This is a genomic window from Sulfitobacter sp. 1A13353 (genome assembly GCF_043557255.1).
GTDB classification, from domain to species: Bacteria; Pseudomonadota; Alphaproteobacteria; order Rhodobacterales; family Rhodobacteraceae; genus Sulfitobacter; species Sulfitobacter faviae.
This window is the reverse complement of the sequence record NZ_JBIFFS010000013.1, coordinates 1-54,871: the sequence shown is the minus strand read 5'-3', so window position 1 is coordinate 54,871 and position 54,871 is coordinate 1. Positions and strand designations below refer to the sequence as shown.

Annotated in this window: 45 protein-coding genes; 24 read left to right on the top strand and 21 right to left on the bottom strand. The window is 54.8% G+C overall.

Annotation, left to right across the window (positions count from 1 at the left end; all coding sequences use genetic code 11):
- Nucleotides 1-678: hypothetical protein (locus ACGYLO_RS21600; protein ID WP_394377383.1), on the top strand; the 678-nt coding region annotated here is incomplete at its 5' end.
- A 155-nt stretch (nucleotides 679-833) separates the two neighbouring features.
- Here ACGYLO_RS21600 and ACGYLO_RS21595 read toward each other — a convergent pair.
- From ACGYLO_RS21595 to ACGYLO_RS21570, 6 genes are all read right to left on the bottom strand, one after another.
- On the bottom strand, nucleotides 834-1,247 hold the full coding sequence (locus tag ACGYLO_RS21595) for a c-type cytochrome (protein WP_394377382.1): 414 nt from the start codon (nucleotides 1,245-1,247) through the stop codon (nucleotides 834-836).
- Nucleotides 1,248-1,351: 104 nt separating this feature from the next.
- Nucleotides 1,352-2,617, bottom strand: a complete 1,266-nt coding sequence (locus tag ACGYLO_RS21590) for a glycosyltransferase family 1 protein (RefSeq protein WP_394377381.1) — start codon at nucleotides 2,615-2,617, stop codon at nucleotides 1,352-1,354.
- On the bottom strand, nucleotides 2,617-4,998 hold the full coding sequence (locus ACGYLO_RS21585; protein WP_394377380.1) for a glycosyltransferase: 2,382 nt from the start codon (nucleotides 4,996-4,998) through the stop codon (nucleotides 2,617-2,619). The genes ACGYLO_RS21590 and ACGYLO_RS21585 overlap by 1 nt, the downstream gene beginning before the upstream one ends.
- A 1-nt stretch (nucleotide 4,999) precedes the next feature.
- Entirely contained in the window at nucleotides 5,000-6,058 is a 1,059-nt protein-coding gene (locus ACGYLO_RS21580; RefSeq protein WP_394377379.1) for a class I SAM-dependent methyltransferase, read from the bottom strand.
- A gap of 58 nt (nucleotides 6,059-6,116) precedes the next feature.
- On the bottom strand, nucleotides 6,117-7,439 hold the full coding sequence (locus ACGYLO_RS21575) for an HlyD family type I secretion periplasmic adaptor subunit (protein WP_394377378.1): 1,323 nt from the start codon (nucleotides 7,437-7,439) through the stop codon (nucleotides 6,117-6,119).
- Nucleotides 7,440-7,546: 107 nt separating this feature from the next.
- Entirely contained in the window at nucleotides 7,547-9,265 is a 1,719-nt protein-coding gene (locus tag ACGYLO_RS21570) for a type I secretion system permease/ATPase (RefSeq protein WP_394377377.1), read from the bottom strand.
- 435 nt (nucleotides 9,266-9,700) lie between these two features.
- On the opposite strand from ACGYLO_RS21570, the gene ACGYLO_RS21565 reads away from it, so the two are divergent.
- Nucleotides 9,701-11,407, top strand: coding sequence for a hypothetical protein (locus ACGYLO_RS21565; RefSeq protein WP_394377376.1), 1,707 nt, complete (start codon nucleotides 9,701-9,703; stop codon nucleotides 11,405-11,407).
- 131 nt (nucleotides 11,408-11,538) lie between these two features.
- Here ACGYLO_RS21565 and ACGYLO_RS21560 read toward each other — a convergent pair whose 3' ends face one another.
- The gene (locus ACGYLO_RS21560; protein WP_394377375.1) at nucleotides 11,539-12,468 is read right to left on the bottom strand and encodes a Stealth CR1 domain-containing protein; all 930 of its coding nucleotides are present in this window, start codon (nucleotides 12,466-12,468) and stop codon (nucleotides 11,539-11,541) included.
- 176 nt (nucleotides 12,469-12,644) lie between these two features.
- On the opposite strand from ACGYLO_RS21560, the gene ACGYLO_RS21555 reads away from it, so the two are divergent.
- The 3 genes from ACGYLO_RS21555 to ACGYLO_RS21545 all read left to right on the top strand — a co-directional run bounded on the left by ACGYLO_RS21555 (nucleotide 12,645) and on the right by ACGYLO_RS21545 (nucleotide 15,357).
- Entirely contained in the window at nucleotides 12,645-13,631 is a 987-nt protein-coding gene (locus ACGYLO_RS21555) for a polysaccharide pyruvyl transferase family protein (RefSeq protein WP_394377374.1), read from the top strand.
- Complete coding sequence (locus ACGYLO_RS21550; RefSeq protein ID WP_394377373.1) at nucleotides 13,628-14,395, top strand: glycosyltransferase family 29 protein; 768 nt, start codon at nucleotides 13,628-13,630, stop codon at nucleotides 14,393-14,395. The genes ACGYLO_RS21555 and ACGYLO_RS21550 overlap by 4 nt, the downstream gene beginning before the upstream one ends.
- 314 nt (nucleotides 14,396-14,709) lie before the next feature.
- Complete coding sequence (locus ACGYLO_RS21545; RefSeq protein WP_394377372.1) at nucleotides 14,710-15,357, top strand: LuxR C-terminal-related transcriptional regulator; 648 nt, start codon at nucleotides 14,710-14,712, stop codon at nucleotides 15,355-15,357.
- Nucleotides 15,358-15,395: 38 nt separating this feature from the next.
- Here the strand turns inward: ACGYLO_RS21545 and ACGYLO_RS21540 are convergent, their stop codons facing one another.
- The 5 genes from ACGYLO_RS21540 to ACGYLO_RS21520 form a co-directional block, all read right to left on the bottom strand.
- Nucleotides 15,396-16,733 (bottom strand): HlyD family type I secretion periplasmic adaptor subunit, encoded by a 1,338-nt coding sequence (locus ACGYLO_RS21540; RefSeq protein ID WP_394377371.1) that lies wholly within the window; start codon nucleotides 16,731-16,733, stop codon nucleotides 15,396-15,398.
- Nucleotides 16,730-18,742: a type I secretion system permease/ATPase gene (locus ACGYLO_RS21535; protein ID WP_394377370.1), complete on the bottom strand. Its 2,013-nt coding sequence runs from the start codon at nucleotides 18,740-18,742 to the stop codon at nucleotides 16,730-16,732. Before ACGYLO_RS21535 ends, ACGYLO_RS21540 begins: the two co-directional genes overlap by 4 nt.
- On the bottom strand, nucleotides 18,739-20,712 hold the full coding sequence (locus tag ACGYLO_RS21530; protein WP_394377369.1) for a hypothetical protein: 1,974 nt from the start codon (nucleotides 20,710-20,712) through the stop codon (nucleotides 18,739-18,741). The genes ACGYLO_RS21535 and ACGYLO_RS21530 overlap by 4 nt, the downstream gene beginning before the upstream one ends.
- 88 nt (nucleotides 20,713-20,800) lie before the next feature.
- Complete coding sequence (locus tag ACGYLO_RS21525; RefSeq protein ID WP_394377368.1) at nucleotides 20,801-21,844, bottom strand: hypothetical protein; 1,044 nt, start codon at nucleotides 21,842-21,844, stop codon at nucleotides 20,801-20,803.
- Nucleotides 21,845-22,160: 316 nt separating this feature from the next.
- Nucleotides 22,161-22,850 carry a hypothetical protein gene (locus ACGYLO_RS21520; protein ID WP_394377367.1) on the bottom strand — a complete coding sequence of 230 codons (690 nt, stop codon included), beginning with the start codon at nucleotides 22,848-22,850 and terminating at the stop codon, nucleotides 22,161-22,163.
- A 52-nt stretch (nucleotides 22,851-22,902) separates the two neighbouring features.
- On the opposite strand from ACGYLO_RS21520, the gene ACGYLO_RS21515 reads away from it, so the two are divergent.
- The 3 genes from ACGYLO_RS21515 (at nucleotide 22,903) to ACGYLO_RS21505 (ending at nucleotide 24,059) form a co-directional block, all read left to right on the top strand.
- Nucleotides 22,903-23,235: a hypothetical protein gene (locus ACGYLO_RS21515; RefSeq protein ID WP_394377366.1), complete on the top strand. Its 333-nt coding sequence runs from the start codon at nucleotides 22,903-22,905 to the stop codon at nucleotides 23,233-23,235.
- Nucleotides 23,236-23,496: 261 nt separating this feature from the next.
- The gene (locus ACGYLO_RS21510) at nucleotides 23,497-23,781 is read left to right on the top strand and encodes a CopG family ribbon-helix-helix protein (protein ID WP_394377365.1); all 285 of its coding nucleotides are present in this window, start codon (nucleotides 23,497-23,499) and stop codon (nucleotides 23,779-23,781) included.
- Complete coding sequence (locus tag ACGYLO_RS21505; protein ID WP_394377364.1) at nucleotides 23,778-24,059, top strand: type II toxin-antitoxin system RelE/ParE family toxin; 282 nt, start codon at nucleotides 23,778-23,780, stop codon at nucleotides 24,057-24,059. The genes ACGYLO_RS21510 and ACGYLO_RS21505 overlap by 4 nt, the downstream gene beginning before the upstream one ends.
- 193 nt (nucleotides 24,060-24,252) lie before the next feature.
- Here ACGYLO_RS21505 and ACGYLO_RS21500 read toward each other — a convergent pair whose 3' ends face one another.
- Complete coding sequence (locus ACGYLO_RS21500; protein ID WP_394377363.1) at nucleotides 24,253-25,293, bottom strand: hypothetical protein; 1,041 nt, start codon at nucleotides 25,291-25,293, stop codon at nucleotides 24,253-24,255.
- A gap of 562 nt (nucleotides 25,294-25,855) precedes the next feature.
- Nucleotides 25,856-26,314 carry a hypothetical protein gene (locus ACGYLO_RS21495; protein ID WP_394377362.1) on the bottom strand — a complete coding sequence of 153 codons (459 nt, stop codon included), beginning with the start codon at nucleotides 26,312-26,314 and terminating at the stop codon, nucleotides 25,856-25,858.
- Nucleotides 26,315-26,763: 449 nt separating this feature from the next.
- Between ACGYLO_RS21495 and lptE the strand changes: the two genes are divergently transcribed.
- Both lptE and ACGYLO_RS21485 read left to right on the top strand, forming a co-directional pair.
- Nucleotides 26,764-27,237 carry an LPS assembly lipoprotein LptE gene (lptE, locus tag ACGYLO_RS21490; RefSeq protein WP_394377361.1) on the top strand — a complete coding sequence of 158 codons (474 nt, stop codon included), beginning with the start codon at nucleotides 26,764-26,766 and terminating at the stop codon, nucleotides 27,235-27,237.
- A 326-nt stretch (nucleotides 27,238-27,563) separates the two neighbouring features.
- Nucleotides 27,564-28,826 (top strand): DUF874 domain-containing protein, encoded by a 1,263-nt coding sequence (locus ACGYLO_RS21485; RefSeq protein ID WP_394377360.1) that lies wholly within the window; start codon nucleotides 27,564-27,566, stop codon nucleotides 28,824-28,826.
- A gap of 420 nt (nucleotides 28,827-29,246) precedes the next feature.
- Here the strand turns inward: ACGYLO_RS21485 and ACGYLO_RS21480 are convergent, their stop codons facing one another.
- Complete coding sequence (locus tag ACGYLO_RS21480; protein ID WP_394377359.1) at nucleotides 29,247-29,603, bottom strand: H-NS family nucleoid-associated regulatory protein; 357 nt, start codon at nucleotides 29,601-29,603, stop codon at nucleotides 29,247-29,249.
- A gap of 278 nt (nucleotides 29,604-29,881) precedes the next feature.
- Between ACGYLO_RS21480 and ACGYLO_RS21475 the strand changes: the two genes are divergently transcribed.
- The 5 genes from ACGYLO_RS21475 (at nucleotide 29,882) to ggt (ending at nucleotide 40,920) form a co-directional block, all read left to right on the top strand.
- Nucleotides 29,882-30,364, top strand: coding sequence for a DUF995 domain-containing protein (locus ACGYLO_RS21475; RefSeq protein ID WP_394377358.1), 483 nt, complete (start codon nucleotides 29,882-29,884; stop codon nucleotides 30,362-30,364).
- Between the two features lie 860 nt (nucleotides 30,365-31,224).
- On the top strand, nucleotides 31,225-34,500 hold the full coding sequence (locus tag ACGYLO_RS21470; RefSeq protein WP_394377357.1) for a glycosyltransferase: 3,276 nt from the start codon (nucleotides 31,225-31,227) through the stop codon (nucleotides 34,498-34,500).
- Entirely contained in the window at nucleotides 34,497-37,007 is a 2,511-nt protein-coding gene (locus ACGYLO_RS21465) for a DUF3131 domain-containing protein (RefSeq protein WP_394377356.1), read from the top strand. The genes ACGYLO_RS21470 and ACGYLO_RS21465 overlap by 4 nt, the downstream gene beginning before the upstream one ends.
- A gap of 298 nt (nucleotides 37,008-37,305) precedes the next feature.
- Complete coding sequence (locus ACGYLO_RS21460; protein ID WP_394377355.1) at nucleotides 37,306-38,151, top strand: DUF4214 domain-containing protein; 846 nt, start codon at nucleotides 37,306-37,308, stop codon at nucleotides 38,149-38,151.
- 1,044 nt (nucleotides 38,152-39,195) lie between these two features.
- Complete coding sequence (gene ggt, locus ACGYLO_RS21455; RefSeq protein ID WP_394377354.1) at nucleotides 39,196-40,920, top strand: gamma-glutamyltransferase; 1,725 nt, start codon at nucleotides 39,196-39,198, stop codon at nucleotides 40,918-40,920.
- Nucleotides 40,921-40,988: 68 nt separating this feature from the next.
- On the opposite strand, the gene ACGYLO_RS21450 is transcribed toward ggt, so the two are convergent.
- The 4 genes from ACGYLO_RS21450 to ACGYLO_RS21435 are packed head-to-tail and all read right to left on the bottom strand — an operon-like array spanning nucleotide 40,989 to nucleotide 44,596.
- The gene (locus ACGYLO_RS21450; RefSeq protein WP_394377353.1) at nucleotides 40,989-41,741 is read right to left on the bottom strand and encodes an SDR family NAD(P)-dependent oxidoreductase; all 753 of its coding nucleotides are present in this window, start codon (nucleotides 41,739-41,741) and stop codon (nucleotides 40,989-40,991) included.
- Entirely contained in the window at nucleotides 41,738-43,054 is a 1,317-nt protein-coding gene (locus tag ACGYLO_RS21445) for a TRAP transporter large permease (RefSeq protein WP_394377352.1), read from the bottom strand. The genes ACGYLO_RS21450 and ACGYLO_RS21445 overlap by 4 nt, the downstream gene beginning before the upstream one ends.
- A gap of 4 nt (nucleotides 43,055-43,058) precedes the next feature.
- Nucleotides 43,059-43,538 carry a TRAP transporter small permease gene (locus ACGYLO_RS21440; protein WP_394377351.1) on the bottom strand — a complete coding sequence of 160 codons (480 nt, stop codon included), beginning with the start codon at nucleotides 43,536-43,538 and terminating at the stop codon, nucleotides 43,059-43,061.
- A gap of 53 nt (nucleotides 43,539-43,591) precedes the next feature.
- Nucleotides 43,592-44,596: a DctP family TRAP transporter solute-binding subunit gene (locus tag ACGYLO_RS21435; RefSeq protein WP_394377350.1), complete on the bottom strand. Its 1,005-nt coding sequence runs from the start codon at nucleotides 44,594-44,596 to the stop codon at nucleotides 43,592-43,594.
- 135 nt (nucleotides 44,597-44,731) lie between these two features.
- Here ACGYLO_RS21435 and ACGYLO_RS21430 point away from each other — a divergent pair, with 135 nt between their 5' ends.
- The 9 genes from ACGYLO_RS21430 to ACGYLO_RS21390 all read left to right on the top strand — a co-directional run bounded on the left by ACGYLO_RS21430 (nucleotide 44,732) and on the right by ACGYLO_RS21390 (nucleotide 52,575).
- Complete coding sequence (locus ACGYLO_RS21430; protein ID WP_394377349.1) at nucleotides 44,732-45,550, top strand: IclR family transcriptional regulator; 819 nt, start codon at nucleotides 44,732-44,734, stop codon at nucleotides 45,548-45,550.
- Nucleotides 45,550-46,719, top strand: a complete 1,170-nt coding sequence (locus tag ACGYLO_RS21425; protein ID WP_394377385.1) for an acetyl-CoA acetyltransferase — start codon at nucleotides 45,550-45,552, stop codon at nucleotides 46,717-46,719. Before ACGYLO_RS21430 ends, ACGYLO_RS21425 begins: the two co-directional genes overlap by 1 nt.
- Nucleotides 46,719-48,284 carry an acyl-CoA synthetase gene (locus tag ACGYLO_RS21420; RefSeq protein WP_394377348.1) on the top strand — a complete coding sequence of 522 codons (1,566 nt, stop codon included), beginning with the start codon at nucleotides 46,719-46,721 and terminating at the stop codon, nucleotides 48,282-48,284. The genes ACGYLO_RS21425 and ACGYLO_RS21420 overlap by 1 nt, the downstream gene beginning before the upstream one ends.
- Nucleotides 48,285-48,399: 115 nt before the next feature.
- Complete coding sequence (locus ACGYLO_RS21415; RefSeq protein WP_394377384.1) at nucleotides 48,400-49,092, top strand: hypothetical protein; 693 nt, start codon at nucleotides 48,400-48,402, stop codon at nucleotides 49,090-49,092.
- 254 nt (nucleotides 49,093-49,346) lie between these two features.
- Nucleotides 49,347-49,556 (top strand): Flp family type IVb pilin, encoded by a 210-nt coding sequence (locus tag ACGYLO_RS21410; RefSeq protein ID WP_394377347.1) that lies wholly within the window; start codon nucleotides 49,347-49,349, stop codon nucleotides 49,554-49,556.
- Between the two features lie 587 nt (nucleotides 49,557-50,143).
- Nucleotides 50,144-50,404, top strand: a complete 261-nt coding sequence (locus ACGYLO_RS21405) for a hypothetical protein (RefSeq protein ID WP_394377346.1) — start codon at nucleotides 50,144-50,146, stop codon at nucleotides 50,402-50,404.
- Between the two features lie 6 nt (nucleotides 50,405-50,410).
- The gene (locus ACGYLO_RS21400) at nucleotides 50,411-50,731 is read left to right on the top strand and encodes a type II toxin-antitoxin system RelE/ParE family toxin (RefSeq protein ID WP_394377345.1); all 321 of its coding nucleotides are present in this window, start codon (nucleotides 50,411-50,413) and stop codon (nucleotides 50,729-50,731) included.
- An 815-nt stretch (nucleotides 50,732-51,546) separates the two neighbouring features.
- A complete protein-coding gene (locus ACGYLO_RS21395) occupies nucleotides 51,547-51,993 on the top strand; it encodes a helix-turn-helix domain-containing protein (RefSeq protein WP_394377344.1) in 447 nt (148 codons plus the stop codon).
- 3 nt (nucleotides 51,994-51,996) lie between these two features.
- Nucleotides 51,997-52,575 carry a PIN domain-containing protein gene (locus ACGYLO_RS21390; RefSeq protein ID WP_394377343.1) on the top strand — a complete coding sequence of 193 codons (579 nt, stop codon included), beginning with the start codon at nucleotides 51,997-51,999 and terminating at the stop codon, nucleotides 52,573-52,575.
- 511 nt (nucleotides 52,576-53,086) lie between these two features.
- On the opposite strand, the gene ACGYLO_RS21385 is transcribed toward ACGYLO_RS21390, so the two are convergent.
- On the bottom strand, nucleotides 53,087-53,356 hold the full coding sequence (locus ACGYLO_RS21385) for a hypothetical protein (protein WP_394377342.1): 270 nt from the start codon (nucleotides 53,354-53,356) through the stop codon (nucleotides 53,087-53,089).
- A gap of 15 nt (nucleotides 53,357-53,371) precedes the next feature.
- Nucleotides 53,372-54,718, bottom strand: coding sequence for an ISNCY family transposase (locus ACGYLO_RS21380; protein WP_394377341.1), 1,347 nt, complete (start codon nucleotides 54,716-54,718; stop codon nucleotides 53,372-53,374).
- Between the last annotated feature and the right edge of the window lie 153 nt (nucleotides 54,719-54,871).

Below are 54,871 nucleotides of genomic sequence, written 5' to 3'. Positions count from 1 at the left end.
CTCAGACGGACTGATCAGCTCGGCCGTCGAAAGCGCCCGGCCAGCCGCGAGTTACACCACGCTATGGGGCATGATCTTAGCCTTGTCGTGGTGATGCGATGGGTCAAGATAAGCCCGGATAACATCTACATGTTCGATGTGGCATCCGAGCACAATATTTGGACCTGGATGAACGTCGTTTACATGATTTTGGCAGCCTCCGTGCTTTATATGAATGCGCGTGTTCGCAAACAAAATGGCGCTGTATCTACAGGCTGGTTCCTAACGGCCGCCGGCGTTCTTTTGCTCTCGCTAGATGATATGATTAGTATTCACGAACGGCTGGAAGTGCTCGGACGTGATATGGGCGGCGGCAGCGGTTTCTTGCATTTTGCCTGGGTTGTTCCCGGCATGATCGTTGCAGCAATACTGCTCTTGGTTTTCGTGTTAACAATTCGAAGTGCTACCGCATCCGCGCGGCGTAGCTTTATTCTGGGGATTGTGCTGTTCTTTGGCGGAGCTTTCGGCCTTGAAATGCTGAGCGGCGCTGTACTGTCAGCGTACGGTCACCAAAGTTTGTATACGATCCTCTATCACATTGAGGAGCTGTTTGAGGCTGTCGGAATTATCTTTATTTTTTCTGCCGGCTTAAAAGATCTCCTTCAACAAAGTAGCTTGCTGAGAAGCCTCGCTTCCTAAGAGAGCACTGCAGCGCAGGCCGTATAAGAAGCGGATCATGGCACCTTTGCTAAATATGCTTCCGAATGGTTTGCGCCCAGTGAGAATAGCGGATCTGTTGCCTGACAGAGGCCACGGCTTCCTCACGCCCCATAATCACAGGAGAAACAAGGCGCCTAGCGCTGAATACTTTCGAGATACGCCAACAGACCGGCCAGGGCCCGTGGGGTTGGGGTCAAAACACCGTCGACTTCGACCGGAACGGTGTCATGGGCCATTGTCGCTCCGAACTCCGGCATGACACGGGCGAGATGCCCCTGCTCGGGATCACCATAAATATAGCTCAAGGCGCGGGCGCGGGGAAAAACGCCGCCGTTCGCGCGCGCTAGCAAGGTGAGATCCTCAGGTTTTGTATCGAGCCCCGGCGCAAGGGGGCCGTCGCCTCGCCCTGATGCACCATGGCAAGAGGCACAGTTTGCAGCATAAAATTTCGCACCATCGTGTGCTTCGGGCATTGAGGGTACGGTGCAGGCTGCGATACCAATCCCTGTGATTGCGAGCATAGAAAGCAATAGTTTGGGCATGCGCATAGCAAATCCTTCAATACCTAGGCTAAGAACACGCCTAGTATAAACTGCCTTGGTGCTCAAGCGCACCCGTTTGACGGGGTGCGAACATCTCTAAGAGGGGATGTCTATCGCTTTAAGCTATATTGAGCACTGAGACTGCGCGCCAAGGTTTGGTTGTCCTTTTCGGCAGATTGATGGGCGATCTGAACAATCTCTTGCGCATAGGTGTCTGGATCATGGTGGGCTTCAAAATAAGCCCGTCCTGCGGCGCCGATCTCAGCGCCTGCGCGACGATCGGCCGCCAGAGTCGCAAACAACGCGTGCAGCTGCGCGCGCTCATCCTCAAGATCGATAAAATAGGCTACATTATCAGGGAGCTCTGCATACCACCCTAGGCGGGTGACAGCCGCAGGCGCGCCAGCATTCCAGATCCGCAATTGGCTACCAGACGCTTCCCCCATGCTGGGGTAGCGCATGTTCAACACAAGATCTGCCTGCCGCAAGGCGTCTTCTAAAATAGCATCGGAGACGAAGCCATGAAGACAAACCCGATCAACAAGGTTCAGTTCAACAAGCTTGGACTGTATGGCTGCAGGGTTCCAGATTTTGCCCATGACATCGAGCCTGAAGTCAAAATCTTTGGGCATCTGGGCGAGTGCTTCTAGCACCTGCTCCAACCGTCTGTTGGGCCCAATCCATCCGAACTGAAGAAGCCGCAAAGGGCCGGTCGACATTTGCGCGCGCATAGGCGCGGGACCGATTTCAAAGGGCAAGGGTAACAGGTGGCAAGTCAATTCGGGCAAGCGCGCTTGGATAATACTCTGTGCGGGGCTGGTATGCGTTAGAATGGAAAGGGCTTTCTCCATTGCCAGTTCATACCCAGGCATGACACTGCTCAGATCGGCCCCTTTTTTATCTTTGGCCAAGCACGCCTTCCCGGTCTGCATGCCCTCCGCCCCATACCATTTTTCCATGCCCGCAAGATAGCGCGCGGCCTCCCATTCATTGTATTCGACAGCCTCGATCATCAGTTCTTGGATGGCCAGATCGTGCAAGACCACCACCGAAGGAATGCGCTGTGCCAGTCTTAGGAAACCTGCATGGTAAACCCATGAATTGCCGATATGGATGAACACCACTTCTGGCCCGGTCCCGCGCCGGGCGGTGGTGAAATCTCGTGGCAAGATCGTATCCGGATCAAAGTGCCTGACAGTGCAATATCGCTCTAAAGATAGATCCCACTCAAGCGCATTCGTCCATAAGACGACCTCGGCTCTGGCACTCAGAGCCGGCAAAATGCGGGCCGTGTAATGTGCAATATCCGTTTCAGCCGGGGGAAGAGGGCTTACCCAGTGAATCGTGATCGCAGAACGGGAGCTTTGCGGCGGCATCAGACAGCCCGTTTTGCTAGCGTAAGAAAGGTCGCTTCAGAACATGGAAGCGTGAGTAAATTGGCCCGTCCCGTGCCTGTAAAGGCGCCCACACCGACTTGGAAAAGCTGCAATCGCAAGGTCCCGCTTTGGGAGGTCTCGTTCGGATCACGCCGGAAGCTGAATGTTGTCTTTTGACCCGGAGCCACCGCTTCCGAGAGGGGGAGGATCACATTGGTATGTACGAGATACCCTTCTTGGTCGATCCATTCCGCCAAAAGAGCCGTCGCCTGGTTGCCCGAGGCAGGCCACCAACCAGCAGAAATGTTTTGTGCCGTGATTTGGGTAAGCCCGGTGGCAGCCTCGTCTTTGCTTAGGCTTAAGTTTCCAGACAAGCGCGCCGGATCGCCGTGATAGAGCCCTGGTGGCGGTGCGGTGGGTTCCCCCACCTTGCGGCCAACAAAGACAATGGTTTCCCCGCGCAGGTTCAAATCATCTTCCCGGGCAACCATAAGCGCAGCGGTGGAGGGGTCTACGTGATCCTCATACACATCTGTGGTCCCCAGATAATAGGTCTCAAAGCCAGCTCCATGCGCCAAGGCTTCCACCTCCCGGGGGGTATATTCTCGGTTGTGCCGCCCATAGACACCTCCTGTGGGCACAAAAAGCCCAAAGGAATAGGGTGATTGCCCATTGAGCATTTTCTGCACACCGCGGTGGCTACCTACATTCGGTGTGGTCAGGATGACATGGCCTCCAGGGCGCAAAACACGGGCAGCTTGCGACAGGAAGAAATGTGGATCGAGCGCGAGATGCTCAAAAATCTCCATTCCCAAAACCATGTCGAATTCGGCGTCACCATAGGGCATCACATCGCGCTCAATATTGGCAGGACGCAACTCGATAGAAAAATCTGGATAGTCAGGGTTTAAGCTTTTGACGGTCTGCGCATAGGGATATGGCCCCTCCCAGATACCACTCATATTAACATCAGGCAGGGCGTTGGCGACCATCGCTTCGAAAGCCAGAGGAGGGAACACACCGACGTCGAGAATGTCGCGCGGTCCGCAATCCACGACATGATGCAGGGTTGTCAGATAGCGTGTCCAGTGGGTCCCGAGATACTGCGCCAGTCCGGGCTCCACAGGGGCAGGGCCCTCTCCCTCCTCTTGTGGCATGGTATCAAAGGCATAGGCCTCCAATACCTCGGTGATAGATGCGAAGGGCAAAGCTGGCGCGGGCGGCGGTGCTACCGCCGCTTGAACCCGCGCCACCACTTCTTCTGCGGGCGTGGCCGCAGCTTTTGCCTCGAGATCTGCAATCTGTGCAGGTCCCGGTGCGGGTTTGGCGGTTTCACCTGTCAGGGTTTCCACCACATCCTCCCAAGAGATGTTCAGGCTTTGATAGCGTTCCAGGCCCGCGCGGCCCATGGTTTCCGCCAATCTGACATCTTCGTGCAGGGTCATGAAGGCTTGAGAGAGCGCTTCTGGGGTCGCCGCCGTAATGAGCCCTTCGCGCTTTTGGGAGATGAATTCCAGAGGCCCGCCGGCATCCGTGGTGGTGATAACGGGCTTACCTGAAAGCATGGCCTCTAAGGTGATATAGCCTAGATCTTCATCTTGCGGCGTGAAGACGACCGCCCGGCATTGCGCATAGTGGCGGATCATCGCGGCATCATCGATCCCCCCCAACCACTCTACGCGACCGGAGATCCCCAAGGCTGCGGCAAGATTGCGCAGCTCGTCCAGATAGGCAGGGTTTTCCGGAACGCCGGCAATCACCAACCTCAAGGGGCCGGGCACTTTTGCCAGGGCGCGTAGCATCAAATCCACCCGTTTGGACGGGTTCAACCGGCCCGGCGCAAACAAGTAGTCACCGTAGTCGCCCTGCCTTAACTGGTTTGCCAAAGGGGGCGGGTGATAAAGAGGGGTCGCGTCGAGATCGAGGTATTTTTTTAACCGTCCAGCGACATTTTCAGAGTTTGCATAGATAGGCCGGTGGCTGCGCGCAAATGCAGCGCGGTCTTCCGCTTGGATCATGTTCCGAGCCATCATCCCGTCCGGCATGTCTAGCAAGTCCGATGTCCCGGCATCCCACATGTCGTAGGCCTGGCGGTGCTGATGGAGAAGCCAAAAAACCGGATTCGGGTGATAGGCAAGATAAGCGGGGAACTTAAGCCCGATCATCATGTCGATGGGCACACCTTCTGCCTCTGAAAGGTCTGTCAGCCGAGCTGCGTGAATGCTGTCGGTGAGGCACTCCATGGGGTACCATTTGAAGGGCAGGGTGATTTCGCAGGCCTCATGGCCATAGTCGCGCAAGGCTTTGACTAAGCCTGCCGCATGGCGCTCCGCACCCCCTGAGACAAAGGGCACTTGCGTACGGACGACGCCAATCCGCATCTTAATTCTCCTTAAGAGGTTTATGCCCCAGAATGGCCAGATCCTGGGCGCCAAACATCAAATTGGCGAGTTCAGGATCAAAGCCAGGCTTGGCCATGAACTCGGCCAGCTTTTCATGCGGGTGCAAATGACGTGTTTCCACAGGGTGGAATCCCACCGTTTCAAACAGGACATTTAACACCGGGTCGGTCATAGGGTGCAGATGGGTTGGGTCATTATAAAAGGAGGTCGCGCCTACGAGCACATTGCGCACATTGGGTGTCTCAAAGAGCAGAAGTCCACCCGGTGCGAGCACGCGCATCGCTTCACGGGTGATCCAGAGCACCTCTTCAAATGGCAGGTGTTCAATCAGGTGGTGCGCGGTGAGACAAGCCAAGGAGTTGTCCTCAGCCTCAGCCAAAGCGCTGCGTGCATTACCTTGACGTACATCCAAGCCCTTGTCTTGGGCCTCGCCAATTTGAACGGCATTCGTGTCAACGCCGTGCGCCTTTATACCGGCGTCTGCCAACAGGCCCAACCATTCCCCGCGACCACATCCAATATCCAGCACAGGTTTTTGTTCGGTCCGAATAACAGCGCTTTCGACATCAGGCAGGTAGACCCGCAGCCGGTTGCGGATATCGGAAGGGGTGCCTCGATATTTGTTTTCCAGCTTGTGGTAAAAGCTGTCCATAACCGCGCTGAGCCCATCGGAGTTCTGTGGCATTTGGGGAGAGTGGGCAGGGGGTGTTTCGTCCTGCTGCGAGGAAAGAAGAACTTGATCGAGGCGACGTGAGATTTCGACGAAGTTGCGCGCAAGTTCTGCATTGCGCGCCATCAGCGCTTGGGTTTCACCGTGGATGACCTGTTTGACACCATCCTTTAGATGGCGCGCGCGCCCCTCCCAGCCGTCTGACTGCTTGTCAAACTGACGTTGCAGGTGATCAAGGCGGCGTTCTAAGTCGCCAAACCGCGCATCATGAGACTCAACGGAGCGGTAGGCTGCTTTGGCCCACCGCTCTGTGCGCCCAAGCTTGAAGATCGCAGCTAGATAATCGCCTGCTCGCTTGACGCCACTCATATCATCTTCCTATTCCGCTTTTAGGCTTCCTCCAAAAGAACGCCCTATGTGTGTAGTTCTACTCTTCCCGCAAGCTTTTGAAAATCGCTTCTGACAGCGGGTCCAACATGTACTGCAACACGCTGCGCTCCCCCGTCAAGATGACCACATCTGCGGGCATGCCCGCCGTCAATCCTTCGCGGATTTCGTCCGTGAGATTTTCATCAGGTACTTTGATCCGCGCCAAGTAGTAGGGCGCTTCATTAGGATCTTCGGTGGAGACCACATCGGTTGAGATGGACAAGACCTCACCCAAGACCAATTTTGATAGCCGCGCTTTGAAGGCAGAGAAACGCACTTCAGTTTCAAGACCTGGGCGTACATTGTCCACATCCACGGGTGCGACTTTTGCATCGATGAGAAGCGTCTCGTCACTGGGAACGATCTCCATGAGCACTTCGCCCGAACGGATCACAGAGCCACGGGTTGTGACAGCAAGACTTTGCACTTTGCCGGTGGTGGGTGCGGTAATCGTCGTTCGGCGCATTCGGTCTTGCGCCACCGTCAGGTTTTCATTGATTTCTGCAAGTTCAGACCGTGCGGTTTTCAACTCACTATTGGCGCGCTCACTATACTCTTGCTTAAGCTTAAGGATGTTCAGACGCGCTTCTCCCGCGGCGGCTTTGACTTGCGCGATATCGGACATAGCGGTGCCAATGCTGGCCTCGATTTGGATGACCTCATCTTCCATATCAGAGAGGCGGTTGCTCTCGATCACGCCGCGTTCTTCGCCGGAACGCATGCGCTCAAAAAGCTCGCGACGCAACTCAACGCGCTTTTCCAACGCCTCGAGCTGCACTTCATAGCCTTCAGCCTGTCCGCTTAGCTGTTCCGCGCGGTATTCCAAGATTTCTGTTTGGGACAGGAAGATCGAGCGGCGATCGTTGAAGATGTTGCGTTGCGCCTGCACGGCGCTTTTGACGTCGGGGTTGTCGGACGCAAGAAGCTCTTCCGGAAATGAGACCTCTTCCTTGAAAGTCTGTTCGGCAACCAGCCGAGCAATCAAGGCTTCGGAAGTCGCTCGACGTTGCTCCAGCACGGCGATCTCAGAGTTAACCTGAATGTTGTCGAGGACGATTAGTGGATCGCCCTGTTCTACGAAAGCGGCTTCACGCACTAGGATTTCTTGGACGATGCCGCCCTCAAAATGCTGGACAACTTTCCGGTCACTTTCCAGGGCCACAACGCCTGGAGCAACGACGGCGCTGGCAATGATCCCGAAATAGGCCCAGGTGCCAAAAACGCCAAAAGTGATGAGTAGGATGACATAGCCAGCAAAAGAGTACTTTCGCGGATTTGCCATCTTCGCAAGTTGGTTTGCAGCCGGTGCTAATGTCGCCACGGGGGGTATCCTAAGTATGTTGGTCGCGGGGCTAAGCAGGGGCGCCATGCCATCATGCAGGAGCGCCTCCTCCTTCCCTTATGAATAGGCGAGGTCCTGTCAAAAACCTACAGCTTGGCCGTCGAGAGTGAAACTGTTTGGGGCTGCTTTTGCTGAGCTGCCTGCTGAGGCTGCAAAAGCTCTTTTGTCGGTACAAACCGCTGCACAGTGCCGCCGCGCAAAATCAAAGTGTAGTCGGTTGCATTGAGGATATTGGCCTTGTGCGTAACAAGAACGATCGACTTCCCTTCGCTTTTAAGCTGGGCCAAGCACCGCGCCAAAGCCTCTTCGCCTTCGCTGTCGAGGTTCGAGTTGGGTTCATCCAACACCACCAGACTTGGGCTACCAAACAGCGCGCGCGCCAGACCGACCCGTTGCCGTTGTCCGCCTGACAGTCGACCGCCCCCATTCCCGATCTGTGTGGCATAACCCTCGCTGAGCCCCGAAATCATTTCATGCGCGCCGGCAAGTTTGGCGGCGGCGATGATGTCGTCGTCGGTGGCGCCGTCTATGAAACGAGAGATGTTCTCTGCTACAGTACCTGCAAAAAGCTTCACGTCCTGAGGCAAATACCCAATGGCTTGCCCCAACTGATTGCGATCCCAGTGAGAGAGTTCGATCTTGTCGAGGCGAATGGCCCCGCTGATCGGCTCGCCCACCCCCACCAAGTGACGGGCCAGAGTCGACTTCCCCGAGCCACTTGGCCCAATCAGCGCAAGTGTGTTCCCGGCCGGCAGGTCAAAGCTGACAGAGCGTAAAATTGTGTCGCGGGTGCCGGGCACGACGGTGGTGACACCTTCGGCCGTGAGATGGCCCTTAGGTTGGGGTTGTTGAAGCCGTTTGGGTTCATCCGCGACCGCGTCAAAGAGCTTTTTCAAGCGCGCGTTGGACTGACGCGCGGCGACAAATTCTTTCCACTGGGACACTGCCTGCTCCACGGGGGCCAACGCGCGCCCCATGACAATGGAAGCCGCAATCATGACTCCGGGGGAAATTTGCCCGCCCATGGCAAGGTAAGCGCCAGTTCCCAAAATGGCCACTTGGAGGCCCATGCGCACGAACTTGGAGCTCGACATGACGGCCCCGGCCCAGTCACTTGCCTGCGCTTGGGACACAAGCATACCATTGCGTTTAACCTTCCAGCGCTCGGCCAGAGCGTCTTGCATGCCCATGGCGCGAATGACTTCGGCATTCTGCATTGTCGCCCCGGCAAATTCGGAGGCTTGCTGGCCTTCGTTGTTGGCTGCCAAAAGTGCGTTTCGCGTCAAGTACTCATTGAGAAGCGCCAATGTGAAGATCACCACAGTGCCGCCGAGCGCCACCCAGCCCAGCCAAGGATGGAAGGCAAAACACAAAGCAAGAAAAATAGGGGTCCAGGGCACATCGAAAAACGCCAGCACACCCTGGCCGGTGATAAAGCTGCGCACCTTATCCGCATCCCCCAGGGCCGAGCGCGCCCCGCTATTGGGGTTGACCAGCTGCATCCGCGCCACACGATCAAAAAGGGGGCGAGACAGAATGCTGTCAAATTGCAGGCCAGCACGCACGAGCATGCGCGAGCGCACAAATTCCAACATGCCATAGGTGATCAAAAGCGCGACAGCGATCACTGTGATCACCACAAGCGTCATTTCGTTTCGGCTTGCCAGCACCCGATCATAGATCTGGAGCATGTAAAGCGGCCCCACGAACATCAGCAGGTTCACAAAAAAGCTGAACAGAATTGTTGCGCCAAAAATCGCGCGAAACTTCTTGTAGGCTTTCTGGAGCGGATTGGGGGCACTCATAGGATAAACATCTTTCGCTGCCTGACGTAGTCGTCCTGCTATAAAGGCTTTTTTGCGTGAGGTCACGCATACTATACGCGCGTCCTACTGCGAAAAACAGACAATGTGAATTCACATAACGAAGCTTAAGCCAGATCTGGCGTGCTGTAGATGCTTAAGTCAAGCCATTACAATAGGTTATGGTCGAAGGGGCGCAGATAAGATGACCAGGTGATCGGTCAGCCGGCTGAAGGGCGACATTGGACAGCCCAATTGGACTGCTTGGTACCATCTGCAATCGGCGGATTTACGCGCGTATGAATGCTTCTTTTCTACAAGGCTGGGGACGCAATTGTTGCGAGCTTGCCGCTTTTGCGGCACGTCCCAACCCGTCATGGACTGTAACGCCTTGGTCTTTACACCAAGAGTGCTATGGTGGCGCAAAGGATTTAGCCGATGTCTGATGTTATTCGTTTCCCCCAACTTATGAAGTCCCGCGCTCACTCGGTCCGCGAGTTGAAAGCGGCCGAAGGAGCGACGGATGACGTCAAAATGTCCGACTTCTATGGCGGGGCAGGGGACGAGGCGGCATTTGAAGATCCGACATGCGAGGCTGAGACCAACATTTCCTTCCTACAGCAGGAAGATGAATTGCCGACACCCGCGATAGGATGGTCCAACCAAGAATTGGCCGACCTCTACCGCACACAGCGCATCTTGGCACAAGCAGGCGTTACGACAGAGGTTGATCGCGGGATAACCGACGAAGGCGACCCATGGTTTGTCTTCATGGACGGCCAAGGCGAAGTGCTCGTTCACTTTAGTCGGTTCGACGGAGCGTATCTTGTCAGCAGCCAGATGCAAGAAGCGCCCATCAAGGGCGATAGCTTGCAAGATTTGGTTACCCAATTCTCGAACCGCGTGCGTCCCGTTGAAAGTTTTGGAGGGGCAGCGCGCAATGTTGTCTCAATGGGCAGACGCCACCGGGATGTGGTGTTCATTCATCCTGCAGCCGCTCTGGCTGCCTTGGTGTGGTCTGTCTATTTGATGTCAGATGAGTTGATCGCCGCCACTCCAATGATCCTTTCCGAAGAAACAGAAGGGCCCAGTAGCGTTCCAGGTGAAGCAGCCATAGCACGCAAGCTGGAAGCATCGGAGGAGGAACTTGAGGGCCAAACCAATGATCTTCAAAAAGCCTCGCTCGTCGGTTCTGATCTTGAATTTTCTAAGCAAGGCATGGCCGCTTCCTTCAACCGAGACGGTTTGATGGCAGGCCTCTCGGGGCATAGTGTAAAAGCTATGGGCGTCAGCCTCAGCTTTGTCGCTCTTGCTGTAGGTCTACCGCTTCCTGCAAGCAACGTGGCCGAAATCGTCAGCGACACGTCAGCCCCCTTGGAACTGAGCCTTAAGGAATTGTCGGCGGCTCTCTCTCAAGTCAAAGAAAAAGAGAAAACTCTTCTGCTGGCCTCTGAAGCAACCAATCCGGAAGAGCGTGCCATTGAGGCTGTGACCCCTGCAAGCGAAACTAAATTGGTCACCGCGCTGGACATCACTCTCGATACGGATGCCCCTGCGGTGGTTCAGCTGCCAGAAACAGCACCTGTTTCAGAACCTCACAGTCTGGCGAGTCATGCCCCTACGCAGCCCTCTACTACGGCCCCCCGCGAAGGGGCGCCTGCTCAGGCCGATAAAGAATCCGAAACCGTTACTGAAGAAACCCAAACTGCTTCTAGCAGCAACTCAACAGCGGGCACACAGGAAGTTAGCTTTCTTCAGAGCTTTGATTCAGCTTTTAAGAGCTTCGAGATCGCCGGTCTCGACAGGCTCGCACAGGACGATTTATTCAAGCTACTGAACTCCGAAGCTGCGGCCGGAATTCTTGATCCCTTGGAAGCTCATGACTCTCCTTCTCTTGAAGAGACACTCCGTTTTGACGCTTTTGATCAAGATGCGCGGGTTTATCTGGATTTCTTGCTTCAGACCTATAGCAACGTGAAAGTCGTAAACTTGTCTAAAGAGATCATCTTTATCCATATGGATGCTTTTGAGGACACCAGCGGCGCGACCGAAATCTACACAAAAAGCTGGTCTTTCGACGACGGTGGTACGATTTCCACCATTGGTCTGAAAAGCGATATGCTCGAGTTTGACCTAATCGCTTGAAGTTTGGCGAAAAGATTTTCCCGCAAGAAAGTAGTTTCTAAGAGCAGAGCTAGATCGGCCGCCTTCTCAGGCTGTGCTTAAGTTCCACCCTTGCCCCTCACAGGAAACCCATTCTAATGCGCGCTTTCCCGTTACACAGTATGTGCGTAATGAGCGTTGAGGCCCGCCAGAACGATCTGACGGTCGTCTTTAGACATTTGATCTAAGCTCTGAACGCAAAAAGACGCGAATGCATTGCCTTGTAGCTTTGCCATGACCTCAACCAAAGCATCCCCAGTTGGCCTGTTGGGGCGCACATAGCCGACATCTAGCGGGCGCTCAACGCGGGCACCTGCGAGGATCTCAAGGTGGTTGCTCATGCCGATAGGAGAGACTTGGTCGGCCGATCTGAAGCGATGGCTAATCTGTGCGCGCAGTTCGGCTTCACGGTTCTCATAGTAGCGTTCAAGAGTTGAACGGCGCATCGGATGAGGTTGATGTTCGGCGAGTAGATAGGTCTTGCGATATCCAACAAGGCTTGCTGCATCCCGTTGCGCGGCATTGTAGCCAGGCCGGGTATTGCGTACTTTCGACTTCAACCATTTCATTAATTTGCTTGGAAAACGTTGAAAATTCCCACGAATGATTGGAATGCCTTGATCGAAAAAATCCTCGGCCTTCATCTTGCGGCCGACAAAAATATCATCATTCAGATAGAGAAAATGTTCCGCCAGCCCCGGAATGCGGTGGATTACCGTTTCGATTGATCTGGACGAAAATACCGGTAACAGGTCGGCATGTTCCCCAAAGGCCTCGCGATGGTCTACAATCCTGACGTTGGAGTGTGCCGCCAATATCGTATCCAGCTCAGAGGGGTGCTGATCATCGGTGACAACATAGATCCGCCGCAAGAAAGGGCAAAATTGTAGGAGGGACTGCACGGCAAATCTGATTTCGCCTGAACTTGCAAAGCGGGTCGATTGAATAGAGCTTACGGGAGCCGTATCATCAAGATAGGCCTCACGTTTTCTCTTATGGATTGGGTCGTCTCCATCAACCCAAGTGATTACCGCATCGATCATAGCAACACACCCTCAAGCTGAAGGCCCCTTTATATAGATTTCCGACCAAGCGCTAGCTGGTGGCAGCCTAGGCACAAAACGGCTACAGCTTGGCATCCAGAACTTTGGGAACTGGGGTTGTTCAACGGATTCAGATATTAGCCCTGCGGAGGGATTACTAGGGATGCTATGCTGCAATGAAAACCGTCGGCATTTTTAACGACACTTCCATCTCAGGCCACTACGGCTGCACCGCGGTGATGAAGACCCTAACCTCTGAGCTGCAACAGCGCGGCGTGAAGCCCGCCTATCTGTGGCCGGTCGCGGAGGATTGGAAGCCTCATCGCGCTCTGCTGGAACAATATAGACCTGATATCATCGTGGTGAACGGGGAAGGGACCCTTCATCATTCGCGAGATCGCAAGCGAACCCGCGATCTGATCGCTGTAGTGCATCACGCAAAGCAATTAGGGGTGCCAGCGCATCTGGTGAACGCATCTATCACCGCGTTGGATGAAGCCGCATTGCAGGCCCTGGCAACATTCGACAGCATCCATGTGCGTGAAAGCGAAAGCAAAGTATTTTTGGCCGAACATGGCATTGAAGCGCAGGTGGTGCCGGACCTATCCTTGGGACTGGCCGAACCTGCTCAGGCGGAGAAACGCTCTGGCGTGATCGTAACCGACAGTGTTTACAGTAGCACCACGCAAGCGTTGGAAGCCTTCGCAAGTTCACGGAATTTCAAATTCCTTAAAATGAAGCCGCGTCTGCCTATCGTCACACGCTTAAAAGCAAAAACCTTAAGAAAAATCCGAAGATCGCCTGAAGAGAGGATATGGTACGCTCGGAGCGATGCTGGGAATTTTGCCCGCCTATTGGCTCAAAAGGAACTGGTTGTAACAGGTCGGTTCCACAGTGTGTTGCTGTCCATTCTGACGGATACTCCCTTCGTCGCGCTTCCGTCGAATACCCGAAAGATTGAGGCCGTTTTGAATGACGTGTTTGCATGCCAATCTCGCTTGATTACGACTGAAGATCTGACCGCGCCGGAATTCTTGGCTCAACTCAGCCAGGGTCTTCCGTTCTCTCCACAAGAGAAAGAAGCGCTCGCTCTCTATCGACAACAAGCTGAGAGGGGACGACGCGATATGTTCGACTTAATCGCAGGAAGCTGCCAGTTATGAAGCATGTCTTGCGCAAAATCGATCTGGCGCAGAGGCGCCTGCGCTACCGCATCGCCTCAATCCCTTGGGCGCCGTGGTTCCCAGCCGTCCTTGAGACTGAAAGCTTCCGGGGCAAGCGGGTCATCATCATCGGGCCGGCTGAAACTGTCTTGGATGACCTATCTGGCAGCGTTGTAGATGATTACGACGTCGTGGTACGGCTGAATAACGGCATCACATTGGCAGAGACCCGGCCAGAGGTACTGGGTAAGCGCACTGACCTACTGATCCACAATTTGAAAGAGACAGGCGCGCGCAGTGCCGGTTCGATCCCGGGCGCCTACTTAAACGATAAGAACGTAGGCCTTTTGGTGTTCCCGCATTGGCACAGTTCACGGCAGCGGAAGATGTTTCGTGCAAAAGAGACGGCGTTAAAAAACGAGCGCGGGCCAGAAATCAGAGTTTTGCCGCCGTCGATAATCAGCGGGCTCAAGCGCGCGCTGGACGATCGCTCTCCAACGATTGGCATGTCCGCCTGCGTATTCTTTCTCAGCAGCCCGGCGGCGGAGGTGGCCATTCACGGCTTTACCTTCTTTGAGACAGCCTATGCGCCCAGCTACAATCCAATGGTTCAAAGCGCAGAAGATGCGAAGACGTGGGTTCACCAGTTGGGAGCGCATGATCCGGGGATCGAAAAGACTTTTCTAAAGGCGTGTTTGTCGCAGAGCAAAGTTGAACGCGTGACTCTGGGCGCCAATGTCCGCAAGTATCTTTACGCGGAATGATTCATTCATTAACATTTGAAGAGTCCCGGCTAAAGAAAGATAGCCGTTAGCGAATCGAGAATCTTTGCGAGAGCCAAGCAACCCTTCGGCTGAATTCCTGATTGTACCCGGTGGCGAGACAAAGAGCGGCGATTCCATATTTTGCCTCATGAGTCCGCCACAATTTGGCCAAAAAGTGTGTTTGTCCACTAGCTAACCTAGGGTAAACTACTTGAGCTACTTTCATCAGGGGGGACCGCGCGACCGGAATCGCTTCTTAGCGTTTGAAACAAATTATTTTTTACCGGTTTCTGCGGAATCAGGAGATTCGAATCATGAAACCTATAGTTGTTGTCATCGACCGCCGGTGTATTTTCTCCGAGTGTCTTTGTGAATTTTTAACGTCAAGTCTGCCAGATTTTAGAATTTTATCCGTTAACAATGCAAGGCAAGCAGCTGAGCTTGCCTTTCTTCCCGTTACTTGCGTCCTTGTGTCAGAATCCGCAGATATTCTGGCCATACAAGAGGTGTTCCCCAAGGCTGCGTTTTTGTTGCTGTCGGACGGGAAAGAAAGCCAAAAAACCGATCTACAGGTCCCTAAAATCATGCTCGACATGCCGCGCAATGTCTTTGCTGAAATGGTCCGCAGCGCGGCACGGCATGGCTGTTCTCATGCATTAGAACCCGCTTCGGCCCCTGCAGATCAGCCAGTGGTTTTAGAGCCTGTAGAGAACGTCAAGAAGCCGCTACAGACCGCCCCTTGCGATGCCCGGTTGTCGGATCGCGAGTCCGAAGTTCTCGTCGCCCTTAAACGTGGCCTTTCCAACAAACTCATCGCCTATGAAATGAATTTGAGTGAAAACACTGTCAAAATCCATGTTCGGAACGTCATACGAAAACTTGGTGTCACCAACCGGACTATGGCGGCACTTTACGAGATGAAGGGGGGGGCAGAGCCCCCTGCCACCGACATGCCCCATTAATGATGCCCAAGAATCTGCTCAAGCACCCCCCATACCCTTTAGTCCTCACGAAACGCCCGGGACATACTGTCTCGCAGAGGCTGAAGTAGATAATCGAAGAAGGTTCGATCGGCCGTGCGGATTTGGATCTCGACCGGCATACCAGGACGTGGCGTAAAGTCGCGTGCCCGCACCTCCTCGCCCGCATCAAGCGCCACGCGCACCAGATAGACATTGCCGTTTTGTCCCTGCCGAACACTGTTCCCGGGCAGCACGTCCGCTGAGACGTAATCTACATATCCCGATAGAACCGGTGTTGTGCGCTGGTTCAAAGCCGTCAGTCGGATGCTTGCCTTCTGCCCTCTTCGCACGACATCGATATCTTTAGGCTGCACGATCGTTTCGATCACCAGTTTCTCATTAAGGGGCACAATCTCGGCGATGACCTGGCCTGCGTCGATGACACCCCCGGGAGTGTACTGGTTCATCGTGACGACAATCCCGTCCACTGGCGAGACGATGTTCAAGCGGTTGAGAACGTCCCGCGCCTGGCGCATTTGTTCGTCGATATCGTCAATGCGACCGCGTACATTCTGCAGACTTTCCACCCCGAGGCGCACCATATCGGTCCGCACACTTTGGCTTGCAGACGTAATGCTTGCGATCCGCTCGACCGCTTCTGCGATCTCGGCTCTAACCCTTGCGCTTCTGGATGTATTAGCCGCTTGCGCGCGCTCCAGCGCTAGAACCGCGGGACGTGTGGTCAGACCGCGCTCGAACAGCTTTTGCTTGGCGCTCACCTCCTCCGAAAACATACCCGCTTGGAGTTCTAGCCCGTTCAGTTCCTCCTGCATCCCCTCCATACGTCGCTCAAGCGATATACGGTCGTGTGAAAGAGACCTTAAGTCTGCTTCCATTGCCGCGCGTCGCGCGTCAAATACCTCCCGCTGCTCGGCCAACGCCGCGCGGATATCTGCATTGTCAGAAGCCGCAAGTATCTGGTCAGGGTATTCTAGCGTTTCGCGCCCTTCTATTTCGGCCAAGAGGCGAGCTTCCATAGCCCCCAACCGAAGCCTTAATAAGTTCAATCGGGCCAGATCCGCCTTTGCTGCGGTCGAACTCAAGGTAAATAAAGTCTCTCCTTCGGACACTGCATCGCCTTCTTTGACATGAATTTTGTCGACGATCCCACCCTCGAAGTGCTGCACAGCCTTGTTTTGACCTGTTGTTACGAAGACCCCACTAGCGACCACCGCCCCCGCGATCGGTGCGGCCGCGGCCCACAAGCCAAAGCCTAAAACCCCGACGAGCATTACGCCGTAACCAAATAAAGTAGCCCCACGGCCACGACGGGGGACATCCGAATAGATGGCTTCTAAATCGGGTATGGCGGTCATTGGGTGTTCCCTTCCTGCAACGGCGGCTGTGCGACGGCGGTGGGGCGGGCGCTTCCGCGCAGCAATGGCAAGATCTCGGACTGCGGCCCCATCATCTTCACGCTTCCCTTTTCGAGTACGAGGATCTTGTCGACATTGCGCAAAAGGGAAGGACGCTGGGTGACCGCGATCACGGTGATCTCACGGTTCTTGGCTCGGGCAAGGGACGCTGCAAGCGCTTGCTCGCCTGCTGTGTCGAGGTTGGAGTTTGGCTCGTCGAGCACTACGAGCTTCGGGTCCCCAAAAAAGGCCCGGGCTAGCCCGATCCTTTGCTTTTGCCCACCCGAAAGCGGTGTGCCGTCCATCGACACGAAGGTTTCATAGCCACCAGGCAGCTGCGAGATCAGCCCATGCACATCAGCAATCTCAGCGGCATCAAAGATTGCCTCGTCCGTGGCGTCGCCACGCATCCGCGCAATATTGGCCTTTACGGTGCCAGGGAAAAGCTGCACGTCTTGGGGCAGATATCCAATAGAGGCTCCAAACTGGCGCATGTTCCAGTTGCGCAGATCCATTCGATCGAGACGGACGGCACCCGCGGTCGGCATCACCGACCCTACCAGCATTCGCGCCAACGTACTCTTACCTGCTCCAGATGACCCCACGATGGCCAAAGATTCACCGGGCTTAAGCTCAAAAGAGATGCCATTAAGGATCACTTTCTTTTGGGGGGGCGGTACATAGAGCACCCTCTCCACGGTCAACAGACCCGTGGGCCGCGGCAGCTCCAGCCTGGCAATATTAAGCGGGGAGTTTTGCAGCAGATAACGGATACGATCATAGGCAGAACGCGCTGATATGACGTTCTTCCAGCCCTCAATCGCACCCTCGATGGGCCCCAAGGCCCGCGCCCCGATGATCGACGCCGCAATGATCATGCCTGCGCTCAGCCCACCTTGTAGTGCAAGAAACGCGCCCCAGCCGAGAATGGTGATCTGTGTCAAAAGCCGCACAAACTTAGACACCCCGGCGGCAAATACGTTGCGATCCTGCGCCAGAATCTGAGCTTTAAGCGACGCCGCCGTTTCGCGCCCCCACAGCATCACGCCCTCGGGCGTCATACCCATCGCGTTAATAACTTGCGCGTTACGCGCGAGCGCATCAGCTTGAAGGTTCGCACGCGCGGCATGAACGTTGGCCTGCGCAAAGGGAACCGCCGTAAAGCGTTTTGTGAGCCACGCAATCAACCCAAGGATCATGGCTGTTCCTGTGACGATATAGCCAAAATGCGGATGAATGAGAAACAACGTTCCCAGATACAGTGGAGCAACGGGGAGATCGCACAGTGTCATCAGCGTAGGCCCTGTGACAAAACTGCGAATTTGCTGCAGATCGCCAAGTCGTTGAAACTCCATTGAGGAGCCGCCCTGCGATGCCCGCGCTGCAGCGGCTAGCACGGGCGCACCAAGGCGGCTTTCGACCTGCGCCGCCGTCCGCATCAGCACGATCCGGCGGGCGATATCAATGAGCGTATGAACGAACAACAATCCAACGATGATTGCCGTTAGCATCAATAACGTATCAAGGCTGCGGCTCGACAGGACGCGATCTGAAACTTGGAAAAGGTAAATCGGCACCGAGAGCAACAGCGCATTGGCCACAAAAGAGAAAATGACGACCGTAATGATATTGCTGCGAAACGCCGCTTGGGCCCTACCAAGTGCGGCACGGAAGTCTTCATCCGCCTGTTGTCGCTGAAGAGGGGCTTTTGCAGGCGATGCTGCAATTTCCGCTGCCGGCTGCGGGTCTTTGCTCGGTTTCTTCGGAGGAGCGGAACCAATGGCTTTGACATCTCGCACCCCGCTTGCGTCTTTGGCACCGGCGTTCGGACGAGGCTGAGCCTCTCTATCTTGAGGTAATATGCCCAACAGATCGGCCGCGCGCATATTGTCGATCATCCGCGCGACTTCGGGGCGCCGCAGTAGACCAGGTTCAAAAACAGGGTCAGGCGTATCATTGCGTTCTGTCATGCCATTATTCCACTCAACATATCGCCCTCTCCCTCCATCGGGGTAAATTGAAATTGGTCGTCCTCGTGCGGCTCAGTGGCGAGACTAGGGTCGAGAAAGGCGATCACTTCGCTTGCAAGCGTTTGCGCATCTACGACCCGCACATCTTGATCCTCGGCCAGGATATTGGTCTGGATCATCATCTCGTCGTCGTAATGTTCGCCCCCAACCATGGCGACATTACCTTGGCCGCGAAAATCGACGATCTGGGCGAGACTGGCGGCTACGTTGCCCCCGGTCGCGAGTGACATTTCCCCCACGCCGAACTGCAGCGCAGCATCGGCGTCATGCACTTCGTTGGTTTGAGAGATCGCGTTGACATCAAAGTAATCCCCTTCAACAAAAAGAACCCGAAGCGGCATGCCGCCCCCCGCTGGAACGGGCAAATCAGGCGGGTCTTCAAGCGTTCCCTCCCGTCCTTCGAGTATGTCGAGAAAATCCTCGGCACCTTCCGTAACAGGTGTGAAAATATCGCTACCGAAGCGCTGGATCAGCGCTTCGTTCCACAACATGTTGCTCCCGCCGAGGGTCGCGGCAGTTCCGTCTGCGCCACTGCCAATGACACGCATCACGTCATCATCGAACACGACATTGTATTGAAAAATCATATTGGCGCGGAGCATGTCCCCACCCACGAAGATCGCGTCGTAGTAGTCGCGCAAGACCACAATATCAGAAGAGGCGACGCTTTCGTTGTTGCCCAACACGAAGCGCTGAAAACCTGTCACCGCATGCTGTACTGATAAATCTCCATCGCGGATCTCATTGTGTTGGATCAGCATGTTGAAATCGACAAGGTCCCCTTCGACCACATCCACATGCCAGCGCGGCGCGAGGGGTGCTGAACTTGGCAGGCCGGCGGCAATCATCGAAGGGTCGCTTTGAAAGTGCGCTAAGTTGGTCAGTAAGTTCGTATCAGCTTCTAAAGGCGCCACAGGTCCTGCAAAATGCGCCTCATCAAGATCCGATAACCGATTGGTCTGCCAGATCACCGATAGATCATGCACATCTCCCATCACAACAAGCGTGCCGCCCGCCTCGTTCACGTCTCGGATCGAAGCCGAGGCCAAGGCAAGATTGCCGCCCAGTTCGGCTTCCATTCCCGGTCTTTCGAGCCCGTTGCGCCCTTCAGTCTTGGGATCGGACACCTCTGCGTTTGCATCAACCGCTTCAGGGTCAGCGCCCAACTCTGGATCGGCCAGACGGTCGCGGTCGGTGAACTCAGGACGTTCGGGGGGCGTCTCGGTCAATACGCCGTCGACCCAGATACCTTCACCTTCAACTGCCAGTGGTGTGAGCCAGCTCTCTTCTCCTGCAGCTTCCGATTGCGCGTTCAGCACAACCTGAAGCGCTTCGGGGAAATCCTCAGGATTTGCGACCTTATCGCGCAAGTTTATAAGATCCGCAGGAGCCTCAAGCAGCTCCGCGCTTTCCAAAAAAGCAGCAAGACGGCTGTCGGCATTGGCCCAACCAGGACGCCCGGCCTCAGAATGTTGGAGAACCGTATCGCCATCCTCAAGAGTGTTTGTCTGACTGACATGAACCAATTGCGAACCAAGAAAGAAATATTCAATGGTAATATCGTAGTCCGGCACTCCGAATGTCTGAGCCGGTAAGCCGTTAAAATGCGGGGGCGGGAGAGAGCCTTTATCAGCACCATTCCAAAACGGCATCGCCCCCCCGGGCGTAAAAACCGCATTGGGGACTAGAGACGGCGCGGCATCGGGCCCGGGGAGGCGAGGGGCAGATCCGGCAATGCGGACCATGGGGGTAGGGTCAGGGGATTGGGGTAAGGTTTCCAGAGGGATAGAAGAGAACTCGAAACTATGCTCGGGGGCCTCTCCTTCCAAAAATGGCTTAATACTTTCTTCATTCTTGAGAAGTCGCAGATAGCCCGCGAAACGCTCAATATGCTCGCCGACATCATCCATCTGTATCGCGTCCTTAATGAAAGGCCCTCACGAGGTAGAAAATGAACCGGCGGGAGCCGAGGCGCCCGCCGGAACGACTGTTTTAGGGTTAGGCTGCGTCGTCCGCATCTCCGGTATCCGAAGAGTTGCCTCCGACCACGGATGTCTCAGCCAGGTTGTACTGGATGTTGGCACCCAGGGTGAGGTTCTGAGTGAACGCTTCTTGGGTGAGCGATGCATCCGCCGAGGTGGTGGAGTTGATGCCCATCCCATCATGACCTGCGCCACCCAAAGCGTTTCCGGCGTTGAAGTTGCCCATAGTCGAAGTGCCGCCAGTCGCGGTTGCGGTCTGATAGAAGCCACCTGCCGCTGCACCACCTTGGCCGCCATCAGCTGGGATCTCACACCAACCAGCGGCGTCTCCGGCACCACCGTCACCTCCGGAACCACCCGGGCTGCCGCCATTATAGGTGACATTGGGGTTGTTCACGGTGTCATTGTCGATCATGTCGTTCGCTTGATCGAGTGAAAACGCCATGTCGTTGCCAGCACCGTTGAGCGCATCAGCCAGCATGCTGTCGATGTCAAAACCGCCCACATCGTCAAAGTCGATAAGGTCATTATCGGCGTCATCATCCCGAAACGAGTCATGGATGCCCACGTCGATATCCATGTTTCCGACATCATCATTGTTCGTGCTGTTGTCGTTGTCGCGATTGTCACCGGCACCGTTCAGCACATCGCTGACGTTGATATCATCATCGCTGCTGTTGTTGCGGTGATCACCAGCGCCGTTGAGCACATCGCTGACGTTGATATCATCGTCGCTGCTGTTGTTGCGGTTGTCGCCAGCACCGTTGAGAACGTTATCGACGTTGATGTCATCGTCGCTTTCATTGTCACGGTTGTCGCCATCATTATCCGATTGGTCGACGTCGGAACTCACCGCGTTGGCTTGGTTGTCGCCGTTGTTGGTCTGATCGGCGTCAATTGTATCGTCATCGCTGCCGAAATCTTCGGGCAGGTTAACATCGACATCAGCAGTGGCCGTACCACCATCGCCGCCATCCCCCCCTGTTGCAAGTGCTCCCGCGCCCGCAACGGCAATTGCACCAGCAGCTGCGTTGCTTTCAGAACTATTACCATATGTCATTAGTTTCACTCCGTTATCGGAGACGGCATTCGCGTGGCCTCACAGCGACTATCTCATCTGCGACAGACCTTGCTCTCCGTTTCCCTGTCGCCGCAGTAAGCTTGCCGACCCCTTCATGAGGACGCGCCCCGCGGTAGGGAAAGCATGCCTTACATCTGCACAATCTACCGACACGCCAATTCGGATCTCACCCCAGTTCAAAAGGATTAATCCCTAGATCGTGTCTTGTTGCTTCATACCAGTTACGATTTACGGACAGGGAAACCCCTAAAAAGAGGGGCGCATATGCCTAAAAATATCCATACATAACAAATCATTATTTTGCATTGTTCATGTGTCTCTCTAGCCGGGGCAGCAGAGCCCATAGCCGCTGGTTGATGTGACCCAGCTCTTCGATCACCTCTGCAATCTTAACTTTTCGAGCTGCATCTACTGGACGGACCCGGCCGAAGCTCAATATTTTGCGATTTTGTTCGACGCGCATTGAGCGCGTAGAGACAGGGCGCCCCGCAGCATCGAACTCATAAGAGGCGTGTTGCAAATCGTTACGCACCCGACCGCATTTTTCTAACGCGTTAAGAACATCCGCCACTTCGCCGCGGAGATCCTGATCCGAGACATGCGCGCGCGTCAATCGTGATACCAAATCGGAACGCGCACGTGCTGTATTTAGCGTGCCATATACCAACGCCGCAGACAGGTCGTCGGTACGTAGCAGCACCATCATTAGGTAGATCAGGACACTTTCGTTGTTCGACCAAGCCAAGCTGAGTGCGCCTACTAAGGTCATAAGGTGCTCGCGCTCTGCCGCGCCAACTCCCGCGCCAGCATTCATCTCGGTAAAATCAGGCGGTTGCGGAAGATCCCCTTTGGGCATGCAGTGTCCTATCGGTGAGAGTTCAACAAGTATGCTACAATGATTTTGCCAAGGCACGGAATAAGAGTCGCGGGAAGGAGGCATCTTGCTGATAGGCGCGATAAATGCTGCCGCCGCGCGCAGGCGCATCACGCGACTTTTTAGACCCCATGCCGAACGCACGGCTTGGGCCGGAGGGCCCATGAGAGAAGCAGACTGGTCAACATCGCGCAGTATTGGCTTTCTGACAGGTGCAATCAACAGAACCGTGGCACAAGACAATCTCGATGAGGAAGGGCTCTTCTCTGTTCAACTCGGGGTCTGGGAAGACCTGACAAGCTGTGCTGCTGATCTGTTCGCAACCCGACTGTATTTGCTGTCGTCGGAAGGGGATAGGGACATGCTTGAGGGATATGCGGCAGGAACGTGTTTTGCAAACGCACTGTTATTGGACCAAGAAGACGTTGCTCACGCGACATGGGACGCGAATGTAACGTGTATTTCACCCACGAATGGCCAAGGACTTCTTGGATAGCTTGAAGCCACAAAGCTGGCCTCTTTCATATAAGCAAAGTGCTACTGGAATGTTTTCCAGTCTGCCCGCGAGGTGGTGAACAACATCCATCGAGCAAGGTGAACCAGTCTCGGTACACGACAATCAAAGAGCGCCTACATCGCGCCTCGACGAAAGGTCTTCACGTGCCGAAAACATCTTCGAGCGCGTCTCTCCTCGCATCTTGCGTCCTGACCGGCATCGTATTACATTCCACTACAGGGCCGACGAAAGGACTTACCCTTGAGCACCTCACCTTACTCAATTCGCCTCGACGACGCGCTAAGGCAATCGCTAGAGCGCGAGGCGGAGATCGAAGATCGACCGCCCACTCAGCTTGCGGTGCGCGCCATTCGCGCGATGCTAGAAGCTAAGGCTTTAAAGCGCGCAGCCATTGAGGCCGCTCTGGAGCAGGCCAATGAGGGGACGTTCATTTCGGCTGAGGCGATGAACGACTGGATCGATTCTTGGGACACTGAGGATGAGGCTTCCACTCCGAAAGCGGATATAACGCCCAACAGCGCATGAGGATCGTATTCCTCGAAGATACCGCGCAGGACATCCAATGGTTCCGCTACTACTACCGTTCCGTTTTCCCTGAAGGTAGCGCAAAGGCCCGCACTCACTTGAAAGCCATCCAGCTGACACTGGCGGCCAATCCTTATGCCGGTCACCCAAGCGATGTGCGAGAGAGCGTGCGTGAACTGTCGATCCCTCGGACACCGTTCACGCTCATTTACCGCGTGGCACCAACCCAAATCGAGATCCTGCGCCTCTGGGACACCAGACAAAACATTGGTTATTGACGCAGTAAAAGCGGCGAAAATTGAGCGCCGCTTTCAGCATTTGCCGTTTGGGGCTGGCCCCGGGGGGGCCTCTTTCCCGCTATATCCGTCATGACGACGTCAAAAGACACTCACCCGTAACACACCGAAAGACCTTCACGACTAGGATGCTCCGGCGGGAGCTGAGGCGCCCGCCGGAACGATTGTTTTGGGGTTAGGCTGCGTCGTCCGCATCTCCGGTATCCGAAGAGTTGCCTCCGACCACGGATGTCTCAGCCAGGTTGTACTGGATGTTGGCACCCAGTGTGAGGTTCTGGGTGAACGCTTCTTGGGTCAGCGATGCATCCGCCGAGGTGGTGGAATTGAGGTTCATTGCATCGTGACCTGCGCCGCCCGAAGCACCTCCGGCGTTGAAGTTGCCCATCTCAGACGAGCCGCCAGTCCCGGTTGCTGTCTGGTAGAAGCCGCCCGCTGCGGACCCTCCCATACCACCGTCGGCAGGAGTTCCCAAGAAACCGGCAGCTTCTCCTGCACCGCCTTCACCACCGTCGCCGCCCGGCTCGCCACCATTATAAGTGACATTCGGGTTGTTCACAGTGTCATTGTCGATCATGTCGTTCGCTTGGTCGAGCGAGAAGGACATGTCGTTGCCAGCGCCATTGAGCGCATCAGCCAACATGCTGTCGATCTCAAATTCGCCCACGTTGTCGAAATCGATGAGATCATCGTCCATGTCATCATCGCGGAACGAGTCCTTAATCTCGACCCCGACATCTAGGTTCCCAACATCATCGTTGTTCGTGCTGTTATCGTTGTCGCGGTTGTCACCGGTACCGTTCAGCACATCGCTGACGTTGATATCATCGTCACTTTCATTGTCACGGTGGTCACCCGCACCGTTGAGCACATCGCTGACGTTGATATCATCATCGCTATCGTTGTCGCGATTGTTACCGGCACCGTTCAGCACATTATCGACGTTGATATCATCGTCACTGCTGTTGTCGCGGTTGCTGCCATCGTCATCGGACTGGTCAACGTCAGAGCTCACCGCATTGGCTTGGTTGTCGCCGTTGTTGGTCTGATCAGCGTCGATTGTGTCGTCATCGCTGCCGAAATCTTCGGGCAGGTTAACATCGACATCAGCAGTGGCAGCACCACCATCGCCGCCATCACCCCCTGTTGCGAGTGCTCCAGCACCAGCGGCAGCGAGCGCACCAGCGGTGGCGTTGCTCTCAGAATCACTATTGAACATTGTTTATACTCCTTCAATCGGAGACGGCATGCGCGGGGCCTCACAGCGACTATCTTATCTGCGACAGACCTTGCTCTCCGTTTCCCTGTCGCCGCAGTAAGCTTGTCGCCCCCTTCATGAGGTCGCGCCCTGCGGTAGAGAAAGCTTGCCTTATATCCGCGCAATCTACCGACACGCCAATTCGGATCTCACCCCGGTTCAAAGGGATTAATCCTTGAGGGAAGGGGGAGAAATTTTCACCCACCAATCCCCGAAAAAAAGGCGGACAATACCGCAATGCCCTGATGAGACATAGGTTCTCTAAGTGAATCGCCAGCAAGTCGAGCCCGGACACCATAAGTCCACGGCTGAAGGTCGACCTATCATTTTGTCTGGGCAACCGGAACGGGGCACCTGCGAGCGGTTGGCAACGGTGGATGGGATGAAAAATCTAAACAGTGCTTGCTCTGCAAATATTCTGGCATGACGAATTAGAAATTCGTCATGCCGCGCAGCGCGCGAATGGAAAGCGTATTTCGCTTTCCAACCACACAAACTTCGGAGCTAAGAAAACCAACATTGACTACGTACGTAGATTGCCCACCCAGTCAAAGGCGGTATGCCACAACGCTGAAACGGCCACAGTAACCTGCTCTAGGCCATCCTGCAGCCCTGGGGTATGATCGGCGATGAGGATGCCACTCCCAAAGGCGGCCAGTACCAAGAGACTAAACAGCAGCTTACCAGATGCATGCTTTGGCATGGTAGAGGTGCTTTGGGTCAGTTGATCTTCAACCCTTTGAAGGACGTCCGCCATACGCGCAACTTCTCCCGCATTCGATCCCTCGACGATCCTTCCCTCCAGCGTTGCCATACGGCGTCGCAAATCTTCGAATGCTTCCATAAGTATTCGCGCAGGGCTGGGCTCTCCCGCATTGTTGGTTGAAGCGGCAGCTTTTTTGGAAACTGTCTCCACCGCCGGCCGCTTGGGTTGAGCGGGAGGCGCTGTGACAGAAGTATCGTGAATGACCTGAGCTTGCATTGGAGCCTCCACAAATGCTTTAGACCAAGAGCAGAACGTCGTTCGGCTACCAAGCCAAGACGCCAACCCCTTATGTTCTAAGGTGCCTGCAAGGACCCCTCTGCGGCAACCGATACTATCGGGCTACTCCGTATAGGTAGGATCACCAACTCAACGATCCTGACATCGCAGGCCTCAAGGCAGATGCACGAGGACTCCCCATTGATGTGCGTGCGAACTTGCCGGAAAGTGAGGTGTGTCGTTGCTTCCATAGCCTGCCTAAAACCGGAGACCTGCAGGCAGGCGCAAATCGATGGCCCAGCAAGAAGGGCGCGCCCCAGTTTGCTCAGGCACCCTGCTTAAGAATTTGCTGGTCAGGGACGGCTTAGCTATGCTTAAAAATAGGTGGAGCGCCATAGATTTTAGCGTGAAGACCGCCCTTCAAAGCTTTGTAACAAAAGGAATAAAATGTGCGAGCACTGCGAGCCGGGAAACTTTTTGCGATATTCGTCATAATGGTCGGCCTTGCAGCCTGCGGTTTCACACCTGTTTACGGCACTGGATCTGAAGCGGGACGAATCCTGACCGACATTCACGTGACCGCCCCTAACAATCGTGAAGAATACCTATTGGTCCGAAATCTCGAAGAACAACTCGGCCGAAACTCCGATGCACAACATGTTCTTAGATACAATATATCCTTATCACAGCAAGGTTTAGGCCTTACTGGGGCGAACCGAGCTCATGTAATGGGTAGTGTAAGCTACCAGTTGGTCTCTCAAGGAAACGGCCAAGTGATTGCATCTGGTTTGGTAGATTCGTTCACAGCATTCTATGTCAAAGACCAACTCAGCGTGGCTGCTCAAAGTGATGCAATCGAGCGTTTGATGAAAATCCTTGCCGACAAGCTCATCACAGATCTGTCGCTTAAAATACCCATGTGAACTGTAAGGCGTGCCCCTCCCAATGCGAAAAAGGGGGGGAGGCGATCTGAACAGAGCCGATACGCGAGAGGACGTTGATACTCTTCTGATCAGGGAAAGCTTTCAAAAGCGCATATCCCCGTTGCTGATGAAGCTCTTCAAAGGCAGACGACAAGTGATCTCCCCAACGTCACAATGAGCAACCTCAGCCGCGAGCTAATCACGCCTAACATACGCTCCTACTCACAAATCTAATGCCTTATTCTCGCCTCGTTGTTTTGGTCTAGGCGAGAAAAGCCTGTCCCGAGTCAGGGTGCGGGTAATTGGGGCTAGCGAGAAAGAGACAGATGAGACCGATCTACACTTTTGATGACTTCATCGACATGCTGGGCCGCCGTACGGGGGTGATCATTACGGTCATTTTACTAGGCTTTGTCGCATCAACCTTTTGGGCCCTGTCAAGGCCGCTTGTCTATCAGTCTAGTGCAACGATCCAGATCAAACTGCCCAAAATCGACGACAATCTAGTGCAGTCGACCGTTGGGGGCTCATCGGGGCAACGTTTGCAGTTGATCGAACAGCAGTTGCTGGCGCGAACAAACCTCATCGACCTCATCGGAAAATATGACCTTTATGCCGATCTTACAGCTCTACCCATGACTGAAAAGGTCGAGCTTTTGCGCAGCTCGGTGACAATATTGTGGGTCCCGGCCCCCGAAGGAGGCGATAGAGACGGCCCTCAGTTTTCGGCTATAACCTTCACCGCTATGATGGAGGACCCGGGCGACGCACAAGCCATGGCAAATGAGTTTGCCGAGCGCACCCAAGAACTTGCTGCTGCACAGCGCCGTGAACAGGCCCGTGAGGCTGTGAAATTCTTTCAACTCCAAGAAGAGGGCCTGATCCGCAAGATCGCCGCGCTTGAGAACGAGCGCGTTAATTTTCGAACTGCGCATGACCTCTCGCTCGAAGGTAGTCGTAGCTTCCGTCAGCGGGAAATTGGCAGCCTAAACGAAGCGATCCTTGAGCTGGACCGTGAAATCATTGCCGCCCAACTGGCCCGCGACCGTGTTAACCCCAACGCCCGCGCCGCTACTGTTGCCCGCGAACAGGCTGAATTGGCAGCAGCCCTGAACAGCCTGACGACGCAACGCAATGTGCTGCAGGATCAACGCGACGCCCTGAGCGCAAGCTTGCAAACCACGCCTGAAGTTGACCGAGAAATGACCCAATTCGAGCGTCGCTTAGACCAGTTACAAACCCAACTGCAGTTGATTGGCGCCCGGCGCAATGCGGCAGAGGTCGGCTTTTCGCTCGAAACCGATGGGGGTAGCGAGAGATTGATCACCCTAGAAGCCGCTGAACTGCCGGAGTTTCCGATTTCATCCAGCCGGGGGCAACATCTTGTCATCGGTGGAATAGCGAGTGTGGTTCTGGCGCTTATCATAGCCTATTTAATGGAGTTGCGTCGACCAGTCCTACGCTCCGCTGAGCAAATGGTGCGGGAAACAGGGCTGATGCCCGTCGTTTCGATCCCCGACCTTAGCCCTCCTGAAAAACACCCGCTCTTGAGCAAGGTCTGGGGGAAGCGCTCAAAACACCACAGTTGACAGCGGGCGCGCTAGACCATTTCCTCCCGAGAAATGGCCCTATTATAAAGAGCTTTCTCAACGAGCCGTAGCTTTCCAGCTGCAGCCAAATAGGCCTTCACCGCACCCGAGGAGGGGATCAGAGATGTCACGAAGGCGAGGCAGGCATCGAAAGCCTTACGTAGTAGATAGCTTGGGGCGAGACTACTTGAAGTATGAAGCCATAGCCTGCTTCTAAGCAGAGCAAACATAGTCCGTTCGCTCCCACTTCACGTCACCTTGTCCCCTATCATGTACCTTTAGTTTTTTTTGTCTTCAATCCATGCGGCAGGCGAATAGATTGAAGACAAAGAAGTTTAACCGCTTAATGCCTTGTCAGATGAGTACCTAGGACTTCAGCATCAGGAAATGCGCCGCAGCGGTGCATTATCCCAAGGCATGTCAGTTTGTGATGCGCATCGTGTCAGGCGCAGTCCCCTGAGCAACTTGAGCGCGGTACCAATTGGGTTGGCGCCCTTTTCCGGTCCATGTTTGGGTCTTGTCTTCCGGATTTGCAAAAACGGGCTTCGAAGGGTTTTTCGGTGCCTTTTTCCTCGCTTTTGCCTTCTTAGGCTGAGAGCTGGTAGCCTCCGAAATCTCGTCGAGTGAGAAGCCGTATTCTGCAACGACCTTAGCAGCTGCTTTCTTTGCTTCTCGTTGATCCCGCGCCTTTACTGCCGTCAAAGCCTTTTGCACGTTGACTAAGAGCTTTTCTAAATCCTTACGCGACATCGATTTTAGATCGTCTTTCGTAAACATAGCTGTTTCCCGTTATTTGGTCAGATCAGATGGGTGATCAATGCGGTGACTTAGGCTATATATTTAATGATAATCAAGATCTCTACATGATATCGTCATGTGCAAATACAGCCAATCGCAAGGTTGCTAAATAACTAAGCATCACGACACTCTGGGAAATATTGAGATACATAGCAAAGCGCGCTATCGGGAGGCTTTGGCTGAATAAATGTTGACTTGAGGCAGGAAGCCGCCGACCATATTCTTCCAAATCTCGCCTGCTTCAGGAGTATACCGCTATGTTTCGCCGGAAAACGTGGATCGTTCGAGTTTTTTTTGCAGTACTTCCCGTCAGTGCGATAGCAGAGCCTTTACCAAATGGCGCCAAGACCCCCACAGCTGCGCAGGTTATGTCCGCCTATATAGGAAAAACTGCAATCTGGGATGAAGGTTGCGAAGGTGGCATTTACTTTGGCCCCAACAATCAAGCCCGAGCCTGGTGTGCTCAAGAGAGTGAAAGCTTAGGGGCGGGAGAGTGGACTGTAGATGCCTATGGGCGCATGTGCCATGATCTGACATGGTATTGGCCGAACAATGGCCGTGCAGGAAGCTCACCCGGCGAGGCAAGCTGCATTCAGCACGTGGCTGATCGCTTTGGCCGCATTTGGCGCAGCTACCCAGGGCAAACGGAATGGTGGCCGGTCAAAGGCGATGCGACCTTAGTTCGCGGCTATACTTATAGAGAGCAGATCATGACCACCAAAAAAAAGTTGGGGATATAATCTCTATAATAATCTGAAGTTCCTTTGCCATTGCAAGTTTAGAACCTCCTCGGCGAGTGCTTATCGCACAAGAAAAGCGGCCTGCTTCAAGCTTGCCCGAAGCAGCAGGCCGACGTCTCCTTGAGGGGTTGTTCAATGCTCTATCTGCACTCAACTTGTACAGATAGAATACTCAAAGCGGATAAATGAATGGCTACAGCCGAAGCTGTAGCCACTACTGGGGTAGTCATGTGCTGCTGTAGGGAACACGACTGACTTTAGGCTGCGCCCTTGAAAGAAGCTTGTCAACGATTCTCGAAAACCCGAATCATCATTGTGCAGCCCTTTTATCACCAGTACCGCCACCATCCTGGTTATAGTCTTTTTTACCGAAACAATCGCACAACCTATAATTGCAAATCGGGTCGGAAATGTGCAATTAGGTGACTTACTGTCGCCTTATTTTATACTGCTCTTTGTATAGATTTGTGGCTACCCAACGTGCTTGGATCATCGCCAAGCTCAGCCTGCCAATGAGATTTTAGGGACCGTCTTCCTTGGGGAGAACCTCGCTGCTGAAGGGCTTTGGGTCTTTTCCCTTCAAGCGGTTGTTGAGACTCATTGAAAGGCTCCAGTCGGTTTTTCGCCTCAGAATTTCTATGCGAATTAATGATGCGAAGGCGTGCATGCGCGTTATGGAGCGACGTAAAGAAACAACTAAGCAGGTTACTTGCCAGCCGCGTGGGTATCATGAACCCCGGGCCAGTCGAGGCTTGTCTGATCGTGTCTTTTTGGACCCCAGTCGCAGACGAAGGTCCCGCGTTCTGCTTTCAGCAAGCACTATTGCGACGGGCGTGGTCATTTGGCTCATGCTTTTTGCCATGACCGTAGGCTCCAATGGGGGACTGGAAGCGGCACTTCCTGAACCTATTAGCGCCTTGAAAAGGCACACTATTGAATCTGACTCACAATCGTTCCACCTAGATGAAAGGGAGCAAGACCCGAACCTCGCGGCAATCGACCTACACGCCCAGCAAGAAGCTCTCAAATACCCGTGCTTGGCACAGATGGAGGAAGGAAACCGGCTTTCTGCGCCCGGTCAAACACAAAAGGTCTATGCCGTTGTGCCCGCAGACCTTCCTTGGGCAACGAAGTCTCTCACGGAGAGCTGCGATACCCTACATGTAGTACTGCCAACATGGTTTCATATCAACGCAACGCAGGACAGCGCTGAAGTCTTAGGTGTAAGCGCAGAAACCCGTGATCCGTTGTGGAATTATGCTGCTCAAAACCAAAACTTGCAGATCATGCCCATCGTTCAAATCGACACGACAGCATCACAGCTTTACAACGATGAGGGTGGCTCTGAGAAAGTGGCGGGGGCATTGATTGACTTCTTTGAGCGCTCCCGTGGAGAAAAAAAGGTTCAGGGTTTCTGTCTCGATGCGAGCCCTCTCGCGTCAGTAAGTGCCAATGTCTTCGCGGCGCTAGGCCGCCAGATGACAACCGCTTTGGCCGAACAAAACCTGACCTCTTGTGTAAAGCTTCCAAGCAACGCCTCCAAAAGGCTGCTAATCACCGCAAACCGGTTTTTTGATACCGTAATCGTCAATGGCTATCGCGAGTACTGGATTGGCTCCGCTCCACAGCCGCTCGCAGATAAGCGTTGGTTCAAAGCACATATAGCGGCACTTCAAGAGCATATTTCCCCTGCCAAACTTGTTATCGAGCTTGGCACGCATGCGGTGGATTGGGTCTCCAGACAGCCACGGCCAGAGATGCAGCCTTTTGCCAAGACAATGTCTGCAGTGGCAAGAAGAGAAGGCATGGTGGAGTTTGCCCCATCAGCAGAAAACACCCGAGCCAGCTATATCGACGCTAAAGGCTTACAGCATCGGCTTTGGATGCTTGATGCGGCCTCAATACACAATCAAATTCTGGCATTGCAACAGCAAGGCGTGGCGGCGTTCGGCCTCAGTGGACTAGGCTACGAAGACCCCGGAATTTGGGCTGTTATTGACCACAAGACGCGCGGTGCCGATTTGCCGCGCGCAAGTCTTCGGAATGTCGTCCTATCCAGCTATGTTGACCTTCTGGGCCGCGGGCCATTCGTGGCCCCGGCCTCAATGCCTCAGATAGGCAAGCGGAGTATAGAAGTCGCAGCTGACACAGGTGGAATTTTAGCCGTTACTTACGAACAAATACCCCAAGCAGGTGCCGTGCAACTCTATGGGGCAGGGGGGGCCAATAAGGTGGTTCTGACCTTTGACGATGGTCCACATCCTCAGCATACCCCAGCCACTTTGGACATTTTGCGCGATACTCAAACGCCGGGGTCCTTCTTCGTTTTAGGAAACAATGCGATCACGTCACCGGACTTGGTCAAACGCATCCTCTCAGAAGGTCATGAGCTGGGCTCTCACACCTACTCCCACCCAAACATGGCAGAAGTGTCCGCTTCTCGCGCGAAGGTAGAAATCAATTCCACACAATTGTTGATCAACGGTATAACTGGCCGCAACATGCGGCTCTATCGAGAACCCTATATGCGCAGCGGGGGACCGATAACCTCAAAAGAAATCGCCTCTCTCATGCCTTTGGAAAAAGCGGGATATATCATTGCGGGGATGGATGTCGTTCCCCGTGACTGGCTCTCTCAAACCGCAGACGAGCTTGCCACGGAAATCATCCGTCAAGTAGAGATGAACGCAGGAGGTGTCGTTCTACTCCATGACGGGGGCGGAGATCAGAGCCAGACCGTCGCGGCTCTTCCGCGGGTAATTTCGGAACTGCGCGGAAAAGGCTATACTTTTACCACTCTGGGCGACCTTCTGGGCGCGTCGTCGGACATGCTCATGCCTGAAGGTGACCACATGACGTCAACTTTCGGCAATATGTCCTTCCTCGCTGTAGGCAATAGCTGGTCATTCCTCAAAATTACCTTCTGGACTGTCTTTGCGATTGGGGTTTTCCGATCATCCAGCCTTCTAGTTCTCGCTATGAAGCGCAAGCGTCATATCCCTGCAGCAGCGAGGCACACGCCTTCCGTCACGATCGTCATCCCTGCATACAATGAAGGCCCAGTAATTGAGAAATGTATCCGGCAAGCCCTATACTCGGAGTATGATGACTTCGACATTATCGTAGTCGACGACGGGTCGACCGATGAGACCTACGAAAAAGCGATCAGCTTTGCCTATCACCCACTGGTGACAGTCCTAAAGCAGCCCAACCGTGGCAAAGCAGCTGCACTTAATGCAGCTCTTGATGAAACCCAAAGTGACGTTCTGATCTGCATTGATGCAGATTCCCAAATCGCTCCCGATGCTGTCAGCATCCTCGCGGCGCAATTTAATGACCCCAATATCGGAGCCGTCGCCGGTCGGGTCGTCGTTGGCAACCGCAGCAACATACTTACACGCTTACAGGCATTGGAATACATCACGGCTCAAGCCATTGAGCGCCGCGCGAAAGAATACCTTAATGCCATTACAGTGGTACCCGGTGCTATTGGCGCATGGCGCACAACCGCACTGATGGAAGCTGGTATTTTTTCGACTGAGACGATGACGGAAGATGCGGATATGACGATGGCGATGCTGCGGTCAGGCTATCAGGTCGTATATGAGGATCGAGCCGTCGCTACGACCGAAGCCCCCATGTCTCTGCAGGCGCTGATGACTCAACGCCTGCGTTGGTCTCTGGGCATGATGCAGGCCAGCTGGAAGCATTTAGGGGCAGTAGGAGAGCGCAGGAACTTAGGTCTTATAGCGCTCCCAGATTTGGCGATTTTCGGCTACCTAATGCCGCTCTTCGCCCCTTTGGCAGATCTGTTCCTCGCAATCCTTTGTATAGAGTTTTTCATGGGGTTTGGTACGGAAAGCCAAGGTTATATGGAACTCCTGATCAACCCCTTGCTGGTGGCTTACTTAGCTCTCCCAGCCCTGGAAATCCTAACTGCTGTCATCGCTTTCCGTTTTGACGCGAAAGAAGATAAACGCTTGCTACTCTTGCTCCCCCTGCAGCGTATTTACTACCGCCAGATCTTATATATCTGTGTGATACGGGCGATCTGGCGGGCTGCAACCGGGTCTTTGGCTTCTTGGGGGCGCATGACACGCGTAGGCTATAAGTTTGATCAGGCGAAGCTGACGTGATCGCACGCCGGAGCTTCTTGAAATGGGGCACTGCCAGCCCCCTTATTCTGTCCCAACTCATAGGGGGCGCCGCAGCTGGCGCCACAGCTCAAAATACTCTTGTTGTCCTGGATGGTTTGGCGCCGAGCTTCGATCACGTCCGAACAGCGATTGTTCTGGATGCATTCGCGCGCAAAGGTCTGCCGGTAACATGTGTGGTCGACCCAGAGCTTCATGAGGAAGCATCCACTGCCCTAAAGACGCGCCTTAAGCGATTTCCAGGCCTGATCCAAGTTGTACCACTCGTCAAAGAGCTTGGAAGTATGACCCCATATTTTCAAGCGCGCGCGGCTTATGAAGCGCAACGCGCTTTAAAGAACGCTTTGTGGAAAGATGAAGACGCGCCTTTTGTAGTCAGCAATCAGACAATTGCTTGTGACATGCGCGATAGACCACTGGCCCCATCAGGTGTTCGCGCCGCAGGAATCCGGAATGTCTTGATGCGGCCCCATACAAGCTCTCCTGTAAGGCCCGAGGCTTGGGAAGATGGTGTGGTCAGAATGTTGGGAGGCCAAAGAATAGAGCTGTTGCCGGCTCATAAACCGTACAGCCTTCCCCAGCATCAGGCCGTGGAGCGTGTGTACTATCTGTCTGCGCAAGCCTTCTCGAGGCTCCCCTTGGCAAGCCTCGAGGCCGCGGCAACAGCGTTCGCCTTGCAGGTACTTAATCAGCCGGGAGACCATTGGGTAAGTCCGATCCTTGCCTCGGATATCCAGTTTCGCGACGCCTATTCCTATAAGAGAAATCTAGGACTTCATTTTGTTCTGAAGCCAAAGGCAACCGCTCAGGACCGCGACGCCGTCATGGCGTTCCAACAAGAACTGGCCACTGATGGAAAGCTATCCAGCTTTGGGATTGATACAACCTTAGACCCCACTTCAGGCTACTGGATCAACTTAAGAGAAGATCATTCATCGAGTGGTCCTGTAGAGCTTTTAAGGCATTCTCAACAGACACGGGCTAGCCCTTCTCGCTCTATCCTCAACGTGGTCTATGGAGTTGGCGCAAGACTTGTGACAGGGGCTGAAGCAGGACTGACCCCGCAAAACATCTTAAGCTTGCCGGCCTTACCCATTCGAGAAGCCACTGCTTTAAGCGGGCCCTTAACAACAGCGCTCGGCACAAGGGATTGTGTCCTCGTGATTTCTGCTGAGCTTGTGCAACAGAAAGCCCATCGAGCATTGCTCAAAAATGCACTCCGCACGATCGAAGATGATGGCATTTCGCGTTTTGTTGCGCTTCCCGACTACGTCAGAAAACTTGTCCCCACCGGGCCTTACATCACCCATTACCGCAGAACCGAGGCCTTTAAACCACAAATGTCAAAGCCCTCGGCACCTCAGAGTGAAGAGGCGCGCGCGCAGTTATTGGCAGATGCCAAAGTAGCTTGGTCTTATTTTGAAGAATGGACCAATCCTAAGACTGGCCTTTGCCCCGCTACAGTGAACTTCGCCTCCGGCCACCAAAGACTCCATGAAAGCGTAACAATGTGGGATGTAGGAAGCCATATTTTCGCATTAATGGCGGCGGCAGATCTGGAACTGATCTCGCCAGAGAAGTTTCAAAGCTCCATAGGACGCATTTTGCCCAACCTCGCCGGAAGGCGCTCGCAGGGCCGGCTTCTACCGCAGGGTTGGATCGCTACAAATAAATTCAAATGGGGAAACCGGAATTTTGACGGATGCGATGCGGGCCGGCTTTTGTCCGCTTTATACAACCTCGACACCCATCCTCTCGTGAAGGACCGCGCAGCTCCAACTGTAGCCACTTGGGATTTAAGAGACATTGTGAAAGATGGCATCGTATACTCGGTCGAAGATGGTCAGTTGGAAACCACCTTTAGATCACATTGTGCGCATTATGCCGCATGGGCGTTCCGAACTTGGGGCATTGAGGTAGCCTCCCCTTACGAAGTCTGCCATGGGCGAAGCCTTCCGGATGGGCAGATGGCCTTGCTTGAAGTTTGTGGCCACATTGGCCCCCTCGGGGCGGAGCCTCTCTTGATGGAAGCGCTAGAGTTCGGAATGTCACCTGAATCCGCCTATCTTGCCGATGTGCTGTTTGCAGCTCAAGCCGAAGAGTACGTGGAAACCGGTCAACTGGTTTCTGTTTCAGAGACGCCAATCAACAGCCCCCCTTGGTTTTTATACCAAGGTTTGCAATTTGATGCTTCGGGAAGAGTTTGGGCTACCGACACCGTAGCCAGTTTAGAGGCGCATCGCACTCAGGCTTTCCGAGATCGCCATCTCTCCATCAGTTCAAAATCCGCCTATTTATGGGCGTCTTATAAAGACCATCCGCTCTGCGGCAGATTGCTCTCTTTAGTGCGAGACAAAGCCCAAACCCCCTATGGCTTCGCCCCCAGCATCAATAAAAAAACAGGGGATGCCAGCAGAACCTATAGTGACATTAACACAAACGCAGTCATCCTTCAGGCCATCGCTGCTATGTTGAAGATCGAAGCCTAACGTACTGTGAAGGCTGGGGCACATAGTGGCTTGTATGATCCCACGACGACTTTTTGCCTGTTGTGTAAGTTGGTTATTCCAGCCCTGCAGCACCTTTGATCGCAAGACTTTGCGTGTCACAACCCAACCACCTGAAACCCGATACATACTCGGCCACCGCTGCAAAGCAGCGCTGCTACATTTTTGACATTTTTATAGCCAGATATTCTTCTTCGCATTATTATTTTTGAGATAGCGATTCCTCAGCAAGGGAAGCGCCGGTAATCGCTTGAAAATATTACTTTTTGGGAGATTTTGAATGGAAGAGTTAACGGTCGGCGATATCCGCCCCTTGCTGACATTGATTGCGGACAACCCCTTGCTCAACGACTCTGAAGGGCTTGCTTCACAGTTGCGCAGCATCATAACCAGCTTGGGCGTGCCCATTACAGCAGAGCTCGATGCAGCTCTATCTGCGATTGAAGCGAACCCAATTCTTATTTCTGCTGGTGTTGAAGAACTGCGCAGCGCCATCGCAGATCTACCAGATTCTGCACTAATCAGTGAGATCGAAGGACTAAGCTCGGGAGACCCAATCAGTCCTGAAATTACGCAAGATGCAAATGGAAATGATATCCAATCCTTCCAGCTGCCTTTCAGCGGCACGACGATATCAATCGAGGCCGATGAGGTTACAGTAACCATTCCAGGGGAAGAGCCTCAAAAACTTGTTGGCCTTGACCGCCTCGAATTTATCGATGGAACCTTGTTCCTAGACGTAGAGGACGGGGCAGGGTTAGTGAAAACCGCCTATGAAGCCCTTCTAGGGAATGCACAGCCAGATGCGGAAGGCTTTGACTTCTGGCTGAACCTCTACGAAGGCGGCACGATCAACACCTTCGCGTTGACAAATGCTTTCACCCAAACCGAAGCTTTCTCTCAACAATACGAAGCGGTTCTGAGTGACTCTGAGAGCCTGATCCGTAGCATATACCAGAACTTGTTTGATCGTGAGGCGGATGATGCAGGGTTAAACTTCTGGAAGGAGTACCTCGATCTAAACGGCATCGCCGATTCTGTAGATGAGGCCTTAGCATATATGATGCAATCTGATGAGTTTGCCCAACTGGTAGGCACTACCTATTCTGACGGCGTCTTTGTTTAATTAATCTAAGGAGTGGCCGATCACACCACGGCCGCTCCTAAACCCATCCGATATTCAGCTCACGCTCATGAGAAGCGCTGCACTGCCTGAGAAAATGGAGGCCCTCCAAGAATGGAGGCGTTCCTTAGGAGGGAAGCTAAAGTGACATTGTGGGCTGGCAAATTTAAACTCTATTGCAATCAAATAGTCCGACACATTTGTTAACACTGAGCTATTTCCGACCTGCGCCTAAAAACAGTGCCAGAGCGAGGCCTAAGCAAGCCGCTACTGCCAAGACTATCAAAAGAAAACCGATGAACGCCAGCATGCGCTTGCCTATCGTATTGGAGCTTTAGCGCTCCTGAAGCGTCTATACGCGCAGACGCAACGAAAATACATCTTCTACATCCTCGCGCCCGGTGAGCGGCGAGGAGCGGCCCAAAGCTCACGATTTAACTTGCGAAATCTTGCCTACTGATCAGTCCCCATCGCATTGAGCCATTGATTAGAGCGTACCGATAGCACCAAGCGGGCAGCCACGCAGGCCATCTCCTGCTCAAATCGGTCCAAACGTCATCCAGAGATCACCTCCTCGCAAGACGGTAGGCTCAAAGCTGCGCCAATCTTAGGCAGTGCTAGCTTATCAACTGCTTCGCGAGAACTAAACGCTAGTTCGAGCGCCAAGTCGCTAATGTTTAGACGTCGGAGAGGCATTCTTGCTGGCTGCGTAGTGGATATAGTACGTCCGCGCTTCGTCGATAAATCCATACAGTTCAACGTACTTTATCAGGGCCTTTTCCAGCATCTCTATCCGTTCAGAATCCTTCAAAGCCTCTCTCCCTTCAGTAGCACCCAGTAGAGCTTCTGCACTTCTCGCACGGGCTCTCTTGAAAATCGTATGGATTCCTTAAAACTTCGATAAGAACGATGTAGGACCATGCTTGATACTTTTTAGCCACTACACCTTACAGACTATCGCCTTTAGCACGCCGACATTCTTTTCGTTGCACTTCTAAAGGGAAACAACCAACCTTCCCTTACGCAAACGCGAAGGGGAGGAATTTGATGAGACAGATTATCACTGGTGCAGTATGCTTGGCGATGTCAGCAGCACCCGTACTTCAGGCCCAAGAAGCAGCGATTTTTTCCGGCTATGACCGTGTTCATCCTGTCTATGCCGAGAACGGTATGGTCTCGGCACAAGAAGCTGTAGCAGCCCAAATTGGGCTCGATATCCTAAAGGCTGGTGGTAATGCCGTTGATGCTGGCGTTGCTGTGGCCTTCGCACTGGCGGTGACCCTACCGCGCGCGGGCAATATCGGGGGCGGTGGCTTCATGATCATTCATGACGCCGAGACCGGCGAAACGAAGGCAATAGATTACCGAGAAATGGCGCCCGCCTCTGCGGAGCGAGACATGTACCTCGACGCCGAAGGTAACGCCGACAGCGAGCTTTCGCGCTTCACAGGGCTAGCTGTCGGCGTGCCAGGTACCGTTGCGGGCATGCAGATGGCGTTAGAAAACTATGGCAGCATGACGCTAGCCGAAGTGATTGAGCCCGCGATTACTCTTGCGCGAGATGGTATTGCGGTGACACCCGGGCTTTCTGACAGCCTCAAGGGACTTGAGGACCGGCTGAAGAAATGGCCAACCTCCGAAAGCATCTTCTACAAAGAGGATGGTGGTTTCTATGAACCCGGCGAAACCCTTGTGCAAGCAGACCTTGCAAACACCCTCCAAAAGATTGCTGATGAGGGGACAGACGGCTTCTACAAAGGCGAAACGGCCACAAAGATCGCTGACGCGGTGCAGGCTGCGGGTGGGCGTATCACGGTTGAAGACATGGCCAATTATAAGCCGGTTTTACGTGAGCCCGTGCGTGGGACCTATCGTGGCTATGAGATCGTTTCGATGCCACCGCCTAGTTCAGGGGGCGCGCATATCATTCAAATTCTCAACGTTCTTGAAAACTACCCGATCTCTTTCCTCGGTCACAACACGGCCGACACAATCCACCTTATGGCTGAAGCGATGAAGCGGGCCTATGCGGATCGCTCCGAGTACCTTGGCGACAGCGATTTCGTGGATGTGCCTTTGAGCGAGATTACCTCCAAAGCCTATGCCAAAGATATTCAGGGCGAAATCAGCCTGAACGCGGCAACCCCGTCAAGCAGCATCAAACCAGGAGATCTTGCACCTTACGAGTCTGACCAGACAACGCATTTCTCTATCGTGGACAAAGATGGCAACGCCGTGTCCAACACATATACGATCAACTTCTCCTATGGGTCTGGGATGGTTGCCGACGGAACCGGCATTTTGATGAACAATGAAATGGATGATTTTGCGGCCAAGCCCGGAGTGCCCAATGCCTATGGGTTGATCGGCGGAGATGCCAATGCTGTGGAGGGGGGAAAGCGGCCGCTTTCCTCGATGTCGCCCACCATTGTCATGAAAGACGGAGAGGTCTTCATGGTAACCGGCTCGCCCGGTGGCTCACGTATCATCACCACCACGTTGCAGGTTATCATGAATGTCATCGACCATGGGATGAATATTGCCGAAGCTTCCTTCGCGCCGCGAATCCACCACCAGTGGCTACCTGACGAAATCCGCATCGAAGAAGGGATCAACCTCGACACGATAGGGCTGCTTGAACAACGCGGACACAAGGTCAGCGAAAAATCGGTGATGGGATCCACCCAATCAATACTCGTAGACAAAGAAAGCGGTTATTTGTTTGGTGCGTCAGATCCCCGGCGCGTCGATGCTGCGACTCTTGGACACTGATGCTAAGAAATGAGCCCCGACGTATGCGTCGGGGCTTTTTACCCTGAAGAGTACGTAAAGCGAACCGATCAGCCTCTAAGCGCGGGCAGACCCACACCAGTAGCGTCAAACCCACCATCAGAGGCTACCACCTGACCGGTGACATAGCTGGCGCGTTCGCTGGCCAGAAAGCAGATAACATCTGCAATTTCACGTTCTGTCCCATAACGGTTGAGGGGAATAGCGTCGTGGTAGGCCGCACGTATTTCTGGCGAATGAACGGCCAACGCGAGTTTCGTATCCACAGGTCCGGGGCAGACGCAGTTTGCACGGATCCCAACTTCGCCAAGCTCTGCGGCCTGCTGTTTGGTCAAATGGATCACTGCCGCTTTGGAGGTGCCATAGGCGATCCGCAGTGTCGAAGCGCGCAACCCGGAGATCGAGGCGATATTCACGATGGCCCCACCCCGGGCGGAGAGGAGCGCGAGACAGGCTTGGGACATCAGAAACACGCCATCAAGGTTAGTTTCCATAACGCGCCGCCAGCGGGAAAAGTCGGTTTCCGCCAATGGTCCGAAGTCAGCGACACCCGCATTGTTTACCAGAATGTCGAGGCGTCCATATGTCTGTTCTACCTCAGCTATGGCCTGCGCAACTTGTTGAGGGCTCGACACATCGCAGGTGATAGCGAGTGCTCCAGGTAGGGTGGCCGCAGCTTCTGTAAGCTCATCCGTATCCCGGTCGAGCATGACGATGCGGCGGCCTTCTGCGTGAAAGAGCGCCGCAGTTGCAAGGCCAATGCCGCGAGCGGCACCTGTGATCAAGGCGACGGTATCATTCATTTCAAAACCTCGGGCAGGAATAGGGAAAGGGCAGGGACCGCCGCCACGATGGCAAGGCCGATGACGCTGATCGCGAGGAACGGCAAGGCGGCGCGAGCGATATGCTCCAAAGGTTGGCGGGTGATGTTCGCAGCGACGTAGAGGTTGATCCCGACGGGCGGTGTGATGAGGCCGATGGCAAGGTTCACCATTACTAACACGCCGAACCAGACCGGATCCCAGCCAAGCTCGCGTACCACGGGCAGGAAGATCGGCAGGGAAATAAACATCACTGTGACCGGGTCCATAAACATGCCCGCAATCAGCAGGATCAGCATGATGACCATCAAGATCACCCCCCCATTGTCCGACAGGCCGAGCAATTGGCCGGAGTATTGGCCAACGAGATCTTCGACCGTCACGACCCATCCAAACAGGCTGGCATAGGCGACCACCAACATGACGACGGCGGAGGAAGAGGCGGCCTCGGTCAGGGCATCGTAGAGGGCGCGGATGGTGAGCGTGCGATAGGCAAAAGCGCCCACGGCGATGGCATAGACCGTGGCGACGAGGGCGGCTTCGGTCGGGGTGAAGATACCGGAGTAGATGCCCCCGAGGATGACGACCGGGGTCATCAAGCCCCAGAAGGACTCGCGGAAGCTCTGCCCCAGATCGCGCCAATAGCCTTTGCTGGCTGGTGCGGGTGAGAGCTTGTCCAACTCCGCCCGGTTGGTCGATTTGATGAAGGGCAGAATGATCAGCATCAACACCCCCATAAAGAGACCAGGGATAATCGCCGCAATAAAGAGCGCGGAGATCGAGGTTTCAGCGATGACGCCATAGATTACGAGACCGATGGACGGGGGAATAACAATAGAAAACGCAGCACCAGTACAGACAAGAGCGGCTGCTGCGGCACGAGGGTAACCGTCCTCCTCCATTCCTTTGATGATCATGGGACCAATGGCTGCGACAGAGGCAGGGCCGGAGCCTGAGACTGCCCCCCAGAAGAGGCAAACGACGGTGCCGACGACCCCCATACCGCCCGGCAAGCTGCCGATCAGGATGCGGAAAAAGCGGATCATACGTTCGGCAATGCCCAAGGTACCCATCAAGGTCCCCGCGAGGATGAAGAAGGGGATGGCGAGCAGGGCGTATTTCGCGATGCCGGTGGCGATCAGATCGCCCGCGAGGTCAAAGCCAAAGCCGATCTGCCACATGGCATACATAGCCGACAGGCCGAGCGCGAAGGCCACGGGCACGCGCAGCGCCATCAGCAGAAAAAAGGCGACGATCATCTGGGTGCCGGCACCCATGCTGGAGATATCAAACACTGGATTATGCTCGCGGTTCTTGGCGCGTCGCGCGCCACATTTCGGCGGCATGTTGCAGGTAACGGATAATGATCAGCGCAAAGCCGAAGGGGAGGCCGATCTGATACCACCACGCGGGCACGCCAAGCGCATAGCTGCGGATGCCGCTGCCGATCTGGTTCATCAGTGTAGCCCAGGAGAACCAAGCAGAGGCTGCCAAAAGCAGGATCGAAAGGATCACCGACAGCAGAAACACGGCCCGGGCCGCAGGGCGTGGCAAGAAATCCTGAACGATCGTAACCGCCAAATGCTGCCCTCGGCGCGCAGCGATTGCGGCGCCAAAAACGGTCAACAGCAGAAAGCCGTTGGTCAGCAGCTCTTCCGAGGCCGCGAAAGAATAATGTGTGGCATAGCGAACCACGACATTGATGAAGCCGATCAGCGTCATGCCAAGAAACAGCACGGCGCAGACGATCTTTTCAAACTCGTTCAGCAGAAATCGCATGGCTCTGACCCTCCCGGATCGGCGCGGCCCCAGTGAAAGGCCGCGCCTAGGCTTTAGTTCGCGGGTGTCGCGGCGATGGCGTCTTGGAAGCTACCGACGATGTCGGTGCCAACCTTGGCGGCCCAAGTGTCGAAGGCGGGTTTGGTCGCTTCGCGGAAGGCTGCCAGTTCCGCTTCGGACGGCTCGTAAACCTCCATCCCCTTGTCACGCAGGAATGCGACACCTTCGGCGGTGCCTTCGCGGGTGATTTCGCGCTGATATTCCATGGCTTCGGTCGCGGCGGCGCGCATTTGCTCTTGGGTCGCCTCGTCCAGATCACCCCAGACATCGGTCGAGACGCCGAGGAAGATCGGGTCATAGGAGTAGTGCCAAGCGGTCAGGTGTTTTTGCACTTCAAAGACCTGCTGGGGAATGATTACCGCACCAATGGGGTTTTCCTGACCATCGACCACGCCCTGCTGAAGTGCAGTCATCGTCTCACCCCATTGCATCTGCTGCGGGTTAGCCCCGAGCGCATTCATCACGTCGATGTACATCGGGCCGGCGACGCGCATGTTGAGCCCCTTCATATCTTCGGGGGTCTTGATCGGGCGGACATTGTTGGTGACTTCGCGGAACCCGTTTTCACCCCAGGCAAGCACTTCGATGCCCTTTTCGCGCAGAATGTCTTCGAGCAGTTTCGCCGGTTCGCCTTGGGTGGTCGCATCTACCTGATCGTAGTTGGCATAGAGATAGGGCAGCGAGAACACGGCCATCTCGGGCACCAAGGGGGTCACGTTGATCGCCGAGGTGACGACGAGGTCGAGCGCCCCGCGGCCCACCATCTCGGCCTGTTTCATCTGGTCGCCACCAGAAAGCTGCGCGTTGGGAAAGACGCGCACGTCATAGGCGCCGTCGGTTTTCTCAGACAGAAGCTCACCGAATTTTTCGGCCCCCTTGTGCCAAGTCGTGGTGTCGCCGGTATTATGCGACAGGCGCAGGGTGTCGGCGCTGGCCGCACCGGAAAAGACGGCGGTTGCGAAAATTGCGGCCAAACCCGCCTTTGAAATCATTTTCATAATAGTTCCTCCCTCATTGAGCCATAATGTGGAACAGAGTTCGCCGGTTCGGGCAAGATATTTCTTGCAATCGAAGAGAGAATGCGCAGTTCTCTGTGTCTAAGTCCCGGAATCCTGACGCAAGAGGTCCATATTATGAACGGCGGAGATCAGGCGACCCCCGCCAGCGGCAGTCAAGCGGTGGACCGCGCCTTGGCGCTTCTGCAAATCACCGGACGCGCAGCGGGGCGGGGCGCATCTTTGTCGGAATTGATCGAGGCCTCGGGTCTGGGCAAGCCCACAGTGCGGCGGCTGATGCTTGCGCTTATTCGACGCGGTCTGGTTGAGCAGGACAGCGCCTCGCGGCTCTATTTTCTAGGGGAGGAAAGCTATGTGCTAGGCACCTTTGCAACCCCACGTCACGGACTGTTGGAAATTGCGGCGGAGGCGGCCGTGCGGCTTGCCGAAGCGAGCGGCGACACGGCCTTCGTCAACATGCGGCGGGGCTCGGCCGCGGTTTGTCTGCACCGCGAAGACGGGGCTTTCCCGATCCGAACCCATGCGCTTGAGACCGGCGCGCAGCACCCTTTAGGCATCGGCGCAGGCTCGCTCGCGATGCTGAGCGCGTTGCCGGATGCGGAGGTCGAAATGGTGCTTCAAGACAATGCTGAGCGAATGGCACGCGATTATCCGAATTATGACGCCAATCTTTTGCGCAGTGATGTGGCGCGGTCGCGCGCGCGGGGTTTTGCATTGAACCCCGGGCGGATCGTGCCCGGCAGTTGGGGCATCGGCGTGGCCCTTTGCCGCCCTGATGGATCCGTCGCAGGGGCCATGTCGATCGCCGCAATCGAGAGCCGAATGCTGCCGCCGCGCGATGGCGAACTGGCGGAATTGTTGAAACGCGAAGCGCGGGAAATTGAGCTCCGGTTGGCGCGCAGGATGCCGCAGCCGGTACTGGAGGAGAGTGAATGATGACAGACCCCTATATCGTGGGCTGGGCCCATAGCGCCTTTGGCAAAAGCGAAGCGCCCGATACCGAAGGGTTGATGGCCGAGGTCACGGGGCCGGCTTTGGCCCATGCGGACGTGGCGGCCGAAGACGTGGATGGCATCTTTGTCGGTGTCTTCAACAACGGCTTCTCGGATCAGGATTTTCAGGGAGCTCTCGTGGGTATGGGGAATGAGGCTTTGGCCCGCGTCCCCGCCACGCGCTACGAAAATGCCTGCGCGACCGGTTCTGCTGCATTGCACGGAGCGATGGATTTTATTGCCAGTGGGCGAGGCAAGATTGCACTTGTGGTAGGCGCCGAGAAGATGACAGCCACACCGGGCGCAGAGGTGGGAGATATCCTGCTCGGCGCGTCTTACCGGGCGGAGGAAGCAGGCGTCGGCGGCGGCTTTGCCGGACTCTTTGGGCAGATCGCGGGCAGCTATTTCCAGCGTTACGGCGATCAATCCGAAGCGCTGGCGATGATCGCCGCCAAGAACCACCACAATGGAATGCAGAATCCCCTTGCCCATATGCAGCGGGATTTCGACGTGGCTTTTTGCAACACGGTCTCGGAGAAGAACCCTCTTGTTGCGGGCCCTTTGCGGCGCACGGATTGCTCGTTGGTCTCTGACGGGGCGGCGGCGATGGTCGTGGCCGCACCCGAGGTGGCGGCTCAGCTGCAGCGCGCAATTCGTTTCCGTGCGCGCAGCCATACCAACGAACCTCTAGCGCTGTCGCGGAGGGACATCACCCGCTTCGATGGCGCCCGGCGGGCGTGGGAGCAGGCATTCGCGGCGAGCGGCCTGACGCTCAATGACCTGAGCCTCGTGGAAACCCACGACTGTTTCACCGTGGCGGAGTTGCTGGAATACGAGGCGATGGGCTTGACGGAACCGGGACAAGGCAGTCGCGCCATTCGGGAAGGCTGGACGGCCAAGGACGGGCGACTACCGGTGAACCCCTCCGGCGGGCTGAAGTCAAAGGGCCATCCGATTGGGGCCACGGGCGTGTCGATGCATGTCATGGCGGCGATGCAGTTGATGGGTGAAGCGGGCGGCATGCAGATCCCTGATGCCGAGCTTGCCGGGGTGTTTAACATGGGCGGGGCGGCTGTGGCCTCCTATGCCTCGATCCTTGAGCGGGTGGCGTGATGCAACCCGTCTCTACCCGCGTCATGAACCTCTCGCAGTTTTTAACCGATTCCGCGCGGCGCCAGCCTGAGGAGATCGGGCTGGCCTGGGGCGAAGAAACCTGGGCCTGGTCCGACCTGGAGGCCCGCGCAACCGCCTTTGCCGCAGCGTTGCGTGACCGCTACGGAATGCGCAAGGGCGACCGTTTGCTAGTACAATCGGCCAATTGCAATCAGATGTTCGAGGCGGCTTTTGCCTGTTGGAAACTCGGCTGCGTTTGGGTGCCCGCGAACTTCCGCCAAACGCCTGAAGAGGTCGCATGGCTTGCCATGTCTTCGGGAGCCAAAGGGCTGTTGGCGGGGGCCGAGTTCGCCGGACATATCGCAGCCTGCAAGGATGTCGCCTTCACCGTCACTATTGGCGCTGACGGAGAGGACGACTACGACACACTCGTAGCAGAATTCGCTGGGGTGCCGGTCGCCGCGGCCGAAGTGGATCGCGACGATCCCGCGTGGTTCTTTTTCACCTCTGGTACGACAAGTCAACCGAAGGCGGCTGTGTTGACACATGGCCAGTTGGCCTTTGTGATCACGAACCACCTTTGCGACCTGATGCCGGGCACCGGGCCGGATGATGCGTCTATCGTCGTCGCGCCCCTGTCCCACGGGGCGGGGATCCATCAGTTGACGCAGGTGGCCCATGGGGTGAAAACCATTCTGCCCGGAGGCACAAAGTTCGACCCCGCAGAGGTTTGGCGCTTGGTTGCCAAGTGGCGCGTGACGAATGCCTTTACCGTGCCGACGATCGTGAAGATGCTGGTCGAACATCCTTCTGTCTATGAACATGACCACTCCAGCCTGCGCTATATGATCTATGCCGGAGCGCCGATGTACCGCGCCGACCAAATCCGCGCAATTGAAGTTTTGGGCCCTGTTCTAGTCCAGTATTTTGGCTTAGGCGAAGTAACCGGCAACATCACTGTCTTGCCACCGGCGCACCATTCCGCCGACGACGCTGCAATGCGTATTGGCACCTGCGGCTTTGCGCGAACGGGGATGCAGGTTCAGGTGCAAGATGCAGAAGGACAAGAGGTCGCGCCTGGTGAGACTGGGGAAGTTGCGGTCATAGGTCCGGCCGTTTTTGCTGGCTATCACAACAATCCCGAAGCCAATGATAAAGCGTTCAGAAACGGATGGTTCCTGACCGGGGACCTTGGGCATATGGATGCTGAAGGGTTTCTTTACCTCACCGATAGGGCGTCCGACATGTATATCTCAGGCGGCTCCAACATCTACCCACGTGAGATCGAAGAAAAGATCCTGCAACACCCCGCCATCAACGAATGCGCTGTACTAGGGATACCGGACCCCACATGGGGCGAAGTCGGTATCGCCATCTGCGTCGCACATAGGGATACGCCAGAGGCTGCAGATTTACTCGAGTGGCTGGGAGCCAAGGTACCGCGCTACAAAATGCCAAAGTCCGTCTTGTTTTGGGACGAGTTGCCCAAGTCCGGATACGGCAAGATCACCAAAAAGCTGATCCGAGCTGAACTGGTCGCCCGCGGAGAGATTGCAGATGTCTAAGGTGCCGACAGTGCAGCATCCCGGCCCGATCGCGACGGAGCGTATTAGCGCGGTACCATGCCGTGCAACACGCCGACGCGTAAAGCTATCGGCGGGATCGACCCTTTTGCAGGCGATGATCGAAGCCGCTGAAGGTGCGGGCGCTTGGTTCGACTTGACCGACGTACCAACTGAAATACTAACCTTCGTCCGTCCCGCACCATCTCCAGATGATAGCCATGTAGCGTGGTACAGTGATGAGACAGTATTGCAGCTTGCGACAATCCGACAGGCTGGTGCGCATCTGGGGCGGCGTGACGGCAAAGCATTTGCGCATGTTCACGGCCTCTGGACTGAGGAAAATGGTACCCGCCATGCGGGGCATCTCTTAGCCGAAAAAACGGTTTTGGCAGCTGACCACATGGTGGATGCTTGGATGCTGGACGGGGCGATGCTTGAGAGCGCCCCGGACGAAGAGACGGGGTTCACCTTGTTTCGCCCAAGCTACACTCATCAGGTCGACACCCCAAATGCAGTACTAGGAACAATCCGGCCAAATGAGTTGATTGATGAAGGCATCGCAAAATGCTCGGAAATCGCAGGACTGTGTGCCAGCACCGTGAAAGGTCTAGGAAGCTTAGTGGGTACTAGGTTGAAGGATCAGTCAGCGCTGAACGATATTGCCACTGAAGTCCTACTAATTGGCCCTACAGCCCAACAGGTAACTGCTGTCGGCTTTGACGGAGCGCCTATCTCGGGAGAGTTGGTACCACTCATGAACCGGGTATGTGTGACCTTTGAGGTTCTTCTGGTAGCGCAATCGGAGTGAATGCTGCCATTACGATTCCACGCACCTAGATTGCCATGGGAGGTTACAACAAGAGCTTCTAGGCCTACTTCTACGACCAGAACCTCAAGCGAGGATGCCTAACATGAGATGCTGTAAAGGCCCCTCCGTGGTGGGAATCAACAGCCGCCCAATTTATGCCACAATATTAACAACACATTACCTTTGAGCGACAAATTTTCGACATGGGGCCGGCCTACAAGCATTCACAGAAGGTCGTAAAAAAGGAATGCACCATGAAATTTGCTCTCAAAATGAAACGTTTCTCACGTGATGAAGACGGCGCCGTTACAGTAGACTGGGTTGTGCTTACCGCAGCCATCGTCGGTCTGGCAGTTGTGGCTTTCGGTACAATCAAAGACGACACCAAAGCCCTTGTCGACGGAATTTCTGCAGATCTCGAAAAGGCGGCGACAGCGCAAAGCACATCCGAGGCACCCGGATAACCACAAAGCTCTATTTGCTAAGCTTAAGGGGTGGTATCTCTCAATACTAGGACGCTTTTCCCTCCAAGGAGCGCCCGCTTCCCTAAAAGGCCACGCTAACGCATGTAGCGTGGCCTTTATATCCTACATAAAAACAATAAGATAGACCCACCCAGGCTATCCCATGAAACGGGCTTTCACCAAAGGCAGAAAGAGAATAAATATGAACTTTCGCTTCAAGGTAAAATCGTTTCTACACAGCGATAGTGGCGCAGTAACGGTCGAGTGGCTTGTCCTAACCGCCACTCTTATCGGACTGATAATACTATTGCTGTCGACGCTTGAAACTGCTGCATTAAATGCAACGGTAAACACAGCAACCAGAATGCACACGGTCAGGTCGGACGGTTGATCAAAGGACTGCCTAACTTCTAAAGGGCAAGAACGTCGCGTTGGGATCTGCTTCGCCGTCATTCCAAAATCCGTGTGAGACAGCGGGATTTGCAAGAACAAAACCTACTTAGGCCTTTTGCATTGAACGCGCCTTAGAGCAGTATTGACCCCCTTTGCACCTCAAAGTATGACTTATTCATGCAAGAGGTTCTCTAATGACTGTAAAAACCACGCTTAGCTTTACTGACCGCCACCATGACTTTCTTATGGCTAAGGTCAAACAAGGCACATTCGCTACAGCAAGCTCAGCGGTTGCAGCAGCAATTGAGCAGCTCATTGAAGACGAAGTGCAGCGCGAAAATGCACTGCAAGCCGTGTCATCTGCGATTTCTGAGAGAATGGAAACGCCGCGATCAGAGTTCGTTTCGGGAGAGGCGCTTTTCCGCAGCGCTTATCAACGTATGAGTTCGGATTAAGCCTCAGTGACCTACAAGATACGGTTTCACCCCGAGGTAGCGACTGATCTGCAGGTTATTGCTGATATTATCGCAAACCATTCAGGCATCACGGAAGCCACACATAAGCTAGTACACATTCAAGACACTGCATACCGCCTCGCTGACAACCCCAAAAAGGGTTCTTCTCAAACCGAAGCGAGCAGCGCCGTAAGGACAATCCCAGCTGGGCGCAAAGGAGTTATAGCTTTCGAGATTGATGAAAACACCACAACAGTTTTCGTGATCGCGGTTGCTTACGGCGGTACAGAATGGCTCTCCAAAATCGAAGGCCGCGAGACAAACTGATATTGACCTAAGGGGATGAACTGCCTTCCCGCCAAACCGCAGCTATTGCTGCGAACATAGGTGGAAAGAGGAGGATTTGGCTCTTCAGAAAAGGCGCGGTTTTGACATGATGGGCAAACATTCGCTCGATGGTTCAAGTAGGCTGATCAGTTCATCATTCTGTTGTGGACGAAAGCCTTTTCCAGCCCCAAGGCGGTTTATCTAATACATATCTGGGAGCGTCGTGGTAATTCCAGCACTCTTCTGGTGAGAAGAGTTCGGAGATTTTTGTGAAGGTGGGGACATACCGGGCTGACCTGATCAGGTGTGCTTGGAGCTTCGAGAATACCACCTCCATCGAGTTAAGGTCAGGGCGGCGCAAGTAACAACCAGGATCCGGCATCCAGCATGGCTTTAGCTGCGATGGTATAAGTGGCGAGGTCATCGTGGGCCTGTGAACCAAAAGAATGTTCTATCCTGTGTCGTTCTGTGAGACTTAGTTGGTTACAAACGGTTCCCGTACCGATCCCTCTCATTAGGTTAACTACTGTTTTCTAAAAAGAGTCGCATTTGAGGGTAGCGCGCGCCAAGCCGGTCATTTGTGCCAAGTGCAGCTTGCCAATCTCGCTTAGGTGTTCAATCCCGGAAACCTCACATACTGCCTTGGCGTGTACATGCGGGACAGTCGCTACACTTATTTCACTCGATTCGATTATTTCACTTGTTTCGATTATTTCGAATGATACATAGGAACCATGCGAGAAGCGCGGACAACGCGTATACAGCCGCAATCGCACGACGGCGAAACCCAGATTTGAGTAAGGCGGAGGGCCTCCATGCAGCAGACACTTGAGAAGAGGTTGCCAACAAAGGAAGAAATTCGGAACGCGGCTTCAGCCGCGACCGCACTTGCAATTGCGATGGAGATGGATGACGGCATCGTCATCAACGGACAGGATGGCAGCCCTGTCACCATCGCGCCCACGATTGGACGTCAGCTCATCGAACTCTTGGGTCACATCAGCAATGGTGAAATGGTCACCCTTGTGCCCACCGGAGCAATGCTGACGACCCAGCAAGCCGCAGACATGCTGAACGTTTCTCGCCCTTTCCTGATCAAGCTGATCAAGCGGGGCGAAATCGAATGCGAAACTGTCGGTTCACACCGCCGTATCAAAACGACCAACCTCATGGACTATCGAGAACGGCGAAGCCAAGCGCAGCATGACGCCATGGCGCAGCTCGTTCAGATGGGACAGGAGGCGGTGGCAAAAGGAAGCTAACCATTGAACCACATCGCGAACCCATTCGTCGCAGTCCTCGACGCCTGCGTTCTGTATCCGTACAGGATGCGAGACGTCCTGCTTGAATTTGCCACACAGGGCATCTTCAGGGCGCGTTTCACTGAAGAGATAATGGACGAATGGTCGCGGAACGTGATCAAGGACATGCCGGATACTGTGGAGAGCGTTAAGGCTCAGTTGGGGATCATTGGTAAAGTGTTCGAAGAGTGCTTCGTTACCGGCTACAAACCGTTGATCGCTGGCTTGGAGCTGCCAGACCCGGACGACCGCCACGTTCTGGCGGCAGGCATCAAGTCCTCAACTCAGGTGATCGTCACGAAGAACCACAAGGACTTCCCCGAGGACGTGCTTGAGGAGTTCGACATTATCACCGTGGACCCGGACGAGTTTCTGGCCGATGCGTTCGAGTTGTTCCCAATGGAAGCAACTGGCGCACTGCGAACCCTCAGAGCCAGACTGACAAGACCTCCGATGGATGTCTCAGAGTTTCTGTTGGACCTCACCCGTGCCGGGATGCCTCGTCTCGCGGCCAAGGCACGCGAGCACATCGAGTTTCTGTAAGGAAGCATGACTATGCCTGCCGACTTCCTCGACGTTGCCTATGCCCAACAGGCAAGCATCGCAAGAGATGTGGCGTCGCGGTTAATGCGACAGGAAGCGTTGTACTGGCCCCAAAAGAAACGATCTCTGCTACGTCCGCTCAGCGACCATTGCCCCCCAATACCGTCAAGGTCAGCTTGGTCCGCGATTGCCAGTTGACGCAGGTTGCAGCGAAAGCCACTCCGCACGGGACCTTCGCGTGCCTCCATCGTTCTATCTTGCGTCCTTCTACGATACTCAGTTGATCGTAAACGGCTCCCATACCGGTTCCTCCCGTCAGATAAACCACTGCTTTCTAGCAAAATTTCCAATTGAGGGTAGTGCGTACCTGGCTACATCGGTTGTAAACACCATTCAGAAATGTCACTGGGTTTGCAAAGCAGGAATGTCACTACTGGGCGCGACGGTAGCAAGGCTTTGCAGCCCGGAGACCCCACATATCGAAGGGCTGAAAAGCCTTGCGGGGATTGGCTTAGAGACCCGGCTTCCGTTGTTCGGTCTGATTGTAGAATGCTCTGACGCCGTCTTCGCGCACGATCTTTTCAAAGGTACGCCACGCAAGGACATCACCAAAGAAGGGCGGATTGTCTGAAATCGTCAACGTGCCGAATTGGTTCTCAACTGACAGGATCCAGCCGGGATCGATGCTGGTCTTGTAAATCTCGACGTCAAAGTGATGCCCGTCGATGGTGACGGTCTGGGTGCATTCGGAAAAGATGATCTCTGGCTCGTCCTCAGTCATACCGTCGATTTTGGCCTATTCCGCCGCCTGCGCAATCTTCTTCTTGGCTTTCGATCCTGAGGGCCTGCCAGGACGCCGCCCATTCGGTTTATAACCCATCTTCTCGGAATTTGTCCGCACCTTCGGCTTTGGCGGCGCGGCGTCCTGCATCTCCTTGATGTGTTCCAGAACTGCGCTCAGGTTTTTGTTGCTGGTGATTGCCGCATGGGTGACGCGCTGATCCATGTCGAAGACTGTGTAGGGCAGGGAGCGGCCTTTGGAGCGCACCTCGAACCGGCCATCAACAAAGGCGTAGGTGTCCACGTATTTGCCAACCAGCCCGCGCGTGATGTCACTTTCTTCGAGCATGATCCGCTTGCGGTCGTAGGAGAACGTTAACTGCCTGCCGACATAGCGGTTCTCGCGCCAGCACAGCACATCTGCCAGCCGATCCGGCTCGACATTGAGCGCGCGATGCAGGTTGTCCGACCTGGCCGGGGCCTTGGCGAACCTGGCGTTGTGGCGGTCTTTGAAGCCTTGCAAATAGGCGTTTCCAGCTTCCATGTCTGAAATGCCCGCGATGCGCAGTTCCTTGACCAGCCGATCCTGCAACGTGCGGTTGGCGCGTTCGACACGGCCTTTGGCCTGGCTCGAATTGGCGCAGAGAATCTCGATGTTCAGCTCACTCAGCGCCCGACCAAACTGGGTGATCCGCGCACCACCCTTGGCGTCCTCTTTGGAGACACGGAACACCGTGTGCTTGTCAGAATAGAGCGCGACCGGGCGACCGTGTTTGTGCAGATAGCTTTCCAAAGCTTCAAAGTAGCTGAACGTGCTCTCTGACTTCACAAACCGCAGTTCCATGAGCGTGCTGGTCGCGTCATCGATGAACACAAGCAGGGTGCAAGGTGATGCGCGGTCTTCAAACCAGCGATGGTCCGAGCCGTCGATCTGGATCAGCTCACCGAAGCATTCCCGGCGCAGGCGAGGTTGATGAAACTGGCGGCGCTGCTTGCGAGACAGCCAGATGCCATCTTCAACCATCCACTTGCGCACCGTCTCACGCGAGACCTTTAACCCATGATGTTCGGCCAACATCTCAGCTGCAAGCGTCGGCCCGAAGTCCGGATAATGTTCCTTGATGACGGTCAGCGCATAATCGCGTTTGGCTGAGTGGATTTGGTTGTTCGGCGCGCGCCCACGCGACTTGTGCCGGATCGCAGATGCACCGTCCTGGCGGTACCGCTTCAAAAGCCGAAACACTTGCCGCCGTGTCAGGTCCAGCATGTTCGCCGCGTTGTCGACGCTCAGCCGCCCATCATCGACCTGCGCCAAAACCTCAACGCGGTTCAACTCGCGCTCGCTCATCGTCACCCATCCCATGTCCACTAATCCTCGCTACCGTATGCAAGGAGAGTGACACTTCTGCTTTGCCGATGGGTGACATTACTGCTTTGCGGTGTGAGTTCACGGTGAAGTGCAGTTTTTGATATCTCGTTTTACTCCAACCGTTTCTGTATTTCCATCAGGTTGCTT

What these genes read in the sequence shown, in the direction of transcription:
- ACGYLO_RS21425 (WP_394377385.1), top strand. Translation starts at nt 45,550, where the DNA reads ATGACAGACCCCTATATCGTGGGCTGGGCCCATAGCGCCTTTGGCAAA.
- ACGYLO_RS21525 (WP_394377368.1), bottom strand. Translation starts at nt 21,844, where the DNA reads ATGACATATGGTAATAGTTCTGAAAGCAACGCAGCTGCTGGTGCAATT.
- ggt (WP_394377354.1), top strand. Translation starts at nt 39,196, where the DNA reads ATGAGACAGATTATCACTGGTGCAGTATGCTTGGCGATGTCAGCAGCA.
- ACGYLO_RS21410 (WP_394377347.1), top strand. Translation starts at nt 49,347, where the DNA reads ATGAAATTTGCTCTCAAAATGAAACGTTTCTCACGTGATGAAGACGGC.
- ACGYLO_RS21560 (WP_394377375.1), bottom strand. Translation starts at nt 12,468, where the DNA reads ATGATCGATGCGGTAATCACTTGGGTTGATGGAGACGACCCAATCCAT.
- ACGYLO_RS21480 (WP_394377359.1), bottom strand. Translation starts at nt 29,603, where the DNA reads ATGTTTACGAAAGACGATCTAAAATCGATGTCGCGTAAGGATTTAGAA.
- ACGYLO_RS21420 (WP_394377348.1), top strand. Translation starts at nt 46,719, where the DNA reads ATGCAACCCGTCTCTACCCGCGTCATGAACCTCTCGCAGTTTTTAACC.
- ACGYLO_RS21450 (WP_394377353.1), bottom strand. Translation starts at nt 41,741, where the DNA reads ATGAATGATACCGTCGCCTTGATCACAGGTGCCGCTCGCGGCATTGGC.
- ACGYLO_RS21460 (WP_394377355.1), top strand. Translation starts at nt 37,306, where the DNA reads ATGGAAGAGTTAACGGTCGGCGATATCCGCCCCTTGCTGACATTGATT.
- ACGYLO_RS21485 (WP_394377360.1), top strand. Translation starts at nt 27,564, where the DNA reads ATGAGACCGATCTACACTTTTGATGACTTCATCGACATGCTGGGCCGC.
- ACGYLO_RS21515 (WP_394377366.1), top strand. Translation starts at nt 22,903, where the DNA reads ATGAGAGAAGCAGACTGGTCAACATCGCGCAGTATTGGCTTTCTGACA.
- ACGYLO_RS21530 (WP_394377369.1), bottom strand. Translation starts at nt 20,712, where the DNA reads ATGGATGATGTCGGCGAGCATATTGAGCGTTTCGCGGGCTATCTGCGA.
- ACGYLO_RS21520 (WP_394377367.1), bottom strand. Translation starts at nt 22,850, where the DNA reads ATGCGCCTGCGCGCGGCGGCAGCATTTATCGCGCCTATCAGCAAGATG.
- ACGYLO_RS21435 (WP_394377350.1), bottom strand. Translation starts at nt 44,596, where the DNA reads ATGAAAATGATTTCAAAGGCGGGTTTGGCCGCAATTTTCGCAACCGCC.
- ACGYLO_RS21495 (WP_394377362.1), bottom strand. Translation starts at nt 26,314, where the DNA reads ATGCAAGCTCAGGTCATTCACGATACTTCTGTCACAGCGCCTCCCGCT.
- ACGYLO_RS21380 (WP_394377341.1), bottom strand. Translation starts at nt 54,718, where the DNA reads ATGGGATGGGTGACGATGAGCGAGCGCGAGTTGAACCGCGTTGAGGTT.
- ACGYLO_RS21395 (WP_394377344.1), top strand. Translation starts at nt 51,547, where the DNA reads ATGCAGCAGACACTTGAGAAGAGGTTGCCAACAAAGGAAGAAATTCGG.
- ACGYLO_RS21470 (WP_394377357.1), top strand. Translation starts at nt 31,225, where the DNA reads ATGACCGTAGGCTCCAATGGGGGACTGGAAGCGGCACTTCCTGAACCT.
- ACGYLO_RS21440 (WP_394377351.1), bottom strand. Translation starts at nt 43,538, where the DNA reads ATGCGATTTCTGCTGAACGAGTTTGAAAAGATCGTCTGCGCCGTGCTG.
- ACGYLO_RS21585 (WP_394377380.1), bottom strand. Translation starts at nt 4,998, where the DNA reads ATGCGGATTGGCGTCGTCCGTACGCAAGTGCCCTTTGTCTCAGGGGGT.
- ACGYLO_RS21500 (WP_394377363.1), bottom strand. Translation starts at nt 25,293, where the DNA reads ATGTTCAATAGTGATTCTGAGAGCAACGCCACCGCTGGTGCGCTCGCT.
- ACGYLO_RS21555 (WP_394377374.1), top strand. Translation starts at nt 12,645, where the DNA reads ATGAAAACCGTCGGCATTTTTAACGACACTTCCATCTCAGGCCACTAC.
- ACGYLO_RS21415 (WP_394377384.1), top strand. Translation starts at nt 48,400, where the DNA reads ATGATCGAAGCCGCTGAAGGTGCGGGCGCTTGGTTCGACTTGACCGAC.
- ACGYLO_RS21505 (WP_394377364.1), top strand. Translation starts at nt 23,778, where the DNA reads ATGAGGATCGTATTCCTCGAAGATACCGCGCAGGACATCCAATGGTTC.
- ACGYLO_RS21595 (WP_394377382.1), bottom strand. Translation starts at nt 1,247, where the DNA reads ATGCGCATGCCCAAACTATTGCTTTCTATGCTCGCAATCACAGGGATT.
- ACGYLO_RS21430 (WP_394377349.1), top strand. Translation starts at nt 44,732, where the DNA reads ATGAACGGCGGAGATCAGGCGACCCCCGCCAGCGGCAGTCAAGCGGTG.
- ACGYLO_RS21570 (WP_394377377.1), bottom strand. Translation starts at nt 9,265, where the DNA reads ATGAGTGCCCCCAATCCGCTCCAGAAAGCCTACAAGAAGTTTCGCGCG.
- ACGYLO_RS21550 (WP_394377373.1), top strand. Translation starts at nt 13,628, where the DNA reads ATGAAGCATGTCTTGCGCAAAATCGATCTGGCGCAGAGGCGCCTGCGC.
- ACGYLO_RS21565 (WP_394377376.1), top strand. Translation starts at nt 9,701, where the DNA reads ATGTCTGATGTTATTCGTTTCCCCCAACTTATGAAGTCCCGCGCTCAC.
- ACGYLO_RS21385 (WP_394377342.1), bottom strand. Translation starts at nt 53,356, where the DNA reads ATGACTGAGGACGAGCCAGAGATCATCTTTTCCGAATGCACCCAGACC.
- ACGYLO_RS21405 (WP_394377346.1), top strand. Translation starts at nt 50,144, where the DNA reads ATGACTGTAAAAACCACGCTTAGCTTTACTGACCGCCACCATGACTTT.
- ACGYLO_RS21590 (WP_394377381.1), bottom strand. Translation starts at nt 2,617, where the DNA reads ATGCCGCCGCAAAGCTCCCGTTCTGCGATCACGATTCACTGGGTAAGC.
- ACGYLO_RS21475 (WP_394377358.1), top strand. Translation starts at nt 29,882, where the DNA reads ATGTTTCGCCGGAAAACGTGGATCGTTCGAGTTTTTTTTGCAGTACTT.
- ACGYLO_RS21580 (WP_394377379.1), bottom strand. Translation starts at nt 6,058, where the DNA reads ATGAGTGGCGTCAAGCGAGCAGGCGATTATCTAGCTGCGATCTTCAAG.
- ACGYLO_RS21535 (WP_394377370.1), bottom strand. Translation starts at nt 18,742, where the DNA reads ATGACAGAACGCAATGATACGCCTGACCCTGTTTTTGAACCTGGTCTA.
- ACGYLO_RS21540 (WP_394377371.1), bottom strand. Translation starts at nt 16,733, where the DNA reads ATGACCGCCATACCCGATTTAGAAGCCATCTATTCGGATGTCCCCCGT.
- ACGYLO_RS21545 (WP_394377372.1), top strand. Translation starts at nt 14,710, where the DNA reads ATGAAACCTATAGTTGTTGTCATCGACCGCCGGTGTATTTTCTCCGAG.